Below are 57,671 nucleotides of genomic sequence, written 5' to 3' on the forward strand. Positions count from 1 at the left end.
TGTCGGCCATGGTGGTACCGGCCTGGTCGACCAGGGTTGCACCTTGCGCCACCTTTTCCACCGAGTCGTCGATGAGGTGCTTGATCTCTTTCGCTGCGCCGGCCGACCGCTGTGCCAGCGTGCGCACCTCGGAGGCCACCACCGCAAAACCACGGCCCTGTTCGCCGGCACGTGCCGCTTCCACCGCCGCATTCAAAGCAAGAATGTTGGTCTGGAAAGCGATGCCGTCGATGACGCTGATGATCTCGGCGATCTTCTTCGAAGACGCCTGGATGTCGGACATGGTGGTGACCACGCTCGCCACGACAGCACCACCCTGGGAGGCCACTGCAGCGGCGCCGATGGCGAGCTGATTGGCCTGGCTGGCGTGTTCGGCATTCTGCTTGACGGTGGAGGTGAGTTCTTCCATCGAGGCGGCAGTTTCTTCGAGATTGGCGGCCTGTTGTTCGGTGCGCTGCGACAGATCCTGATTACCGGTGGCGATTTCGCCGGAGGCCAGGCCGATCGCGCCGGCTGCTTCCTGGATGCGGCCCACGATGTTGGCCAGCTGCTCAGCAGTGGCATTGGCGTCGTCGCGCATCTGTGCGAACACGCCCTGGTACTGGCCGGTCATGCGTGCGGTGAGGTCGCCGGCGGCGATCGACTGCAACAGGCCGGACAGCGACTGCAGGTTGCCATCGGCAGTGGCCATCAAGGTGTTGAGGCTTTCCACCATGACGCGGAAGTCGAACTGGAACTGCTCGGCATTGCCGCGTGCGGTGAAGTCGCCATTGGCTGCCGCCTGCGCAAGGTGCTTGATCTCGTGATTCATCGTGGACAGGTTGTGCTTGACCTGATTCATCGCCGTGGTGATCGCGGCTTTTTCGCCTGGCAATTGCGGCATGTCTTCGCTCAGATCGCCGATGGCGTAGCGCTCCACCAGGTGGATGGTCTGCATCTTGACCTTGATGTGCGCGGCGACCAGCTCGTTGGTGTCCTTGGCCATGCGGCCGAAGTCGCCGGGGAACGCGCCGGCATCCATGCGGAAACTGATCTGGCCTGCATCGTGGCGCTTTGCCATGTCCAGCTGCGCGCTGATCAGGTTGCGTACCTGGTCCTGCATCCTGTCCATCGCCTGCAACAGGCGGCCGGTTTCGTCGTTGCTGGTGGTGCGCACATCGTTGTCGAGATTACCGTTGGCAATGGCTTCGGCGGCACGGGTGGCCTGCGACAGCGGGCGTACCAGGCTGCGGGTGATGGCCCAGCCCAGCAGGCCACTGATGAACACCACCGCCAGACCGCCGCCGATCAACATCGTGCGGCCGCGTGCCATCGCGGTGGTGGCCACCGCGTTGGCTTCCTGGGCGCGCTTGCGCTGCAGCGCCGTGTATTCCAGCAGCGTGTCCTGCCACGCCTGTGTGGCCGGCGCCGCACGTTGCAGCATCAACGGCAAGGCTTCATCGGTTTTGCCTGCTAACCCAAGATCGAGCACCTGGCGGTTGAGCGCGCTGGCGGTCTTGTTGTTCTGATCGATCTTCTCGCGGATGGCCTGCGCCGTCGGCGTCGCCGAGAAGGCGTAGAGCTGCTCGCGCACCTTGTCGTAGGTGCTGCGCTGTTCTTCGATGATGGCGGCGAAGCGACGATTTTCTTCAGCGGTGGTCGGCAGCACGATATTGCGCAGCTGCACGGCAATCACCGAGACGGCGTCATTCATCTCTTGCAGATGCTGGACGATGACCATGTTGCGATTGGTAAGCGTATCCAGGCTCTGACGCGCTTGCGCTAGCGTGTAAAGACCAGCGGCCACCAGGGCGCACGACAGCAGGATCAGCGTGCCGAACGCAAAGGTCAGGCGCTTGCCGACGTTGTACCGTTGAAGAAGAGCGATCATGTTGAGTCTCGAAGGCGATGGGCAGGAAGGGGAGATGCGCATCGGCAGGGTCGCGTCGTCGGTACGTCGAGCGCTGCCAGAGCGGGCATGCATCCGGCCGATCCATCGGTGCGCGTGACCGGCTGTCACGCTGCGCTCGATTGCAAGGCAGGTCTGCATGCTTGTGCTCGGTAACGGCGCTGGTGGCGACAGCTGAACTCGCTTGGCTGATTGTGTATGGGCGGCCGTCACCAAGATGATGCTCGTGTGCACAAATGACCCGGAAACCCTGATGGGAGCGCTACCAGCACGCGATCGGTGCGCTGCGAATTCACTGTTCGATCACGGGCTGAAGCGTGACGGCGGTGTGCAGGTAGGTGAGTTGCCGGGTGAGTGCACCGGCTTTGGGAAGCGAATCGGCGCAATGCCGCATTCGCTCATGACGCAGATCAGGACGCGCGGATGACGGCGCGCCCTATGATCGAAGGTGATATCGCGGTTGCCGCAGTGCCCTCAGGGTAGCGACACCGGTCGTCCTGTCAGGGCATCGATACGACGGCGATGGCGGGTGTGTGCCATCGCCAGGCGATCAGGTCGCCGGTCCCATCACCGGCCGTTTGCAGCGTGCTGCACACGCGGGTCATCGCGCGCCGCGGCGTTTAGGCCGCCCGCCCAAGACGGGGCGACACTGCCGCCTGCAACTGGAACACCGATACCGCATCGCGCAACTGCTGCGCCTGTTCTTCCATCGCGCGCGCGGCGGCAGTGGCTTCTTCCACCAGCGCGGCGTTCTGCTGGGTGGCCTGATCCATCTGCGCCACGGTCTGACCGACCTGTTCGATGCCTTGCGACTGCTGCAGCGAGGCTTCGCTGATCTCGTGCATGATCGTGGTGACGTTCTGCACTGAATCGACGATCTCCTGCATGGTGCGGCCGGCCTGGCCGACCAGCTGGTTGCCGTGTTCGACCCGGCTGACCGAATCGTCGATCAAGTGCTTGATCTCTTTTGCCGCACCGGCAGACCGCTGCGCGAGGCTGCGCACTTCCGAGGCCACCACGGCAAAGCCGCGGCCCTGTTCGCCGGCACGCGCGGCTTCCACCGCAGCGTTCAAGGCCAGGATATTGGTCTGGAACGCGATGCCGTCGATCACGCCGATGATGTCGGCGATTTTTCTGGAGGCCGCCTGGATACCGGCCATGGTGCTGACCACCTGGCCGACCACGTCGCCGCCTTGCGAGGCAACCGCGGCGGCGCCGACCACCAGCTGACTGGCGCGCTTGGCATGCTCGGCGTTGGTGCGCACGGTGGAGGTGAGTTCTTCCATCGAGGCAGCGGTTTCTTCCAGGTTGGCAGCCTGCTGCTCGGTACGCTGCGACAGGTCCTGATTGCCGGACGCAATCTCGCTGGCCGCATCGTTGATGGCATCGGTGGAGCGCTGGATGCGCCCGACGATATCGGCCAGCTGCGTCACCGTGGCATTGGCATCGTCGCGCATGCGTGCGAATACGCCGTGGAAATCGCCATGCATGCGCGCGGTGAGATCGCCTGCAGCGATTGCCTGCAGCACCTTGGACAGCGATTGCAGGTTGGCGTCGGCGGTGGCCATCAGCTGATTGAGGCTGTCCACCATCGCGCGGAAGTCGTACTGGAAGCGCTGCGCATCGCCGCGCACGCTGAAGTCGCCGCTGGCTGCGGCCTGCGCCAGCAGCTTGATCTCGTTATTCATCGCCGACAGGTTGGCCTTGACCGTGTCCATGGTGTCGGTAAGTACGGCCTTTTCGCCGGGCAGGCGTTGCATGTCCTGGCTCAAGTCGCCGATGGCGTAGCGCGACATGATCTGCGCCAGCTGCATCTTTACCGCGATATGCGAGCCGACCAGCGCGTTGGTATCGCGCACCATGGTGGCGTAAGCGCCGGGGAAGCTCTCTGCGTCCATGCGATAGCTAATCTGGCCGGCGTCGTGGCGCTGCGCCATCTCGCTCTGTGCAGCCAGCACGCGCTGCACCTGCTCCTGCATCCGGCGCATGTTGTCGAGCAGTTGGCCGGTTTCATCGCGGCTGGGCGGCACGATGCGTTCGTCCAGCTCGCCTTGCGCGATGTTGGCAGCCACCGTCGCGGCGCGGCGCACGTTGCGGGTGAGGTTGGACAAGGTGTACCAGCACAACGCAGCGATCAGCAGCGCAAGCAGCGACAGCCCGGCGACGGCTTGCCACATCGCATTGCGCGCATCCACCAGGTGACGTTCGGATTGCCGCTGCAAGGCCTGCAGCGAGGTGCTGCTGAGGTCCTGCATGGCCTGGCCAAGCGCATCGAGTGCGGCATTCCACTGCGTATCGGCCTGCGTATCGCTGCCTTCCAGCGCCGCGCCAAGAGCTTGCAGTGCGGCGTTGGCACGCGTGGCTTCGGCGTTGGCGGCATCGGCCAGGGCAGGGTCGGGCTGTTCCAGCAGGCCCATTGCTTTATCCAGCTCATGCCGGAAACGCACGTGGTTGCGCTGCAGCTGATTGAGCTGTTCGCGCAGCATGGCGCGCTCGCCACCTGCCTGCGACGGATCGTTGGCCGCATCCAGGCGGGTCAGCGATTCGGTGGCGTCGGGGCTATAGATCAAGGTCGCCACCACCAGGTGGTAGCTTTCGATATACGGGGTGTAGACCAGTTGGCTGTCGTCGCGCAGTGCATCCAGCGCAGCGAAGGCTTGTTCGCTCACGCCGCTATAGCCGCTGGCCGCAGTGGTGGCGACGTGGCGCTGCTGCAGGGCGAGCAGTTGTGTCTGGCTGCGTTCGAAGCCGGGCATGGCGGCGGTCGTGGCGAGCAGTTGCTGCAGATCGCGTTCGGCGCGTTGTGCTGCGGCGTCGGCGGCGCTGCCGCTATCGACGTGTGCCGCGTGCAGATCGGTGATCAGGCCCAGCATCTGCCCAAGCGGGGCGTAACTGCGCAATTCGTTGTTGCTGATGGTGACGCTCTCATTGAGCTTGCCGCTATAGAGCAGCACCGGGATCACCAGGCCGACCAATGCCAGCACACCGATCGCACCGAGTTTTTTGGCAATGGCCAAGTCGTCCCAGCGGCTGGTCCAGGGACGCGGGGCGGGTGAAGTGGTCTGCGGCAACAGCGCGGAAGCAGTGGTCATCGGTGCGTCTCATGGGCGTACGCAGGCTATCGGCCGATACCTGTTATGCCTTGAGCCGGCCGGCATCGCTGCCGACCGGATCCGTTCAGGCAGTTCAGCCCGCTTGCTCAGAACTCCTGCCAGCTACTGTCGTTGCTGGAGGCGGTGACTACCGCACGTGGCTTGGAGGCGGGAGTCCGCCCGGCTGCAGCCACTTTCGCCTTGACCGCCGAACTCACCACTGGTCGCGAGGGCGCGGCACGCACGGGCGGGGCCGCGTAGGTCGCATCGGTCTTGAACACGGCAACCGCTTCGGTCAGGCCCACCGCCTGTTCTTCCAGCGCCCGTGCGGCGGCGGTGGCTTCTTCCACCAACGCGGCGTTCTGCTGGGTGGTTTCGTCCATCTGGGTGATGGTCTGGTTGACCTGTTCGATGCCGGCCGACTGTTCCTGCGAGGCGGCGGAGATTTCGCCCATGATGTCGGTGACGCGCTGCACGCTGGCAACCACTTCGCTCATGGTCTTGCCGGCGGTGTGCACCAAGGCGGAGCCTTCGGCGACGCGCTGCACGGAGTCGTCGATGAGGTCCTTGATCTCCTTGGCCGCACCCGAGGAACGCTGGGCCAGCGTGCGCACTTCCGAGGCCACCACCGCAAATCCGCGGCCCTGCTCACCGGCACGTGCCGCTTCCACCGCTGCATTCAACGCCAGGATATTGGTCTGGAAGGCGATGCCGTCGATGACGCTTATGATGTCGGCGATCTTCTTGGACGAGGCTTCGATGCCGGACATGGTCTGGACGACCTTGCCGACCACTTCGCCACCTTGCACTGCCACGCTGGCGGCGCCGATGGCGAGCTGGTTGGCCTGGCGTGCGCCCTCGGCGTTCTGCTTGACGGTGGAGGTGAGCTCTTCCATCGAGGCCGCGGTTTCTTCCAGGTTGGCGGCCTGTTGCTCGGTACGCTGCGACAAGTCCTGGTTGCCGGCGGCGATTTCGCTGGCGGCGCCCTTGATCGAGATCGCCGAGGTCTTGATGCTGCCCACGATTTCGGCCAACTGCGTAGCGGTGGCATTGGCGCCGTCGCGCATCTGCGCGAACACGCCACGGAACTCGCCGCTCATGCGTGCGGTGAGGTCGCCGGCGGCAATCGACTGCAGCAGGCCGGACAGCGATTGCAGGTTGCCATCGGCGGTGGACATCAAGGTGTTGAGGCTTTCCACCATCACGCGAAAATCGTACTGGAAGCGCTCGGCATCGCCACGTGCACTGAAGTCGCCATTGGCGGCGGACTGCGCCAGCTGTTTGATCTCGGCGTTCATCGCGCCGAGGTTGGCCTTGACCTGCGCCATGGTGTCGGTGAACACGGCCTTTTCGCCGGGCAGCTTGCTCATGTCGTCGCTGAGGTCGCCGATGGCATAGCGCCCCATGATGCGGGCCAGATCGGTCTGCACGGCCACGTGCGAGGCCACCAGCAGATTGGTGTCGTTGGCCATGCGGCCGTAGTCGCCCGGGAAGGCGGATGCATCGATGCGAAAGCTGATCTGGCCCTCGTCGTGGCGCTTGGCCATCTCGGTTTGTGCGGCGATCAGGCTGCGCAGCTGCTGTTGCATTTTGCTCATTGCCTTGAGCAGGCGAGCGCTTTCGTCATTTGCCTGGGTATCGACATCGTTATCGAGCTTGCCGCCGGCAATCGATTCGGCGGCGCGAGTGGCGCGGCTGAGCGGCTGGGTCAAGCTACGGGTGATCAGCAGGCCCAACGCGCCACTGAGCAGCACGACGAGCAGAGAGCCGCCGATCAGCATCTTGCGCGAATCGTCCATCGATTTCAGCGCGATCGTCGAAGCGTCCGCGGCCAGCTTGTCCTGCAGCGCGATGTTTTCGGCAATCTTATCCTGCCATTGCTGCGTGGCTGGACTCGCCTTGTTGAACAGCAGCGGTATGGCATCGCTATCCTTTCCGGCAATCGACAATTGCATGACCTGCTCATTCAGAGCCTTCGCCGCCATGCGGAGATTGTCGATCTGCGTACGTATCGCCTGGTCCTGCGGCGACGCGGGCAGGGCATACAGAGCGTCGCGGGCCTTGCTGTAATCAACGCGCGCCGACTTGATTGCGGCAACGAACTCGTTATTCCGTTCATTGGCATAAGGAAGCGCCAGGTTGCGCACTTGCGTGCCAATGACGAAGTTGGCGTTCATCATGTCGTTGGACAGGCGAATCTTGGTCATGTTCTGGTGCACGATATCGTCCACCAATGCACGCGCCGAACTCAGGCCGCGATAGCCGATGAAGGCGATGATGCCGGACAACACGATCAGCACCGCGAATGCGGCCGCCAAGCGTGGACCGACGTTGTAGCGTTGCAGAAGTGCGTTCATACCGGTTTCCAGGAATGTGAGCGAAGGTGCTACGTCGCGAGTGGGCCGTGGCAGTTGCCATGACCTTGCTAACGCAGTAGCGGCGCGGGAACGTCGGAGCTGAATACCTCTTTATAGAAAAAGCATAACCACGGTCACGAATGTGAACTGACGGGACAGTAAGTGTCTTGCCAAGTCGCCGATACGGATCCAGACGAGCTCCGATGGCTGTCATCACCAAACGAGCCCTGCCGGAGCGCTTGATACCACTGAAAAATTGCGATGTCCTGCGGATGGCGCGCAGTTGTCTTGTCGATCATTGAGTGTGCTTTGCGGGGAATCGGCAGGCACTGCGTCGTCATGTGTTTTGATCCGAAAGCCAAGTGCCAGGCATAAAAAAGCCGCGCCCTTGAGGGGAGCGGCTGCATGACGGACTGGGCGGCAACGCTGCCAGCGTTGCCGCCGCTGGCTCAGAACTCCTGCCAGCTGGTGTCGTTGCTGGAGGCGGTGACCACTGCGCGTGGCTTGGAGGCGGGAGTCCGCCCGGCTGCAGCCACCTTCGCCTTGACCGCCGAACTCACCACCGGCCGCGAGGGCGCGGCACGCATGGCCGTGGCCGCGTAGGTCGCATCGGTCTTGAACACGGCAACCGCCTCGGTCAGGCCCATCGCCTGTTCTTCCAGTGCACGTGCGGCGGCGGTGGCTTCTTCCACCAGCGCGGCATTCTGCTGGGTGGTTTCGTCCATCTGGGTGATGGTCTGGTTGACCTGTTCGATGCCGGCCGACTGTTCCTGCGAGGCGGCGGAGATCTCGCCCATGATGTCGGTGACGCGTTGCACGCTGGCAACCACTTCGCTCATGGTCTTTCCGGCGGTGTGCACCAACGCGGAGCCTTCGGCGACGCGGTGCACGGAGTCGTCGATAAGGTCCTTGATCTCCTTAGCCGCCCCCGACGAACGCTGGGCCAGCGTGCGCACTTCCGAGGCCACCACCGCAAATCCGCGGCCCTGCTCACCGGCACGCGCCGCTTCCACCGCTGCATTCAAGGCCAGGATATTGGTCTGGAAGGCGATGCCGTCGATGACGCTGATGATGTCGGCGATCTTCTTGGACGAGGCTTCGATGCCGGACATGGTCTGGACGACCTTGCCGACCACTTCGCCACCTTGCACCGCCACGCTGGCGGCGCCGATGGCGAGCTGGTTGGCCTGGCGTGCGCCTTCGGCGTTTTGCTTGACGGTGGAGGTGAGCTCTTCCATCGAGGCAGCGGTTTCTTCGAGATTGGCGGCCTGTTGTTCGGTGCGCTGCGACAGGTCCTGGTTGCCGGCGGCGATCTCGCTGGCGGCGCCCTTGATCGAGATGGCCGAGGTCTTGATGCTGCCGACGATTTCGGCCAACTGCGTAGCGGTGGCATTGGCGTCGTCGCGCATCTGCGCGAACACGCCGCGGAACTCGCCACTCATGCGTGCAGTGAGGTCGCCGGCGGCAATCGACTGCAGCAGGCCGGACAGCGATTGCAGGTTGCCATCGGCGGTGGACATCAAGGTGTTGAGGCTTTCCACCATCACCCGGAAATCGTATTGGAACCGCTCGGCGTCGCCACGTGCACTGAAGTCGCCATTGGCGGCGGACTGCGCCAGCTGTTTGATCTCGGCGTTCATCGCAGACAGGCTTTGTTTGACCTGGCGTATCGCTGCGGTGATGTTGGCTTTCTCGCCCGGCAGGTCCGGCATGTCTTCGCTCAAGTCGCCGATGGCATAGCGTTCCACCAGACGGATTGTCTCCATTTTGACCTTGATATGGCCGGCAACCAATTCGTTTGTGTCCCTGGCCATGCGGCCGAAGTCGCCGGGAAACGCATCGGTATCCATACGGAAGCTGATCTGGCCTTCGTCGTGGCGCTTGGCCATCTCGGTTTGTGCGGCGATCAGGCTGCGCAACTGCTGTTGCATTTTGCTCATTGCCTTGAGCAGGCGAGCGCTTTCGTCATTTGCCTGGGTATCGACATCGTTATCGAGCTTGCCGCCGGCAATCGATTCGGCGGTGCGAGTGGCGCGGCTGAGCGGTTGGGTCAGGCTACGGGTGATCAGTAAGCCCAATGCGCCGCTGAGCAACACCACCAACACGGTGCCGGCCACCAGTAGCTTGCTCGAATCGTCCATCGACTTTAGCGCGACCGCCGAGGCATCGGTGGCAAGTTTGTCCTGCAGCACGATGTTCTCGGTAATCTTGTCCTGCCATGCTTGCACGCGTGGTGAAGCCTTGCTCAGCAGTAGTGCCTGCGCCTGCTGCACCTGATTGGCCTTGATCAGCTGCATCACCTCATCGACAGTTGGCCGTGCAACGGCACGCCGTGCATCGATTTCATTGCCAAGGTCGCGCTCCTGCGGCGAAGACTGCATTGCGCGCAGCTTCTCGCGGGCCTTTGTGTAGGTCTCTCGGTTGAGCAGGATGGTCTCTGCATAGCGCTTGCTCTGCTCGGCGCTGTTAGGCAATACCAGGTTGCGCATCTGCATCGAGATAATGTAGTTGGCGTTCAACATGTCATTCGATAATCGGATCTTGATCATCTTCTGGTGCACGATGTCGTCCACCAACGCATGCGCCGAACTCAAGCCGCGATAGCCGATGAAGGCGATGATGCCGGACAGCACGATCAGCACCGCGAATGCGGCCGCCAGGCGAGGGCCGACGTTGTAGCGTTGCAGAAGTGCGTTCATACCGATTCCCGTGAATGTGAGCGAAGGTGCTACGTCGCGAGTGGGCCGTGGCAGTTGCCATGACCTTGCTAACGCAGTAGCGGCGCGAGAACGTCGAAACTGAATACCTCTTTAAGGAAAAGAAGCATAACCACGGTCACGAATGTGAACTGACGGGACAGTAAGTGTCTTGCCAAGTCGTCAATATGGACCCAGACGAGCTCCGATGGCTGTCATCACCAAGCGAGCCCTGCCGGAGTGCTTTGATGTAGCTGAAAAATTGCAATGTCCTGCAGATGACGCGTAGTTGTCTTGTCGATCACTGAGTGTGCTTTACGACGCATCGTCAGGGCACTGCGTAACGAGACGTTTTGATCCGGCCGCGAAGTGCCGGGCATAAAAAAGCCGCGCCTTCAGGGGCGCGGCTGCATGACGGACTGGGCGGCAACGCGGCCAGCGTTGCCGCCGTTGGCTCAGAACTCCTGCCAGCTGGTGTCGTTGCTGGAGGCGGTGACCACCGCGCGTGGCTTGGAGGCCGGCGTACGCCCGGCTGCAGCGACCTTCGCTTTAATCGCCGAACTCACCACCGTCCGCGACGGCACAGCGCGCACGGCCGGGGCCGCGTAGGTCGCATCGGTCTTGAACACGGCAACCGCTTCGGTCAGGCCGACTGCCTGTTCTTCCAGTGCACGTGCGGCGGCAGTGGCTTCTTCCACCAGGGCTGCGTTTTGCTGGGTGGTTTCGTCCATCTGGGTGATGGTCTGGTTGACCTGTTCGATGCCGGCCGATTGCTCTTGCGATGCCGCAGAGATCTCGCCCATGATGTCGGTGACGCGTTGCACGCTGGCAACCACTTCGCTCATGGTCTTGCCGGCGGTGTGCACCAGCGCGGAGCCTTCGGCGACGCGCTGCACGGAGTCGTCGATGAGGTCCTTGATCTCCTTGGCCGCACCCGAAGAACGCTGGGCCAGCGTCCGCACTTCCGAGGCCACCACCGCAAACCCGCGGCCTTGCTCACCGGCACGTGCCGCTTCCACCGCTGCATTCAAGGCCAGGATATTGGTCTGGAAGGCGATGCCGTCGATGACGCTGATGATGTCGGCGATCTTCTTGGACGAGGCTTCGATACCGGACATGGTGTCGACCACCTTGCCGACCACTTCGCCGCCTTGCACCGCCACGCTGGCGGCGCCGATGGCGAGCTGGTTGGCCTGGCGCGCACCCTCGGCGTTCTGCTTGACGGTGGAGGTGAGCTCTTCCATCGAGGCAGCGGTTTCTTCCAGATTGGCGGCCTGTTGTTCGGTGCGCTGCGACAGATCCTGGTTGCCGGCGGCGATTTCGCTGGCGGCGCCCTTGATCGAGATCGCCGAGGTCTTGATGCTGCCGACGATCTCGGCCAACTGGGTGGCGGTGGCATTGGCGTCGTCGCGCATCTGCGCGAACACGCCGCGGAACTCGCCGCTCATGCGTGCGGTAAGGTCGCCGGCGGCAATCGACTGCAGCAGGCCGGACAGCGATTGCAGGTTGCCATCGGCGGTGGACATCAAGGTGTTGAGGCTTTCCACCATCACCCGGAAATCGTACTGGAACCGCTCGGCGTCGCCACGGGCACTGAAGTCGCCGTTGGCGGCCGCTTGAGCGAGTTGCTTGATCTCGGCGTTCATCGCGCCAAGGTTTGCCTTGACCTGCGCCATGGTGTCGGTGAACACGGCCTTTTCGCCGGGCAGCTTGCTCATGTCGTCGCTGAGATCGCCGATGGCATAGCGCCCCATGATGCGTGCCAGATCGTTCTGCACGGCCACGTGCGAGGCCACCAGCAGATTGGTGTCGTTGGCCATGCGGCCGTAGTCGCCCGGGAAGGCGGATGCATCGATGCGGAAGCTGATCTGGCCATCGTCGTGGCGCTTGGCCATGTCGGTCTGCGCGGCGATCAGGCTGCGCAACTGCTGCTGCATTTTGCTCATTGCCTTGAGCAGGCGGCCGCTCTCGTCGTTGGCCTGCGTATCGACATCGTTATCGAGTTTGCCGCCGGCGATGGATTCGGCGGCGCGGGTGGCGCGGCTCAGCGGTTGGGTGAGGCTGCGGGTGATCAAGAAGCCCAACAGGCTGCTGATGACCAGCACAATCACGCCGCCGCCGATGAGTTGCGATTTGCCTCGATTCATCGCGGTAACGGCCTCAGTGTAGCTCTGCGCCATCTGCACCTGTTGGCGCTCGACACCCTGAGAAATCTTGTTCTGCCATTCGATAATGGCGGGGCGCGCTTTCTCACTCATCAAGACCTGTGCTTCGGCATTTTTGTTTTCGTTGGCCAAAGCAATGACTTGATCGTTCAGAACACGCGACGCTTCGCGCGCACTGTCGATCTCGGCGCGATTCTTGCGACCTGCAGGTGTTGGCGGAAACGCATCCAATGCCTTGCGTGCCTGGTCGTAACGTTCACGCTCGCGCTTGATAGTCGCCAAAGCTTCCTTGTTCAACTCCTCGCTGGTCACCATGGACAATGTGCCCATCGCAATCAGAATGTTGGAATTGGCGTCGCCCATGGCATTGCTCAGTCGCGTTTTTTCTACGTTGTTCTTGACGATGTTGTCCAGTTGCAGGCGCGCAGTTGCCATCGAGTTCAGCCCCGCAGCGACCAATAGACCCGACAGCAAGATGAGGATGCCAAAAGCTACGCCTAGACGGCGACCGACGTTGTAGCGTTGCAAAAATGCATTCATGACGAGATTTCCGAAAGCGTGGCGGGAGCAGTTGCTGACGATGCAAGTCATGGCGATCTAGTCATGCCCATGCAGCTATGCAAGTTAACGGCCGAGGTATGAAGTACTTAATGACCTCCAGGAAGGAAATGGAGCCGAAGTCGAAGGAATGAGAGAAGACGCTTTGTCCGTCTCATTTTTGAAGAGACATTTCAAGAGTCATAAATGCCGAAAATGGATGTTCATGCAATTACAAGTCTTTGATTTAAATAATTTTTATTTGTATTATTTATCTTGTCCCGTCTTTGCTGTGTCCGATGACGCCAAGTGCGGCGCGATTGCGATATGCGATTGCCAATGTTCGTTCACAAATAGTCGCGCGCCGCGATGAGGCAAGCGCGGCCGTTGGTAATCGCGGCTAGGCCCTGACTTGAGTCGTGAGGCTCGCCGCTACGCGCATGCGCGTAAGTTCAAGCGCTACGACAGCGTCAAAGCGTGGGCGTCCTGGGGGACATCGAGCGCAGATTGGACCAAAGCGCAACGCTCTAAGGCCGCAACGCACGTCCGAATGCAGCTGGCGGATCGAGGCCAAGAGTGTGAGCCAAGCGGGTCTGCAACTCACTAGGCCTGCGATCAGCGGCCATCACCGCGAAGCAGCTGCTGTGCGCAAATTGATCGCCCTGTATTGCCTCTGGTTGCCGTAACGCGGCCCGTTCTTCTCGAACGTGGCGCAGAGCCGATCCTCTCCGCAAGGGGCCAGGTCAGCGCGTGCGACTCGCTCCCAATAATCGATCGACGCGCGAAGCTGCACCAGCTCGTTGCGCTTCTCGTTGATGATGCCAACCGAGTACGCCACTGCACCCAGGCCCAAGACGCCCGACACCAGCAGGGCGATCGAGGCGATCCACATGCGTCGTGTGGTTGTCGTTTCCAGGGAGTGCTGCGCTTTTGCATAGCGTTGGGTGGCCTGCTGCAGCGTCTGGTCCGCATCGGCCATCTGCTTGGTGAAGCGCGCTGCCGCAGGTTCCAGCGTCTGCGTCAGTGCTTGTTGACTCAGTTGCGTCAGCCGTGGCAACGCGTTCTCCACGACCCGAGTGACACGCTGATCGGCGCTGTTGGCCGCGCTCTGCAGAAGCTGCAATTGCTGGCGCACCAGATCTTCCAGAACGTGTTCTCGCCGTTGCAGCTGCCCGATCAGTGCTGACATGGCTTGGATCGATTCTTTCATCGCGCGCTCTGACCCGTTGTCTTCGGGCAGCGCTGGGGAATTCTGCATGTCCATCGTGTTCTCTTGAGGGTTCAACGCGCCGAACGCATTCCGGTTATCCGCCGCCTCCACCACCGCCACCGCCTCCACCTCCATCGCCACCCCCACCACCGTCACCCTGCGGACCTTGCATCGCCGGTCCGTTGGCGAACTGCGGCAGTGTCATCACCATCACCGGGCCACGGCTGGTCTGCACCTCTGTCGAGACGTCCATGTTCAGTGCCTGGCGCGTGCTCGCCTGTTCCTGGGCTTCCTGCATCGCCTGGGCATCCAGAAATTCATGCCCCTGTTTGGCAAGGGCCTGGCTGTAGGGGCTGTTGGCGACCCGTTTCAAGGCCTGTTCGATCGCCAGTTCGTCCTTGCAGTCGATGGCGTACAGCAACTCGTCCACATCCGGATCGCCGGTGATGTTTTTACGCTGGGGCTGCGGCCGATCTTCCTGCTCGCCAGCGGCAATGGACTGTGGCGCGGTGTCTGCCGACGGGGCGCGTGGTGGTCTCAATCCCGAGGGACCATCCGGATCGTACCCATCACGTAATTCCAATTCGGTAAACGGCCGCTCACCACGGTCCACGCGCGCCTGCCGCGCTTCTGCGACGCGGTTTTCTGTTTCGAGATCCCGTTCGAGTTGTATGCGCAGCTCACGCATGGATCGCGCTATTTCCTCCCAGGAGTCCGGATCGGCGGGCACAGCGGCAGGACGGTCCTGCGCAACTGCCAGGGACGCCGAAAGCGGCTCGCGCGCATCGGCTGCGCCCTCGGGTGCGTCGGCAGAGCGGCCAGCGGTCGGCATGTCCAGCGATGGCCCTGTCGCTTGCGCGAGGTGTGCGGACAAGGGCAACGCTACAGGGGGATCTGGTGCTTCCGGTGCTTGAGCCTGTGGCGTGCGCGCCTGTTGATCGTCGTGCTGTTCTGCGGCCACTGGCGTGGCGAGCGATGGCGCGGAAGGCGCGGTCGCCGCCTGGGCCAGGCGCGCGTCCGCCGGCTGCTCGGGCTGCTGCGCAGGTGCATCTTGGTGCGTATCCGAGGCTTGCGCCGTCATCGACTGCTGGCCGCTGTGCAGGTCCGCAGCCTGCTGCTGATCTGCCGGTGCTGCCTGCGCGATCGCCGCGCTTTGCGCTGTCTGCTGCTGCACTTCCTGCGTGCGCTCTTCTTGCGCTTGTTGGCTTTGCGTCCGCTGCTGCGCTACGTCGGATGCACGTGCTTGCGCAGGCTCTGCCAGCTGCTCCTGGAGCCGTTGGGCGAAGTCATCCGGGATAGACCGCTGCTCGGGCTGGCGTGGCGATGTGTCTTGCGCGTGGAACGACGACTGCTCGCGCGAGACGGCTTCCTGTGCCGGCTCCTGCTCGCGTTGTAGAGCCGCTTGGGCGTGCAGCGGCTGTTGCTCAGCATGTTGCGCATCCTGCGCTTGCAGGCGTTGTTGCTGGCTCTGCTGGGCATCCTGTGCCAGGCGTGTTTCCTGCTCGCGCTGCTGTGTCTCCTGGGCTTGCTGCTGCGCTTGTTCGCGCTGTTGGGTGTCGTGCGCCTGCTGCTGGAGTTGTTCGCGTTGCTGCGCGTCCTTTACCTGGCGTTCTTGCTGCTCCAGCTGTTGCGACTCTTGCTGGCGAAGCTCCTGCAATGCATGCGCCTGCAGCGCCTGAGCATCCTGCGCCCGGTCTTCGAGCGAGGTTTGTTCCTGCAGCGTGTGAGCGCGTGCCTGCGCCAGCTGCTGGTCTTGCGCCTGGCGCTCCTGCTGTTGCTGTTCCTGACGCGCCTGCGCTGCGCTGGCCGCCTGGACCTGCGCGTGTCCGTCGAGTGCGTGCTGGTTGGAGGGGGACGATGCCGACGTATCCGCGTCTGTCGCGCCATCGGAGGCGCGTGCGTTGGTGGCGAACGGCTGCCCCGGTGCGATTGGCGATTGCCGCGCCTGGACCTGCTGCAACGCCTGGCGGATGTCCTCGGTGCTGGTGACCGCTGCAATACGCTCTACGCCATCGGGGCCACGTTGCAGATGCGCAATAGGGCTATCGGCACCAAATGTGCCACCAGGGCCGCGCTGCAACTGCAGCGCGCTATCGCCAGTCAGTCCTTCGGTCTCGCGCGTGCGTTGCGTCGCCAGTTCGATCGCTTCGCGCCACTGCGGCTGCAACTCGGTACCGACGATGCGGTAGCGGTACAGCGTTTGCTCGCCCTGGACGTTCTGCGGCGACTGCCGGATGGCGGCAATCGCCTGCGCCTGCTCGGCCAGTGCCGGTTGCAGCAGTGCGCGCGTGGTCTCCAGCTCCAGCACGCGATTGCCATCGGGTGGGGCGCCGTTGCTGGTCCACTGCCCATCCATGTTGCGGTAGTAGTGCTGGCCGTCTGAGGCAGTCAACGCGTCCGGGTCGGGCAGCGCCTGTTGCACGGCCGGCGACATCGGCAGGCCATCGGACGCCCACCCGCTGCGGTGATGTGCCAATTCGTAGCGTGCGGCAATGGCGCCGGGACTGTTGGCGATGTTGCGGGCGATGACGTCCTGCGCTTGCGCCTCAAGTTGCGCAGCGCGCTGCGGGGACGCCGTTTCCTGTTCGTAGAGACCGCGATCGTTGGCGCCCGCAACTGCGGTCTTGACCTGGCGATGCCATTGCCCGTCGGCGCTATCGCGCATCCAGTCGGCGCTGCTCAGGCTGGGACGGTCAGTGGCATTGGCCGGCTGGCGATACGGATCTTGCGGTGCGGGCGCGTCCTTCAAGGCCAATGCGGCAGCGGCGTTGGTCGCTTGATAATTGAGCTCACGGGCCTTTTGGTAACTGGCGACGATCGGCGTCGCGGTGGGGTTATCCACGCCATCGTTGGTGGTGTCGGCCTTGCCGTCGCGCGCCCACGCGCGGCCATCGAACGACCACTGTGTACCCTCGCGATCGGTCTGGGTGTAGATGGCGCGGTTGTCGAGCAACGCGGCGGCTTTTTCGCCAGCGGTACTCAAGAAGTACGCATCGGCCGCGATCAGCACCATCGGCCCGGCGCCGGAGCTACCCAGCGCATAAGCAGCAGCGGTGCCGCCGGCCCAGCCGCCGACATTGCGGCCGGCAAAGTGCGCCAGCTCGGACTGCGCGGCGAGCGGGTTATCTTGGCCGAGCAAGCGTGTGGCGCGTTGGCCGGTCATCACCGTGTCGGCGGCGGTGGCGAGCAGGCCGGCAGTGCGTAATGCCTGGCCGGCCGATAGATCGCCTGCCAATAGCTCTGCGGTGGCAAAACCGCGTTGGCCTGGCGGAGTGCGTAATGGTCGCGCTGCTTCTTCGCCAAGAACGTTTTCGACCTGCAGGATGCCTTGGTCGGAAAGCGTCAGACGACCGGATGAATGAGCTTGGGCGATGGCTTGAGAAAGTGAATTCCTACCGATCTCTGGATCGCCGCCTTTGGTGAGGTTTCCGGTGGATTGCGACACCTCGTCTAGAGTAGTGACTATTCGTTTTTCAGAATGAACAATTGCACGCCAGCCTAGCTCTTCACTTTGCATGGAGCCGATAGCACTAATTGGGCTCGCTTCCCTGCTTATGTAAGCTTGTTTTTGCGCATAAAACTGTTTTGTATCCTCTCTAATATCATTAGCTGTCTTTCCAAAGGGTGCATTGAGATGCAGGTCGCCATTGGATAATCCGACCCGTAAGAAGTCTTGAAAATACTCTACCTTTCCAGCAAGCCGCCTTCCGGCATCTATATCACCTTGATCAAACAGTTGATAATCAACTGTTCTTCGGTATGATCTTAACTCTTCGATGATTCCGCGCTGGTTTTCGGCTATATGAACCCCGCTATGGGGACTTACGCCCAACTTCCGCGCGAAATCTGGATCTGTAGGGGTATATATTAAATTTCTATCTGAGTGGATATTGAATATTCCAGCACCCTTCAATTCTTGCAAAAGAGGGTCGACTGGCAGAACTCTCTGCTCAATTAGGTGGTGTTCGCGAAAATGCGTAAAATTTTTCGGCATAAACGTCGATTCCCAGTTTAGGAGTCGCTCCAGTCTGCGGCGTCGGAAAACCAGAGCCCGCCGGAACGCTCATCATTAGAAATACCCGCAGACCTAATTGCATCAAACATCACTCGATCGCAAAATATTGAAAAAGAGTAATTTAATTGAAATATATGCGCGGAACCAATAACGTCCTTACGAAAAGCTAGGCTGGCGCCTCCACTGAAATTATAAGCTTTGCCGTCAACGTATTCGTCACCTAGCTCGATCCTTAATTTAGAATTCTCCTCATCGACTGCATCCAGTACACGGACAATGTCACAAAGGAAGTGAATGGGTCCAGGCGAGCCATCGGCCAATAGAAAATCAGTTTCCGCAAATTCAAAGGCCAGAGGGTCTACTTGTTCAAAGACTCTCTTTAAACTTTGTGATACTAGCCAATAGCCGCTAAATGTGCCTTCGAGATGTTCAGGCATTCCTCCTTTTCGAGGATCATAAATTAGGCGCGGCTTTTCCCGTAATGGCGGGAATCCGCCGGCCCAAGGTCGCAGACTCCGCTTTGGCGGCGTGAGCAATTGCTTTTCATTTTCGAACACCACCCCGTGCCCTGGGCCAGGTCTGCGGGAATCCAGTGTTAAGGCGAAGAACTCGCCCTTCCTCGGTTTATTCTGGGTAGACACTTTTTTCTCCAAGGCACTTTTTCGATCAAGAGTAGCAAACTGCGCGCTTGAGATAACGGGGGGCGCTTTCTGCAGCAAACGTGCCGCCTGGGCCACGCTGCAACTGCAGCTCATCATCGCCCGCAAGTCCCTCGGCCTCGCGGGTGCGTTGAGTCGCCAGTTCGATCGCTTCACGCCATTGCGGCTGCAACTCGGTGCCGACGATGCGATAGCGATACTACGTTTCCTTGCGTTGCAGATCCTGCGCTGACGGCGGCGACTGCCCGATGGCGGCAATCGCCTGCGCCTGCTCCGCCAGTGCCGGTTGCATCAGTGCGCGCGTGGTCTCTAACTCCAGCACGCAATTGCCATCGGGTGCGGCAGCAAGTTGCGCAGCGCGTTGCGGGGATGCCGTTTCCTGTTCGTAGAGACCGCGATCGTTCGCGCCCGCAACTGCGGTCTTGACCTGGCGATGCAATTGCCCGTCGGCGTTATCGCGCATCCAGTCGGCGCTGCTCAGGCTAGGACGGTCAGTGGCATTGGCCGGCTGGCGATACGGATCTTGCTGAGCGGGTGCATCCTTCAAGGCCAATGCGGCAGCAGCGTGGGTGGCCTGGTAGTTGAGTTCGCGCTGAATCGCCCCACCGAACCGAGGCAGAGGCCAGCGCCCAGAACCAATAAAAAAGCCGCGCTCCCGAAAGAGCGCGGCTTCGACGGCATCGGCCGCCATGCGACCGATCACGTGGTTTAGAACTCTGCCCAGTCCGATTCGTTGGACGGTGCCGACGCCACGGCGGCGCGCGCGGCGGGCCTTTTAGCAGACGGCTTGCCAAGCGTCTTGGTAGCTGGCTTGCTTGGCGCGGTGGGGCGTTTGGCGGCGAGTTGGTGCACGACCGGCGTGGCGCGGGTCTGGGATTCCAGTTCGGCCGACAGACGGAACAGCGCCACCGCTTCGGTGAGCTGCTGCGCCTGATCTTCCATCGAGCGTGCGGCAGCGGTGGCTTCTTCCACCAACGCGGCGTTCTGCTGAGTGGCTTCGTCCATGTGGGTGACGGTCTGGTTGACCTGCTCGATGCCGGCCGACTGTTCCTGCGAGGCGGCGGAGATCTCGCTCATGATGTCGGTCACGCGCTGCACCGAGGAGACGATTTCGCTCATGGTGGTGCCAGCCTGATGCACCAGTGCCGAGCCTTCGGCCACCTTGCTGACCGAGTCGTCGATCAGGCTCTTGATTTCCTTGGCAGCGCCGGCCGAACGCTGTGCCAGCGTGCGTACTTCCGAGGCGACTACGGCAAACCCGCGGCCCTGTTCGCCGGCACGTGCGGCTTCCACCGCTGCGTTCAACGCCAGGATATTGGTCTGGAAGGCGATGCCATCGATGACGCTGATGATCTCGGCAATCTTCTTGGACGAGGTTTCGATACCGGACATGGTGGTGACCACCTGGCCGACCACGCTGCCGCCATGCGACGCCACGCCGGCGGCGCCGATCGCCAGCTGATTTGCCTGGCGTGCGTGTTCGGCGTTCTGCTTGACGGTCGAGGTGAGTTCTTCCATCGAGGCGGCGGTTTCTTCCAGATTGGCCGCTTGCTGCTCGGTACGCTGCGACAGATCCTGATTGCCCGCAGCAATCTCGCCGGCGGCGGTATTGATGGTCAGGGTGGAGTGCTTGATGCGGCCGACGATATCGGTCAAGCGTTGTGTGGTGGCATTGGCATCGTCACGCAGGCGCGCGAACACGCCGTGGAATTCGCCGTCCATGCGTGCGGTCAGGTCGCCATCGGCCACCGCGCCGAGCAGCTGCGACAGCTTGCCCAGGTTGCGATCGCTGACTTCCATCATCGAGTTCAAGTCCGCCACCATCACCGCAAAGTCGTACTTGAAGCGGGCTGCATCGCCGCGGGCGCTGAAGTCGCCGGCCGCTGCCGCCTGCGCCAACTGCTTGATCTCGGTGTTGATCGACAACAGGCTGGCCTTGGCCGCATCCATCGCTTCGTGCAGGATCGCGCGGCTTGCCGGCAACCGGCGTGCGTCCTGGGTCAGGTCGCCCTGCGCGTACTGGTTGAGGATGCGTACCGAGTCGGTGATGGCGTCCAGGTGTTCGAAAATCATCGTGTTGATGCCGCCGGCCAGGGTGCCGTAAACGCCGGGGAAATCTTCCGGCATGCGGTGGGTGATGTCTTCGGCCGCATGCAGGTGCGACATGCGTGCGGTCTCGTCGGAGAAGCGGCGCAGCATCTGGGTCATGCGACCGGTGGCCTCGAGCATCTGGCCGATTTCGTCGTTGCTGGTCTTGCTGATCTGCACGCTCAGATCGCCGCGCGACACCGCCTGGATGGCGCCCAGTGCCTTGGACAACGGGTTGGTGATGCTGCGTGCGATCAACCAGCCGAAGGTGATCGACAGCGCGGCCATCAACAAGGTGCCCAGCAGCAGCACCGCGCTGGTGAACTTGAACGAGGTGGCGCTGGCCGCGACCATATCGCTCAGCGCCTTGGACTGCTGCGCATACATCTTGTCGACCGAGGCGAACAGTTCCTTGCGGATCTCGCCCGACTGCTTGCGCGAAAATTCCATCGCCGCAGCGCGGTCGGGGTCTGCGTACAACGTCCGCAGCTTCACGTTGGCGGCGAAGTAGCGTGTGCTGGCATCGGCCAGCTTGGCGTATTCGGCCTTTAGCGCAGAATCCGGCCCGATCTTGGCGTCAAGCGTCTTTTGCGTTTCAGTATACTTGGCCTGGATTTCGTCCATGCGCTTGAAGAAATACGCATAGCGTTCCGGGTCGTCCAGATTGACGAACTGGCCCACTTCATAGACGCGGAATTCGCCGGCGAAACCACGCAGCTCCGACAACTTGCTCAGCACAGGCACCACATCCTCGTTGATGAGGGTGGTCTGCTGCTGCATCTGTTTCATGCGCGAAAAGCCCAAGCCACCGAGCAGGGCGGTGAGCACGGCACTGAGGCAGAACGCAAACATCAGCTTGCGGCGGATGGGCCAATCGTTGAACTTGTTCATCATGTAACTCCGGGGCGTAGCATTGCGCTGTTGTCTTGCACGCTAGCGGCCCGGAGCGATGATTCTTTATCTCTGAACAATGAGCCGGACCGTTCCAGGTCTGGGATAAATGCGCGAATTCACCTGGAAAACATGCCGATCGTCCAATATCGTTCGCACAACGACAGCATCCGATGCCGTCGTTGCGGCGGTGCAGATACCACTTAAAAATCCTGCCATTGGCTGTCGTTACCGAGCGCGACCGTGGGCGCGCTCACCGATGCGCGGCGTACGGGTGTTGCCGGTTTCGGCGCTATGGACGTCGGCTTGGCCGGGCGTGCCAACGCGGCGACGTGGGGCGCATCGGCAAGCGTGAAACGTGCGACCGCCTGCGCCAGCTGTCCGGCCTGATCTTCCATCGTGCGTGCAGCAGCGGTGGCTTCTTCCACCAGCGCGGCGTTTTGCTGGGTGGCCTCGTCCATCTGGGTGATGGTGCGATTGACCTGCTCGATGCCGGACGATTGTTCCTGCGAGGCCGCCGCAATCTCACCCATGATGTCGGTGACGCGCTGCACGCTGGCGACGATGTCGGCCATGGTGGTGCCGGCCTGGTGGACCAGCTGCGAGCCCTCGGCCACCTTGCTGACCGAATCGTCGATGAGGTGCTTGATCTCCTTCGCCGCACCGGCCGAACGCTGCGCCAAGGTGCGCACTTCCGAGGCAACAACCGCAAAACCACGACCCTGCTCGCCGGCACGCGCCGCTTCCACCGCCGCGTTCAACGCCAAAATATTGGTCTGGAAGGCGATGCCATCGATGACCGAGATGATCTCGGCGATCTTCTTCGACGACACTTCGATGCCGGACATGGTGGTGACCACCTGGGCCACCACCGCGCCGCCCTGCGAAGCAACGCCGCCCGCACCGATGGCGAGTTGATTGGCCTGGCGTGCGCTTTCGGCATTTTGTTTGACGGTGGAGGTGAGCTCTTCCATCGAAGCGGCGGTTTCTTCCAGGTTGGCCGCCTGTTGTTCGGTACGCTGCGACAGATCGCTATTGCCGGCGGCAATCTCGCTGGAGGCGGTATGGATGCTGCCGGCGGCCTGCTGGATGCGTCCGATCACCTGCGCCAGCGCTTCGGCGGTGCTGTTGGCATCGTCGCGCATGGTGGCGAACACGCCGTGGAAATCGCCGTGCATGCGTGTGCTCAGGTCGCCCTCGGCCAGGGCGCTCAGTAGACGCGATACCTCACTGATGCTCACTGCGTTGGCGTCGAGCAGGGCATTGAGTTGTTGCGCCAGCTGCAGGAAAAATCCTTGTTTTCCCGTGCTGTCGATGCGCTTGGACAGATCGCCCGCCGCAGCGCTGCGCACTACATTGGCCACGTCCACTTCCGCCCGCGCTTCGGCGGTGCGGTCGCGCCATTCGCAGACAAAGCCCAGATGCGCGCCACGCTCGTCGCGGATCGCCGACACGTTCTGCGTGATGCAGGTGGCGCGGTACTGCACTTCGCGTTGCGCTGCGCCCTGGCGGTCGAGACGCTGGTAGATTTCCGCGTCCTGCGTATTGCCCACTTCCAGCAGCGAGACCGGTTGCCCGACCAGGTTGGCGGTGCGATTGAACGCCGGCGCGCAGGCCTGGATATCGTCTGCATAGGTGTGCAGCAAAGACTGCAGCGCGGTGTTGGTGTAGATGATGGTCAGGTCCGGGTCGGCGATGTACATGCCGGTGGACGCGTTATCCAGTGCAGTGCGAATGCGCAGGTTTTCTGCGGCGATGCTGCGCTCGCGCTCCAGGCGTTCGCGCAGGTCGCGCTGCATGCGCGACAGTGCCGCCATCAGGCTGCGCGCATGTTTTGCCGCAACCGGAATCGGCTGGTCCAGGCGGCCCTCGGCAATGTGTTGCGCGGCGGCCATGGCCAACTGCGGCTCGCCGCCCAGCAGGCCGAATACCGAGCGCAGGATCCAGCCGGCGGCCAGCGCCAGGCAGACGAATGCAAGCACGACGGCGCCGCCTTGCTGCCACATCACGCGCTGGCTGTACTGCTCGGCCTGGCTGCGGTTGGCCTCGTTCAAGGCCAGGATGCGCTCGCTGATCGCGCCCATGCGGGTTTCGAGCTGGCCGAACTTGTCGGTGAAATCGCGGTACGCCGCAGCGCTGTCGGCATGCGTTTCGGCCAGCGTCGTGACCTGTTCGGCGGAGGCGATGTAAGCCTGCAGCGCGGGTGCCACCGCTTCCAGCTCGCTACGCAGTGCGGGGTCCAGCGGCAGCTTGCGGTTGGCTTGCACTGCATCGCGAAATTCGCCGGCATGTTCGCCCAGCGATACACGCGCGGCGGCAATGCCGGCATCGTCCTTGTGCGATGCGGCGAGCAGCCCGGCGGTGACGTCGCCGCGCAAGGCGTCGTGCATCATGTCGGCCTGCATGTGGTTGCGCAGCGCATCGGAAGAGATCACCTGCGCGGCGATGGCTTCCAGCAGTCCGCGCTGCCCGTTGTAGCCCACACCGCCCAGGGCCAGCAGCGCCAGTGCAGCCACCAGCACCAGAGCGCCCAACATATGCATGATCTTCATTGCGCGGTCCGTGTCAGAAGCGGAAAGACAGACCGACGCCGAGGGCGTGGTCGGGTGAGCGGTCGTTGAGGCCGCGGCTGTACACCGCGTCCAGTTGCACATCGTTGTTCAACAGCCAGGCCGAGCCGACATCGAGCAGTGCCACGGTGCCGCCATCGTCGCTCTTGGCGATCTGCGGCAATGCTACTTCGACGAAGGAGCGCACGCGATCGTTCCAGGCTTTGCCCAGTACCGCACCCAGGATGCCTGCGGTGTAGCGATGGCCGTCGCCGTCATCGTCCCAGATCACGCCGGGCATCACGCCGGCAGAGATGCTGTCGCTGAGATCCCATTCGGCCACCAGCCGGAACGAGGGACGCGCGCCGTGACCGCGCAGGGCCTGTGCGCCGCTGGGCAGATCCACATGCAGCAACCAGGCCAGCGAGGTCTTGCCATCGTCGGAGCTGGCCAGATGATGTTTGATGCCGAGCGAGACGTCGGACATACCGCTGATATTGGATTCGCCCGGCAGGTCGATGTGCTGCCAGCCATCGGTTTCCAGCCGCAATTCCCAGGTCTGGCCGAGCCCGTAGCGGAACAGCGTTGGTGTGGAATAGCCGTCGACGGAGGCATCGCGCTCCCACGCAGCGCTGGTTTCCACCTGCAGCCGATGGTTGCCGACGGTGAGGCTGGACTCGACGAAATCGGGTCGATCGGTCGCGATGGGGTCTTCGGCGCGGGCATGGCCAGCGACGCACAACAGCACAAGACAGCTGGCGAGAATAGATGACTTCATGGTGACCCCTGCAACGATCAAGTCTCGGACGCATGCGTCTGCGCGTGTTGTCTGCACTAGCGCACATGCGGTGTGTGAGCGGCTGTTGCGGTGGGGCACAGGCAGCCGTTGTCACCCAGGCTAACGGCAACGCCAGATAAATCTTTAAGCATTGCCGATGGGTGGAGCCAGGCAGGGCGGGGTGCGTGTGCAGTGCCAAGCCGCTAGCAGCGCTTGCGTCTGCTTGGTGCGGCTTTCACGCAGATGGGTGCTGGCGTTGCGGCAACGCCATGCAGCACGGGTGATGCGTTTGAAAGACGTAGCGAGTAATTGTTGGGTGCCACGTGCGTGCCGGCATCGCGCAGGCTCGGCGCAACGCGCAGTGCCGAGTGTGCCCAAGACGGCGCTTTGCACAGCCGCCGTCGCTGGATCACGCGTGCTTGAGCGCGGCTCACAAAACGTAGCGAGCAGTCGTCAGGTGGGTGTGGGCGGCGCGCTCAGAACTGGAATGTACGCGTGGTCCATGCCGCACCGAACACCGGCCGCGCCCACCTGGCGATGAGCACGGTGATTTTGTTAGCTGCTTTTAGAAATCCTGCCACTGGCTATCGTTGCCGGCCGTGTTCGCCGATGGCTTGCCCGACTGGCGCGCAGGTGCGGCGATGCGGGTGCTGCCGGTGGATGCGCGCTTGGACGAGGGCAGGGCACGGACAGCCGGCTTGGCGGCAAACGCAGCGCTTGCGGGTGCGGCCACCTGGCTGAGTTTGAACACGGCGACCGCTTCGGTGAGCTGGCCGGCCTGTTCTTCCATCGCACGCGCGGCGGCGGTGGCTTCTTCCACCAGCGCGGCATTCTGCTGGGTGGCTTCGTCCATCTGCGTCACGGTGAGATTGACCTGCTCGATGCCGCTGGATTGTTCCTGCGATGCCGCCGAGATCTCGCCCATGATGTCGGTGACGCGCTGCACGCTGGCCACGATTTCGCTCATGGTGGTGCCAGCCTGATGCACCAGCGAGGAGCCTTGCGCCACCTTGCTCACCGAGTCGTCGATCAGGTGTTTGATTTCCTTGGCCGCGCCGGCAGAGCGCTGCGCCAACGTGCGCACTTCCGAGGCCACCACGGCAAAGCCGCGGCCCTGCTCACCGGCACGCGCCGCTTCCACTGCCGCGTTCAACGCCAGGATATTGGTCTGGAAGGCGATGCCATCGATAACACTGATGATCTCGGCAATCTTCTTGGACGAGGTTTCGATACCGGACATGGTGGTGACCACCTGCGCCACCACCGCGCCGCCATGCGAAGCGACATCGGCGGCGCCGATCGCCAGCTGGTTGGCCTGACGCGCATGTTCTGCATTTTGCTTGACGGTGGAGGTGAGCTCCTCCATCGAGGCGGCGGTTTCTTCCAGATTGGCCGCCTGTTGTTCGGTGCGCTGCGACAGATCGTTATTGCCGGCGGCGATCTCGCTGGCGGCCGCATTGATCTGCGTGGCCGAGGTCTGGATGCCGGAGACAATGCCGGTGAGCTGCGCCACGGTGGCGTTGGCGTCATCGCGCATGCGTGCGAATACGCCGGCAAACTGCCCATCCATGCGCACGGTGAGGTCGCCCTCGGCCAGCGCGCTGAGCAGGCTGGAAATACGCTCCAGGCCTTGCGAGGTGGTTTCCAGCAAGCCGTTGAGCTGGCGGCCGAATTCCAGATAGAACCCGTGCTTGTCGTCCAGCGCCAGACGCTGGCCGAAATCGCCCATCAACGCCGATTGCACCAGCGCCGCCACTTCCTTCTGCGTGCTGACTTCAGTGCTGACATTGCGCCACAGCAGCATGCTGCCGCTGCGATGACCATCGGCCGCGTACAGCGGGGTCATGGTCAGATCCAGCGTCACCGGGCCGAAGCTGTAGCGCTCCGACGTGGTGGACTGCAATTGCTGCAGCTGCTGCGCACGCGCCTTGCCTTCGCTGTCGGTACCGAACACGTAGTCCAGCGGCTTGCCGACCACCGCATCGGCGCTGAAGCCGGTCTGGCCCTTGGCATGGAAAGCCGGCTCGCCGTGCTTGAACGAGGTGTGCAGCGCCTCGGTAATGAACACTGCGTTGTGTTGTTCGTCGGCCAGCAACACTTCCATCTCGGAGTGTTCCAGCGCGGTGCGGATGCGCAGGTTTTCGTTGGCGATGGCAGTGTCGCGTTCGATCCGCGCACGCAGGTCGTCCTGCATGCGCTGCATGGCGCCCATCAACCGGCCCACTTCGTCCCGACGCTGTACGGTGATGTGGTTATCGAGCTTGCCCGAGGCGATCGCATCGGCCACGCCCACTGCCGATTCTAGCGGGCGCACCACCTGGCGACGCAGCAGCAGGAACAACGCACCGCTGAGCACCACCGCCGAGCCCAGGCCCACCAGCAGGATCGTCCACAGCAGGTGATGCGCCTGCTGCATGATGGCCGCATACGGCACCACCACGCCCAGCGCAAAACGCTCCTGCGCCTTGCCGATCTGCAGCGGCACATACGCACTCACCGTGCCGTCGGCATCGGGAGTGAAATCCACCGAATCCTTGCCGTCCTTGATCGCATCGAGCATGGCGCGGTGGCGCGCGTCGGTGAGCGGCTTGCCGATGCGCGCGGTATCGCGCGATGACAACACCACGCCGGCGGGCGACAGCAGTTCGACATACCCATTGTCCATCGGGCGCAATGCACCCAGGCGCTGCTGCAACGCAGCCAGTGCCACGTCCACGGTCACGGCACCCAGATACTTGCCGTCCTGCAGGATCGGCGTGGACAAGGTGGTCATCAGCACCGTCTTGCCGCCAATCTTGTAGTCGTAGGGTTCGGCAACGGTTTGCCGCAGCAGTGTGCGCGGCTTGAGATTCCAGTCGCCAAGGCCCGGGGTTTCGTAATCGGTGAGCGGCTCACGCACCAGCGTCTGGCCATCGCGCCCCCAATACGTCATGAACCGGCCGGTGGCGTCGTGGCCCTTGGCGTTTGCAAAGTCGCTGTCCTTGCCATCGAAGGCCTGCGCTTCCCACAGCGTGCCCATGCCCACCCACTCGGGGTGATCCTGCAGCTGGTCGTGTATTACCGCAGCCGCCGTATCGCGGCTGATGCCGCCATTGGCGCGTTGCACCAGCAAGCTGGTGGCCAGCGATTGGCCGGTGGTCAGTGCCTGACCCAGTTCGCTGCCGATCTGCTCGGCCTGGTAGCGCGCGGCATTCTGCATCGTGGCCTGGGCAGACGCACTCAGTGCACGACTGCTTTGCCAATAGGTGATGGCAGCGGTCAGGCCGAAGCACAGCGAGGCGATGACCGCGGTGCCGAACATCAGGCGGTACGCAAGGCGGCCGCCGAAACGTGAGTGCGTGGAAAGCGAGGTCATGGGCGTGGCTGCAAAGGGAGGGGAAGAACCCGCTGACGCGGATTAGCAGGTAGCGCGATCAGCACCATCAGGAGCGCGGCGGTCAGGTGGGCGCGGACGATGTTCGGAATCGGCATGTACCCCCCCGACACCACTTTCCTCCGCGCCCTACCGGTCTGACAGCCACGTGCGACGTGTTGCCGGCCGCTATTAGTAAGCCGCCAACGCCACTCGCTTGGGTGCGCGCATGCCTGCATTGCCATGCTGAGTAGCGGATACAGCAACCACCCGGAACGTCGACACCGCATCGTCCAGCTGCTGCGCCTGCTGCTGCATCGCGTTGGCGGCAGCGGTGGCTTCTTCCACCAGTGCGGCGTTCTGCTGGGTGCTCTCGTCCATCTGGGTGATGGTGAGATTGACCTGTTCGATGCCGGCCGACTGTTCCTGCGAGGCGGCGGAGATCTCGCTCATGATGTCGGTCACGCGCTGCACCGAGGACACGATGTCGGCCATGGTCTTGCCGGCCTGATCCACCAGTGCCGACCCCTGCGCCACCTTGCCGACCGAGTCGTCGATCAGATGCTTGATCTCTTTCGCCGCACCGGCCGAGCGCTGTGCGAGCGTGCGCACCTCGGAGGCGACCACCGCGAAACCGCGGCCTTGCTCGCCGGCACGCGCCGCTTCCACCGCCGCGTTCAACGCCAGGATGTTGGTCTGGAACGCGATGCCGTCGATGACACTGATGATCTCGGCGATTTTCTTGGACGAGGTCTGGATGCCGGACATGGTGTCCACCACCTGGCTCACCACCTGGCCGCCCTGCGATGCGACGCTGGCCGCGCCGATCGCCAACTGGTTGGCCTGACGCGCGCTCTCGGCATTCTGTTTGACGGTCGAGGTGAGCTCTTCCATCGAGGCGGCGGTTTCTTCCAGATTGGCCGCCTGTTGTTCGGTGCGCTGCGACAGATCGTTGTTGCCGGCGGCGATTTCGCTGGCCGAGCCGGTGATCGAACCGGCCGCCTGCTGGATGCGCCCGACGATGCCGGCCAGCTGCGTGGCCGTGGTGTTGGCATCGTCCCGCATACGTGCGAACACGCCGTGGAACTCGCCGTCCATGCGCGCGGTGAGGTCGCCTTCGGCCAATGCGGCCAGCAGCTCGGACAGCTTGCCCAGGTTGCGGTCGCTGACTTCCATCATCGCGTTGAGGTCGTTGATCATGCGCGCCGAATCGTGCTTGAAGCGCGTTGCATCGCCACGCTGGCTGAAATCGCCGCTGGCCGCTGCCTGCGCCAGTCGCTTGATCTCGGTGTTGATGGCCAGCAGGCTGGCTTTGGCTGCGTCGACCGCTTCGTGCAGTACCGCACGCGTGCCAGGCAGGCGGACCGCATCGCGCGACAGGTCGCCTTGTGCGTATTCGTTGAGGATGCCGATGGCATCGACGATGGCATCCAGGTGCTCGAAGAGCATGGTGTTGATGCCGGAGGCCAGCTCGCCATAGACGCCGGGGAAATCGGTGGGCATGCGGTGGGTGACGTCGTCGCCGGCATGCATGTGCATCATCACCTTGGTCTGCGCGGAGAAGCGCTCCAGGGTGTGCACCATGTCGTCGGTGGCCTTGAGCATCTGGCCGATTTCATCGTTGCCATGTTCGGCAGTGCGCACGCTCAAATCGCCACGTGCCACGCCCTTGATCGCGGCCAATGCGCGCGAGACCGGCTCCAGGATCGAGTTGCCGATCATCCAGCCGACCAGCAGGTTGAGCAGCATCAGCACGCCACCGGCCAGGGTCACGATGCCGGTAAACGCCAGCGCCTGCGACTGGGTGTCGTCCAGATACACACCGGTGCCGATCACCCAGCCCCACGGCTTGTACAGCGCCGCATACGAGGTTTTCTGCACCGGGTCCTTCTGCCCGGGCTTGGCCCAGGTGTAATCGACATAGCCGCCGCCAGCCTGCGCGGCGGTCACGAACGCCGGGAAAATACGCTTGCCGTCCGGGCTGAGCACATCGGTCAACGGCTTGCCATTGAGGTCCGGGCGGGTGGGATGCATCAGCATCACCGGCGCCTGGTCGGTGACGTAGATGTAGTCCACGCCACCGCGTGCGCGCATGGTTGACAAGGTGGACAGCGCTCTGCTCTTTGCAGTGGCCACGTCCATCTCGCCCTTGTCGGCGCGCTCGGCGTAGCCGTTGACCACCGCCATCGCCATTTCGATCTGGCTCTTGAGCCCGTCGCGACGCGTATCGGTGAGATCGACGTACTGCATGCGTGCCGCGATGACGGCAAGGATGATGATGCCCAATGCAACGAGCGCGGTTTGGGCGAAGAATTTGCGCTTGAGCGGCACATTGGCCAACGTCTTTGCGAGCGAGCTCTTGAACGTCATGACAGGTATCCAGCGAGAGGATTGTGACCGGGATAAGTCAAATAGCGACCCGGTAATAGAAATGTTGAGCATTGCGTGACGTCAATTGCTCCGGCACGGCGTGCAACGCACCGACATCTGGCCGGCACGCCATCGCCTGCGTCGCGACAGCGCCCTCTGTTGACGCCTACACACCGAAACATGCAGGCACCGCGCGGCGCGCACGATCCGCTGCAAGGCAGATCACGTGAAGCGGTACAGCGTGTTGTAGAGGGAATGGCGATGGCCGTACTGCGGCCGATCGGCGCACGCCGGAATGCGCTTAGCGGTGCTGCGGCGTGCCGACCTTGGCCACCGAAGCCTGCAGGTTCTGCAGCTCGGTCCAGAGTATCTGGTGGGTATCGCCGGGCTGGCCAAGCGACAAGGCTTGCGCTTGGTACAGGTCACCAGCATGCAGGGCGCGATTGGCCAGACGCTGTTGCGCCAGGTACTGGCCCAGCTGCTGCTGCACCACTGCAAACTGGCGCGCCTGCTCACCCTGCGGCGCAGTGGCCTGGAAATAGCCGGCATGCCGGGCGATGCGTTGACGCAGGTTGCCCATGCGCTCGTCATAGGCCTGCACGCGTGCCGCATCGTGCGCGGCGGCGAGCTGGGCACGTTGGTCGTCGCGCAATTGCACCAGGTCGATGGCAAGCGACTGCAGTGCGCTCACCGGCACGCTGTCCAGCAGCACGGAGACCGGTGCGGCCGGTGCGGCAAACGAGGGCGGCAACGACACGCCCGCTGCCAGCACGGCGACGGCGAATGCGGCGCCCAGCATGTTGCGGGCAGAGCGGATGGAATTGGCGGTGTGCATGCGGACATCCTTCGACATGGCGCGGGCGCTTCCGCCCTCATTGCTGTGTGTATCGGCCGCAGAAGCTTGCGCTTGATCACCTTTCGACCAACGGCAGCGCAGGCGGGTGAATCGTTGGTGTGGTGAAGCGCCCGATGATGCGGGTTTGTAGCGTCCCGATAGCAGAACGCCCCGGTGGTTGGCCGGGGCGTTCTGGGGCTTTGGGTGAGGCGGCGTGAGGACGACTGGTGCCGTGACGCTGAGCCGTCCCCTCATCCGAATCCACCTCCGTGCGGGAGGTGGGCGAGAGCCGTGCGCTTAAAACTCGCGCCAGTTCGCCTGGCTGTCGGCGGTCGTTGCCAGGGCTGGGCGCGAGGCCACCGCGGGTTTGATCGCGGGCTTCGCTTTCACAGATCCAAGGTGGCGGGGCACACCCGTCGGGGCGACGGATGTCAGCCGCTGCGGGGCAGGGCGGGTTGCCGTTGCCGGCTGCGTCTGGCCGGGGTGGAGTTTGAAGATCGCCACCGCATCGGACAACTGGCCGGCCTGCTCTTCCATCGCCCGTGCAGCGGCGGTGGCTTCTTCCACCAGCGCGGCGTTTTGCTGGGTGGCTTGGTCCATCTGCGTCACGGTGAGGTTGACCTGCTCGATGCCGGCCGACTGCTCCTGCGAAGCGGCGGAGATCTCGCCCATGATGTCGGTCACGCGCTGCACGCTGGCCACGACCTCGGTCATGGTGGTGCCGGCCTGGTCTACCAGTCGCGAACCTTCGGCGACCTTGCTCACCGAGTCGTCGATCAGGTCCTTGATCTCTTTCGCCGCACCGGCCGAGCGTTGCGCCAGGGTGCGTACTTCGCTGGCCACCACCGCAAAGCCGCGGCCCTGGTCGCCGGCACGCGCCGCTTCCACTGCCGCATTCAAGGCCAGGATATTGGTCTGGAACGCGATGCCGTCGATGACGCTGATGATGTCGGCAATCTTTTTCGACGAGGCCTGGATATCGGCCATGGTCGCGACGACCTTGCTGACCACTTCGCCACCTTGCGAGGCCACGTTGGCGGCACCGATGGCGAGCTGATTGGCCTGGCGTGCGCCTTCGGCGTTCTGCTTGACGGTGGAGGTGAGTTCCTCCATCGACGCGGCGGTTTCTTCCAGGTTGGCGGCCTGTTGTTCGGTGCGCTGCGACAGGTCGTTGTTGCCGGCAGCGATTTCGCCGGCAGCGGTATTGATCGAGCTGGTGGCCAGCTGGATACGCCCGACGATGCCGGACAACTGCGCGGTGGTGGCATTGGCGTTGTCGCGCATCTGCGCAAACACGCCATGGAACTGGCCCTGCATGCGCTCGGTCAGGTCGCCGGCGGCAATGGCCTGCAGCACCTTGGACAACGCACCCAGATTGCCGTCGGCGGTCGCCATCAACTGGTTGAGGCTTTCCACCATCGCCAGAAAATCATGCTGAAACCGCTGCGTATCGCCACGCACGCTGAAGTCGCCATTGGCGGCGGCCTGCGCAAGCAACTGGATCTCGCTATTCATTGCCGAGAGATTGCGCTTGACGGCATCCATGGTGTCGGTGAGCACGGCCTTCTCGCCGGGCAGGCGGTCCATGTCCTGACTCAGGTCGCCGATGGCATAGCGCGACATGATCTGCGCCAGCTTCATCTTTACTTCGATATGCGATGCGACCAGTGCATTGGTGTCGCGCACCATGGTGCCGTATTCGCCGGGAAACGCCGCCTGATCCATACGGAAGCTGATCTGGCCAGCGTCGTGCCGGCGCGCCATGTCCTGCTGCGCAGCGGCCACGGCTTTGAGCTGATCCTGCATGCCGCGCATGCTGGTCAACAATTGACCAGGCTCGTCGCGCGGCTGCGGGCCGATCGGATTATCCAGCTTGCCGTGTGCGATCGCCTCGGCCACCTGGGTGGCCTGTTGCAAGGGGCGCACCAGGCTGCGCGAAATCAGCCACGCCAGTGCAGCGGCCAGGCCGGCCGACAACAGGCCGAAGGCGATCAAGGCGCGATTGGCCAGCGCCACACTGCTCAGGATCGTGTCTGCACCGGCGGCGTTCTGCTGGTTCTGCAATTCCACCGCCGCGGCGATCGCCTTGGAGCGGCGTTCCAGCAAGGGCTGCGCTTCGCCATTCAACAGCTGCTTGGCGCCGTCGAGATTGCCATCGCGCACCATGCCGAGCAGGCGGTTGTTGGTGGCACGGGCAGCGGTGAGGCTGTCCTGGATGGCCTGGCGCGCGCGCATGCCGTCGGTGTTGGTCGGCAGCTGCTGCAGCGCGGCCCACAGTTGTGCGTAATGCGCACGATTTTCCTTGAGCTGTGCATCGACGGTGGGCAGTTGTTGCGGTGCGGCCAGCATGAAGTCACGCATGTAGCGCTCGCCGAGCATGTTGCTTTCGCGCATCTGGTTGAGCAGCGCGGCCTTGCGATTGTTGACCTCGATGATGATCGAGACCTGGTTTTTGACGGTCTTGAACTCGTACAGCGCCAGGGTGGTGGAGCCGGCCAACAAAACGATCAGCAACGCGAATGCCAACGCCAGGCGTCGCCCGACGGTCAGGGAGTGCAGGAATTTCATGGTGATTCTCTAAGGGAGGGTGGGAAAGAGGTACACCGGTAGCGTTCGCTCGCCCGGTTTCTTAAGCCACTCGGGCTCGCTTGGCACGCTTGCGTTCAGCGCGGTCGACGCGAACACGACGCAGTGGCGCGATGTGCAGGGCCGCTGGCGCGTGTAACGGGATGACACAGGCACCGTGGTTTGCAAGCCATTGCAAGCCTTCTATTCCGCGGTGCTGAGCGCTGTGGGCTACGTGGTTTCCCAGGGCGGCATCGTGTGCCGGTACTGGAGGCGCGCGACCACGAGCGGCTTCCTGCATACCCGTAGAAACGCACAAGCCCCGGCATCGCTGCCAGGGCTTGGTGGTGCAGGCCGCGTAACCGCAGCCGATGCCGCGAAAGACCTCAGAACTCGTGCCAGCTGGTGTCCCCACCTGAGGCGGCTGCCAGGGTGGGGCGTGCCACGGTTTTCGTTTTGCTCGCCGGTGCGGCGGTGGCGGCAGCGCGCTTGGCCACAGGCGTTTTGAGCGGCTTGCGCGCTGTCGGGGCGGGGCGCGCCGGTGCCATCGTCACCGCAGCGGTGGGCTGCAGCTTGAAGATCGCTACGGCATCGGACAGCTGGCCGGCCTGTTCTTCCATCGACCGTGCGGCGGCGGTGGCTTCTTCCACCAGCGCGGCATTCTGCTGGGTGGCTTCGTCCATCTGCGTCACAGTGAGGTTGACCTGCTCGATGCCGCTGGATTGCTCCTGCGATGCGGCAGAGATCTCGCCCATGATGTCGGTGACGCGCTGCACGCTGGCCACGATATCGGCCATGGTCTTGCCGGCCTGGTCCACCAGCAGCGAGCCTTCGGCGACCTTGCCGACCGAGTCGTCGATCAAGTGCTTGATCTCTTTTGCGGCACCGGCAGAGCGCTGCGCCAATGTGCGCACTTCGGAAGCAACCACGGCGAAACCGCGGCCCTGTTCGCCGGCACGTGCCGCTTCCACTGCTGCGTTCAAGGCCAGGATATTGGTCTGGAAAGCGATGCCGTCGATGACCGAGATGATCTCGGCGATCTTCTTCGACGACACCTCGATGCCGGACATGGTGGTGACCACCTGCGCGACCACATCGCCGCCTTGCGAGGCCACCGTCGCTGCGCCGATGGCGAGCTGATTGGCTTGACGCGCATGCTCGGCGTTCTGCTTGACGGTGGAGGTGAGCTCCTCCATCGAGGCGGCGGTTTCTTCCAGGTTGGCCGCTTGTTGTTCGGTACGTTGCGACAGATCCTGGTTGCCGGCGGCAATCTCGCTGGCCGCGGCATTGATCGACACGGTGGCGTGCTGAATCCGCCCGACGATGCCAGACAACTGCTCGGTGGTGGCATTGGCATCGTCGCGCATCTGCGCGAACACGCCATTGAACTCGCCGTGCATCTGCGCCGTCAGGTCGCCGGCTGCAATCGCCTGCAACACCCCCGACAACGCGCGCAGGTTGGTGTCGGAGGTGGCCATCAAGGTGTTGAGGCTCGCCACCATCGCGTGGAAGTCGTACTGGAAGCGCTGCGCATCGCCGCGCACGCTGAAGTCGCCATTGGCGGCGGCCTGCGCCAGCATCTTGATCTCGCTGTTCATCGAAGAGAGATTGCGCTTGACGGTGTCCATGGTGTCGGTGAGCACGGCCTTTTCGCCGGGCAGCCGTTGCATGTCCTGGCTCAGGTCACCGATGGCATAGCGCGACATGATCTGCGTCAGCTGCATCTTCACCGCGATATGCGAGCCGACCAGGGCATTGGTATCGCGCACCATGGTGCCGTAGTCGCCAGGAAATGCGTCTGCGTCCATGCGGTAGCTGATCTGGCCGGCGTCGTGGCGTTGCGCCATGTCCGATTGCGCGGCCAGCACGGCCTGCAGCTGGCGCTGCATGCCTTGCATGCTGTGTAGCAACTGACCGGCCTCGTCGCGGCTATCGACCTGGATGGTGTTGTCCAGTTTGCCCTGCGCAATGGCGCCGGCCACGCGGGTGGCGCGACCGAGCGGGCCAGCGATGCTGCGTGCGATGAACCAGCCGGCGAAGGCGGCCAGCAACACCACCAGCGTCATCGCCGCGATCATCACCTGCACCGAGCGTTGGTAGGTGGCTTCGGCTTTTGCGATTTCGCTGGTCATTTGCGCGCTGTTGAACTTGGTCAGCTCAACGAGTTTGGCAAACAGTTCGCGTCGCGCCGGACGTGATTGCTCGTCGGATACGGTATTGGCGGTGGCCAGATCATCGGCGCGTATGGCGGCGCTGAGCGCAGCGTTGGCCTTGTAGTAATCAGCCAGTTTCAGCTTGACCGCATCGTATAGCTCGGCCTCTTTGCCGGGCGTGGTGGTCTTGGCGTAAGCGCTTTGTGCGACATCGATGTCGGCACGCGCCTTGTCCATACGCTCGAAATAATTCTGCACTGCCTTCGGGTCGTCGGCATGTGCCAGCTGGGCCAGTTCGTAGGTGCGGAATTCGCCGAGCAGGGCGCGCATTTCGCTCAACTGCTGCACCGCCGGCGCCCAGACATTACCGATATCGCGCAATAGCTGCGCGCTGGATTGCATGCGCACCAATGCGAAAGCGCCAAGGCTTACGGTAATCAGTGCGGTAAACGAAAACGCCACGGCCAACTTGCGCGCGACGGCAAGATTGCGAAACCAGTTCATAGCGGTCATCTCATGTTGCAGAGAGCGACTGGCCGCACGGGCGGCCGGCAAGATGCGGGCGCGCGAGATGATGGCTGAGTCGAACGATCCGGACGAAGGGCCAGATTTTCCGTCGGTCGTGTCGGGCCGGACGGGTATTGCTGATGCCGGCAGCCCCCATACTGCCGGCGATCTCTCCAACCCCGATCGCTCATCGATCGCGTTAAGAGCGTTGCGCCGCGGCATCCGTGCCGCGGGATGTTGCCTTACGCTGCCTGCGGCACCTTCAACGAGCGCACCAGTCCGCCGATATCCACGATCAGCGACACACGGCCATCGCCCAGGATGGTGGCGCCAGAGACGCCCGGAATGCGGCGGTAGTTGTTTTCGATGTTCTTGACGACAACCTGTTGCTGGCCGAGCAGTTCGTCCACTTCCAGCGCGATCTTCTGGCCGTCGCCTTCGACCACCACCACCAGCGGTTCCTTCGAGGACTGTTGCCCGCCGAATCCGTAGTAATTGGTGAGCGAGAGAATCGGCAGATACTCGCCACGCACCCGCAGCACCCGGCCTTCGCCTGCCATCGAGCGGACGTCTTCGGCGGCCGGCTGCAGCGCTTCGAGCACGTAGGACAGCGGCAGGATCAGCGTTTCGCCGGCCACCGAGACGGTCATGCCGTCCAGAATGGCAAGGGTCAGCGGCAGACGGATCAGCACGCGGGTACCGCTGCCGGCGCTGCTTTCCAGCTGTACTTCTCCACCCAAGCCCTGGATGTTGCGGCGGACCACGTCCATGCCCACGCCACGACCGGAGAGATCGGTGACGGCATCGGCGGTGGAGAAGCCCGGTGCGAAGATCAGGTCCCACACCTGCGAATCGGTCGGGTTGTCCGGCACGGCGATGCCGCGTTCGGCCGCTTTTTCCAGGATCTTGGCGCGATTGAGGCCACGGCCGTCGTCGCTGACTTCGATCACGATGTGGCCACCCTGATGCGAGGCCGCCAAGGTAATCGTGCCGGTCTCGTCCTTGCCGGAGGCGCGGCGCGCATCGGGCATTTCCAGACCATGGTCGATCGAGTTGCGCACAAGGTGCACGAGCGGGTCGGCGATCTTTTCGATCAAGCCCTTATCCAGTTCGGTGCTTTCGCCAATGGTGCGTAGACGCACCTGCTTGCCGAGACGGCTGGACAGGTCGCGCACCAGGCGCGGGAAGCGGCGGAACACCGCATCGACGGGCAGCATGCGCACGCCGATGACCGCTTCCTGCAGATCGCGGGTATTGCGCTCGAGCAGATCCAGACCGGCGAACAGCTGTTCGGCATGCGCCGGATCCAGCCCGGCGGAGACCTGCTTGAGCATGGCCTGCGTAATCACCAACTCGCCGACCAGGTTGATCAATGCATCGACCTTGTCGACGCTGACGCGGATGGAGCTTTCGGCTTCTGCGGCGGCGGCCTTGGCTGGCGTCGCAGCAGCAGCGGCAGGCTCAGCGGCTGCGGCAGCGGCCGGTGCAACGGCCGCTACTGGCGCTGCGGCGTCTACCGCCAGGCTCGGCGGCGGGCCGGGCACCGCCATCGGGCGGATGTCCAGCTCGCAATCGTCCACCACCCAGGCGAAGGTGTCTTCGATCTTGCTGCGCGGAATCTTGCCGATCAGGCCCAGATCCCACGCCAGATAGGCTTCCAGCGGGTCGATGCTTTCAAAGCCCGGCATGCGCTCCAGACGCGCGGCAATCTGCAGCGGGCCAAGGTGCTCCAGCTCGCGGATGATGCGCAGCGGGTCGTTGCCGCTCATGAACAGCGACGGCGCCGGGGTGAAACCGATATGCCAGGCTTCGGGTTCTTCTTCCTTCGGCTTGGCGACCACCACCGCAACCGGCGCTTCGCCGGCCAGCACCGCGTTCAAGCGCGTATGCACGGCCTTGACCGCGGCCGGGTCGGCGGGAGTGCCGTGTTCGGCTTCGCGCAGCAGGGCGCGCAGCACATCGACCGAGCCGAGCATGGCGTCGACCGCATTGGGTTCGAGCTGGCGCTTGTTGGAGCGCAACTCGTCCAGCAGCGTCTCCAGCACGTGGGTCAGACCGGCGACGGCCTCGAACCCGAAAGTGGCTGCGCCACCCTTGATGGAGTGTGCGGCGCGGAACACCGAGTTGATGATTTCCGGGTCGCGGTTGCCCTCTTCAAGGGACAACAGCCCGGCCTCCATCGCGTCGAGCCCTTCACGGCTTTCCTCGAAAAAGGTGGCGTGGAAACGTTGCAGGTCCATGCTCATGGGCGTGAGATCCGATGGTGAAGCGAGTAAGGATTAACCGAGAACTTTCTGCACGGTGGCGATCAGCTGTTCTGGATTGAACGGCTTGACCAGCCAACCGGTGGCACCGGCGGCCTTGCCTTCGGACTTCTTGTCGGCCGCCGATTCGGTGGTGAGCATCAGCATCGGGGTGAACTTGTAGTCCGGCAGCTGGCGCAGCTCGCGAATCAGCGAGATGCCGTCCATGTTGGGCATGTTCACGTCGGTCACCACCGCATTGAAGCGCTGGCCCTTCGCGCGGCCCAGCGCAACTGCGCCGTCTTCGGCTTCTTCGACGGCAAAGCCGGCGGAGGTGAGGGCGAAAGAGACCATCTGGCGCATTGACGCCGAATCGTCCACCACCAAGATACGTGCGCTCATGCGGCGTTCTCCACAGATTTCAGGTTGTCATTGGATGCGGAAAGTCCCAGTGCGTCGGTGACGCCGAGCAGACGTGCCGCATCTCTAAAAGTGTCGTTGCAGCCATCGAATTCGGTATGCAGACCGGCCTGGCGGCGACTCTGCACAAAGGCGCAGAGCAACTGCACGCTGGCGGTGTGGATGCGGCGGACTTCACCGGCATCAAGCACCAGGTCGCCGCCCTGGGTAAGGAATCCGGCAAGCTTCTGCTTGAGGTCGGCGCTGGTCTCGATGCCGAGATCCTCACCCAATATCACTGTGCTCATTGTTGCTCCGAACGGCTGGTTCTATGCGTACTAACGGCGGAAGGCGGAAAAGCTTTAACGGTGAATCGGCGACACGCCAGATTGCGCAAGCCCTGCGTTAATGCAGCAGGTGCGTGGCATCGAGCAGGATCATCGGTTGATGGCCCAGGCGGGCGACACCGCGGAACAGGTTGTTGGAAATACGGCACAGGCGTGCGTTGTCCGGCGGCTCGATCTGGTGATCGGTGAGGCTGGTGACGTCTTCCACGGCCGACACACGCAGGCCCATGGTTTCGCCATTTTCTTCCAGCACCACCACGCGGGTGTGCAGGTCCATGTTTACCGGCGACGAGCCCAGATGGATGCCTAGATCGATCACCGGCACCACCTGGCCACGCAGATTCATGATGCCCAGCATGGCGCTGGCGGTGCCGCGTAGCGGCAATAGCGGCACCGGCAAGACCACTTCCTGCACCTTGAGCAATTCCAGCGCATACGTTTGTTCGCCACAGCGCAGACGCAGCCAGCGGGTGCTGCGTTCGCTGGCGCGGCGCTCTGCATGGATCTTTTCGGCCTGGCCAGGCGCAAGCAGTGCCTGCAGGCCTTGCGGATATACCGGTGCCGGTGCGGCGCGTGGCGGTGCGGGCGCTGCACGCGGTGCAGGTGCCGGCACGGCGACCGGTGCGGCTTCCAGCCCGAACGCCGGGTCGGCATCCATTTCTGCCAGCAGATCGGCAGTCAGCAGATCTACCGCAGAGGAGGCGGTGCCAAAGGCCGGGTCGGCATCCATTTCGGCCATCAGATCGGCCGTACTCATGAACGGGCTGGGCGCGGCCGTGGCGAATGCCGGGTCGGCATCCATCTCGGCCAGGAAGTCGGCAGCGATGTCTGCAGCACTCGGTGCGGCGACCACGGGCGGGCCGAACGCCGGGTCGGCATCCATCTCGGCCAGGAAGTCGGCGGCGATGTCTGCAGCGCTCGGTGCGGCGACCACGGGCGGCCCGAATGCCGGGTCGGCGTCCATCTCGGCCAGGAAATCGGCGGCGATGTCGGCAGCGCTCGGTGCGGCGACCACAGGCGGTCCGAACGCCGGGTCGGCATCCATCTCGGCCAGGAAATCGGCGGCGATATCGGCAGCACTCGGTGCGGCAATCACGGGCGCACCGAGTGCCGGGTCCGAACGCAGGTCGGCCAGAAGACCGGCGGCGATGACTTCTGGCGTTGCGGCAACGGCAACCGGCGCTTCGGCGACAGCGACGTCGGTCTCTTCGATCGTGGCAAGTGCGGCAGCGGGCGCAGCGGCCAGGGTTGCAGCGGAAGGCGTGCTCGCGACGGCGGCGGGAATATCTACGCCGGCATCGTGCAGCAAGCCTTCCAGATAATCGTCCAGCTCACCGTTGGCGGTGTGGTTGCTCATGCGGCTTGCTCCATACGCATCGCGTCATCGGCCAGCACCCATTCCAGCGCGCGGCGATAGGCGGACAGGCCGCGGCCCTGATAATCGGCGCCGGTGGCGGGGACGGTCAGTGCGGCGGCATTGCAAATACGGGTGTCCATCGGAACGGCGTCTTCCCACACCACCGGTCCGTAGGTGGTCTGCATTTCTTTGAGCGTTTCGTTGCCGGCGCGGGTGCGGCGGTCGAACAAGGTCGGCAGGATCGACACCGGCAGCTCGCGGCGACGCGAGCGCTGCACCATGTCGGCGGTGCGCACCATGCTGGCCAGGCCATGCAGTGCGAGCGGCTCGGCCTGGGTCGGCACCACCACGCGGTCGCAAGCGGCCAGCGCGTTGATCATCAGCAGGCCGAGCGTAGGCGGGCAGTCGAGCAGGATGTAATCGTGTTGCCCGGCGTGGCGGGTCATGGCGTTCTGCAATGCCAGGCCCAGGCCGGGTTGATTGGCGCTACGGCGCTCCAGCGTGGCCAGTGCGGCTTGCGCGCACACATACGACAGGCCGGGGATGCTGCTTTCGTGCGCCAGGCTGGCCAGATCGCTCGGCGGGGTGCCGAACAGATCCAGTACCCCGCGCGGCGGCGGGTCGACCGCCACGCCGAACGCGCGGGTGAGCGAGGAGTGCGGGTCGAGGTCGATCAACAACACCCGATGGCCGAGCGCGGCCAAGCCGCGACCCAGCGCCAGCGTCGTGGTGGTCTTGCCTACGCCGCCCTTTTGGTTGGCGATTGCCCAGATACGCATCTCACTGCACTCCTTCAATTACGGCGGGGACGGAACTTGTGCCGCTTTCGGTGGTGACGGCCGTTTGGCCGCCGTCTGACTTGGGAAGCTTTGGCGCCCCGGCGGCGGTCGCGTGCAACTGCGATGGCGGATCGGGTGCGAGTGAGCCAGCTGAGTCAGCGAGGATGATCAACACCACACGCCGGTTCGCATTCCGTCCCGCCTCGGTTGTGTTATCGGCACGTGCGCGGAATTCTCCATAGCCCACCATCGCCAATCGTTGCGGGGCGATGCCATCGTCGGCAAACAGGTGCACCACGCTGGCCGCACGCGCCGCCGACAGCTCCCAATTGGAGGGGAACTGCAGGGTGGCGATGGGCTGGTTGTCGGTATAGCCCTCCACGCGCACGCCGTTGGGCGCATCGCGCAGCACGGACGCCAACGTGGACAGCGTTCCGCGGGCGCCGCCGGCCAGGGTGGCCGAGCCGGTACCGAACAGGATGTCGCTGTTGATCTCCACTTCGATCCACAGATCGTTGCGGCGGATGGTGATGAGTTTCTTGTCGATCAGCGGCGACAGCGTCTTGCTCAGCTGTTCGGCAACCGCGTCCATCTGCCGCTGCGCACGCGCCAGCTGGGTCTGATTGCGCAGCGACACCGGCATGCGCATCTGCGCGGCCATCGACGGCAGCAGGGTGGGGTCGGTGGGGCCATTGGACGCGGCCATCGGCGCGCCGGCCTTGATCACCGACGGGCGGTCGTAATCGGCGCCCAGGCTCTGGGTCTTGCCCAGTTGCACCGGGCTGGCGTTGGTGGACGAGCCGCCGAACGCGCTGGTCAGCGCCTGCGCCATGACCTTGTATTTGCCCTCGTTGAGCGAGGAGATGGCGTACATCACCACAAAAAATGCGAGCAGCAAGGTCATCAGGTCGGCGTACGGAATCGCCCACGCTTCGTGGTTGCCATGTTCTTCGTGGTGTTTGCGACGACGGGCCATAGCAGCTCTAATGCAAGTAGCCTGCCAATTTCGACTCGATGTTGCGCGGGTTCTCGCCCTGAGCGATCGCAATCAGCCCTTCGATCGCCATTTCGCGCTCGTTGGTGCTGCAATGGATCACGCTCTTGAGCTTGGCCGCCACCGGCAGAAACAGCAGATTGGCCGAGGCAATGCCGTAAATGGTGGCGGTAAACGCCGCCGCGATGCCGTGGCCGAGCATGGCCGGGTCGGCCAGATTCTTCATCACCGCCATCAGGCCGAGTACCGCGCCGATGATGCCCAGCGTGGGCGCATAGATGCCCATGCCCTCGAACACCTTGGCCGCGGCAAGATCCTGACGCTCCTGGTTATCGACTTCGATTTCCAGCATATGCCGCATGGATTCGGGCTCCACGCCGTCGACCAGCATCTGCAGGCCTTTGCGCAGGAAGGCATCGCTCTGGCGCGGCAGCTGATCTTCCAGGCCCAGCAGGCCCTGACGACGCGCGATGTTGCTCCATTCCACGATACGCGCCAGCAGCTGCGGCCGATCGCTGGACGGCGGCTGGATCACCCAGCGCAGGATCTTGAACGCGCGCCGGAAAACCGCCGGGGAGGTATGCAGCAGGATCGCCGCCACGGTGCCCACGATCACGATGAGGAAGGCAGCCGGCGACCACAGCGACGAAATGCCGGCGCCTTTCAACACGCTGCCGCCCACGATCGCCACGATCGCCAGCACCAGTCCGATAATGCTCAGTCTGTCCATGGAAGCGGTATCGGCCCAGGCGCGGCGGACTTGATAGATGTGGCCGGTTGGCGCGCCAGAAAGTTGTCGTTCTGGGGTATGGGTCTTCGAATTGCCAACTGCGCTGAGAGCGGTAGCGCGGCCGGGGGCCGGTTCCTCGGTCGTAAAAGGTCTCGATGAACTCAGTGGCGCCTCAGGTCAGCCCTTGCGTTACCGAGGCGGACATGGAAGACACGACCGACGAGGCACTCAAGCCCCTCTCCTGCGGGAGAGGGGTTGGGGTGAGGGTACGTCCAGGCGCGGACTGTCGATTGTAAGCTTCGGTGAGAGCGCCAGCGCGGCCGGGAATCGGCTCTTCGGCGCGGCAGACATCCTGTCTGACTCGCCGTCGCGGCACATCTGTGCGATGGCGACGGCAGCCAAGCGGCGTGTGGTGGCCAGGTCCTGGAGTAGGCCAACACGCATGTCGAGCCTGCTTTTTGCTGAGCTCGGTTGCAGTGACGGGGAGCCTGCAGGCGCTTCGGTAAACCGCGTGCGCCTGGTTTCGGGCGAGGGCGTGTTGCGGGCCGCGATGAAGCTGCTGCGGCAAGCAGGCTGTGCCGTGCTGTGCTGCATGCAAGCGTGGCGAGCCCGACCGCGCATCGTGGTGCTTGTATTGCTGCGGCCTGCTGCGCGGCAGAATGCGCTGGCGCATGGGCTGTGATACTTAGCTTTCCGTTGCATTAGAACGATCTAATCGCGTCCGCGCAGAAGGGGAGAGAAGAGGAGGGAAACCGGGTCGCCGCAACGGCGCCGGATATTTTTGCGTCACTCGCGCGGTGTTCTTGTCCGATCGTTGGATCGATACAAAGCCGCCGAAGCCGATCACTATTGGGAGAACATGATCGAAATGAACTGCATGCCATTCGCACGCAACCGCAGCACCTTGTCCGCCGGTATCGCCATCGCCTTGTTCGCGAGCGCCGCCTCCGCCACCGTCTCCGCCCAGCAGGCCGACGGCACGCCGGCGCCCGCAGGCCAGGCCGAGGTGCAGGCCACGGAGCTGGACGCTGTGACGGTGACCGGCTACCGCTACGCGATCGAAAAAAGCCTGGAGCAGAAGCGCAACGCCAACGCCGTGGTCGATGTGATCACCGCCGAGGACGTGGGCAAATTCCCCGACAAGAACGTGGCCGATGCGCTGCAGCGCGTGCCTGGCGTGGTCATCAGCCGCGACGGCGGCGAAGGCAAGAACGTCAGCGTGCGCGGTCTGTCCTCGGAGCTGGTGCTGACCGAATTGAACGGCAACTACATCGCCACCGCCGAGTCCAACGGCGACCCGACGCGCTCGTTCAACTACACGCTGCTGCCGTCGAATCTGCTGGGCAGCGCGGAGTTGTACAAGACCCCGGAAGCGCGCATCGACGAAGGCGGCATCGGCGGCACGGTGATCCTGCAGACGCGGCGCCCGCTGGAACTGGAACCACATTCCGGCTTCGTTTCCGCCGAGGGCACCTGGTCCGATACCAGCAAGAAGACCGACGGCCAGTTCTCCGGTTCGTACTCGTGGCACGACAAGGACAACCGCTTCGGTGTCTTCGTTGGCTACACGCAGCAGAAGCGCACCGCACGCACGCTCAATGCCAGTACCGAGAGCTGGCAGTGGTACGGACGCGACGAAGTCGGCCCGGCGGTCGACGTAAACGGAAATCCGTCGGACTTCAATGCCAACTGGTGGGGCGGGACCGGTTTCTGGAACCAGAACGGCAATTACTCCACCGGTTTCATGATGCCGACGGCGGTCAGCCTGGATGCCAAACGCGAGGAGCGCGAGCGCAAGGGTGGGCAGCTGACCTTGCAGTTCAAGCCAACCGACGACCTGACCCTGACCGCCAACTACTTCCGCTTCGATCTGTCGCAGAACTCGCAGACCAATACCATCAAGATCCCCGAGTGGAACATTGCCCGCTTTAACGGCGACGGCAACTGGCGCGGCGGCCGTCTGCTCGACGGGCTGCAGTTCGATCCCAGCGGCACGATTGTCACTGGCGCCGCCTACAGCCTGCGTCCGGGCAAGACCTACTATTGCAGCGAGGCGCAGGCCGCCGCAGCCGGCCTGCCGCCGGGCGGCTGGGGCTCGGATGACTGCACGGTGCCGACGCCGCAGATCACCGGCAGCTACAACATCGAGAAATCGCAGTCGCAGACGGTGGACCTGGGCGGCGAATGGCGTGGCGAGCAGGTGGACGTGTCGTTCAAGGCTGGCCGCACCTGGGCCAAGGGCGGGCCGGAGCTGCAGTTCTCCCTGCCAATCAAGCCGCGCCTGCAGAACGCCGACGGCAGCTGGACCAACGGCAACTTCGCCAGCGCCTGGGACCTGACTGGCACACCGAGCATGACGTTCTCGCCGGAGCTGATGCAGAACCTGCGCAACGGCATCCTGCAGGTCGACCTGGGCTCGACCGGCTCGTCCTGGACCCGCAATACCAATCAGCAGCAGTACGCGCAGATCGATACCACCTGGCATTTCGACGGCGAGGTCTTCGACTCGCTGCAGTTCGGCCTCAAGCGTCGCGACGGCGGCATCCACCGCAGTACCGGCAACAACTACTGGGTGTGCCCGGGCACCGATCCGGGCGACTACGACAACCGCTACTGGAACGGGCGCTGCAATGCCATCGCCACCCAGTTCTCGCCGGGCCTGCTGTTCGCGCAGGACAATCTGGCCGGTGGCGTCAACGCCAGCGCATTCCCGGCGATCAACTTCCCTGGCTACATCGGCTACTTGAACCAAACCTACGGCGCGATGCAGACCCGCAGCGAAGACAACTTCGTCTACAACGTCGACGAAGAGATCTATTCCACCTACCTGCAGCTCAACTTCCACACCGAGCGGCTGCGTGGCAACGTCGGCGTGCGGGTAGCGCGCACCGGCCAGCGTGCCGATTCCACCGACAAGGTGACCGCCTACAACGACTACTTCTTCGACGGCGCCGACGGCAGTCCGCTGGCCTGCCAGCAGGGCGCCGCCATGCCCAGCGGCGCCCCGGCCGACACCTATTGCGGGACCGAAGGCTACTGGCGTTTGTCCGACAGCGTGCAGCGCACCGAGTCGTTCGTAATCAGCGGGCTGGATCGCAACTACACCGACGTGCTGCCGAGTTTCAACCTTGCCTACGACCTGACCGAAAACCTGCTGCTGCGCGCGGCAGCCGCCAAGGTGATCGCACGTCCCAGCTACAACGACATCGCCGCGCCTGGCAGCCTGGAGTTCTACAGCCCCGAGTACGTGGCCGACCGGCGCCTGACCGGCGGTGCCAGCGAGCAGGGCTGGTACGGCTCGGGCAGCAACAAGAACCTGGAGCCGTACAAGGCCAACCAGTTCGACCTGGGGCTGGAATGGTATTTCCACCCGGGGTCGGTGGCGGGTGTGGGGCTGTTCCGCAAGAACGTGGAGAACTTCGCGGTCGACGTGATCAGCGACGTCAACATGATGGTCGACGGGCAACCGGTCACCGTGCAGAACTACAGCACCCAGGCCGGCGGCCAGGACGCGGTCTCGCAAGGTGTGGAGCTCTACGCGCAGCACACGCTGCCATTCGGTCTGGGTGTGCAGGTCAACTACACCTACAACGATGCCAGCAAGGCGGCGGTGCGGCTGGAAGACGGCACCGAGGCCGGCAAGACGTCCATGCCGGGCAGCGCCAGGAACCAGACCAACCTCACCGTGTTCTACGAAGCCGATAGCCTGCTGCTGCGCGCCTCGTACAACCGTCGTGGCGAACTGGTGCAAGGCCTGGTCAACGGGTTGAACGTCTTTGAGGAGCCGTACTACCAGATCGATGTGAACGCGGCCTACAACATCACCCCGGCGCTCAGCCTCACCGCCTCGGTGCTGAACCTGACCAAGCAGGAGTCGCGCTCGCACCTGGGCGAGGACACCCAAGCCCGCTTCTATAGCGGCGGATACGCAGGCCGGCTGGCGTACTTGGGGCTGACTTACAAGTTCTAGGTCCCAGCGTGTCGCGCCCATGCCTGCCGCGTGGCGGACGGTATGGGCGCGATGGTTTGGCGGCGGCCGGGCTGTAGTGTCGCCGTGCACGACGACACTGTCGTGTTTGCGTGGTCGTTCACCGCAGGAGCTTGTCGCTGCGGATGCCTGCACTGTCGCAGTGGCTGGCTATGGCGTTGTCTCGCAACCTTCTTCAATCGAACTGAACTGGTCGGCGATGCTGCGCTTGACTCAGAGCTCGCTGAAAGAAGTGAACCTGGAACCGGTATTTGCTGCTTGATCCATCAAGTTCATAGCGGATCCTGCTGATTAATCATCGGGTGCTGCAGTTGTGAGTGCCCTATCCAAGAGGTTGATAGGTTCACGCAGCACATCGGCCACCAAAGCAAATTCTTCTAGGATAAGACCGCCTTGCGGTGCCTTGAAGTGGACGACTTCGAAGCGGGATATGTCCGTATTCTCCGGCAGCGACTCGATTGCAAAAATGAGCTGGTGGTGCTCTCCAGCTGCGGATGCCGCGGTTTCGATCATGTTCCTGAGGTTCTCTGGGTCCTGGCCGGATTGCTGAGGCGTGTCCATGACGAATGGGAAGATCGGCGTGTCTCCGTGCTCTACGTTGGTATCTAGTAACGCAAGATGCATCGCCAACACTGATCGAGGGGCGAAGCTTCCGCCAGCACCGGCGCGGTCGCCGGCCTTCACCTTCTCGGCTTGCTCAGCAAGGGGGATGTTTAGCGCGTTGGAATACGTGGAGACGCGGCCGGAGTAATACTCTTGGACGGCCTTCTTCCTTTTCTTATCTTCCAGCATTTTCAACTCATTCCGGAGATCGTATTCCTCGAGAATTAGTCGATCATGTTCCGCTTGGATGGGGGCGGCGGCATTCCTGAATGCGACGTCGAGAGTGCGACGGCTTTCGGTAGCGAGCAAATCGCTAAGCTGAAGATCAGCCTTCCGATTCAGGGTTTCTGTCTCGTATTGCTCAACCTTCTGGCCGACTTCTGCCAACAGCTGTCGGAGCATGAGTTCCTCATCGTCGACAGCGCTCCGCTGGTCTCCCAGTTCTTGAACCAGTGCGGCCATGGTGTCGGCATCGACGGAGAGGGTCAGGCGGGCATGGAACGAGTTCTGATGGTTAACACCGCAGGTGGGGCACTCGATCGGGCCAGGGGGGAGATCTGAGAGGTACGCAATGTCTGCGTCCAGATCACGCTGAGCAGCACCGGCGAGCTTCAGTTCAGAGCGAAGTTGCTCCCGACGGGACACGACGCTGATGAGCTTCGCCTTCGTCGAAACTTGAAGCTCAAGAGCTTGCTTGGCTTGTCTCCCAAGACGCGCCAGTTCTTCATGAAATGACTGTAGGTCAAGACGAGGCAGCTCCGGCGGAAGCGATTTTTGAACCTGATCAAAGGCATTGGAATGCGCGTCTAGCTCACGCTGCTTCTCATTGGCCTTTGCTGAAGCGGCTTCTTGGCGCTGCTTTGCTTGGAACCAAGCGTTGGGCTTCAGGCCAATAAATGCCTCAAATGTTGGCTTCGCCCATTGCTTGAACTGCGATAGCTTCTCAAATGTTGACCATTTAATGCCCCAGCCACCATCTTGATCCAAGTAGAAGGGGGTCAGAAGATGTTCCATGCTGGCTTGGCCGGGCCCGCCGCCGTGCCTCGTCAAGGGGAGGCGATAGCCAAAGATTTTGGCCAAGTGCAGGTCCCAGTCGCCAACCCGCTCGGTGGAGAATTGAAGTGCCCCGTTGCTAAACAGTCCCAGTCGCTTGCCATGGCGCAATGCAAGGTATTCCCTATCCGAGTAGGCGAACGAAACGGCTGCAATCGCGTTGGGGTCCCACGCACCCCGATCCTTACGAGGTGGGAGGCAACCAAGTGCCCAGAACAAGTTTTTAGTGATTCTCGACTTGCCCATCCCGTTCTTGCCCAGCAAGAGCGTCCGGGGTCCCAGGTCCAACTTGCGTGCGCGCCTGTCTCGCTGCGACAGCAAATAGAGCGTCTTGAAGGTGACGTTTCGGATCATGCGCTTGCCTCAGGTTGCGAACCAAGCGCAGCAGGGAATAGGTCGACGTCGATTCCATCGTTGAGCACCAGTAGGGCGAGGGCGTTTATGTAACCCGGCTTGAGGCCGGCGAATTCGGAAGGTGAGGCACTGACGGTTTGATTGACCAGGCTATCCATAAGGGCTCTCAGCGGTAGGCTGCAGGCGGTCAGGGTAAGGTGGGACAGGTGGGTCGCAAGCGCTGCGACACAGGCCTTAAACTGATCGTTGGTCCGATCGACCATGTGTGCAAGGACCGTGGTTCGTTCGGCCTTGATGGCTCTGAGCTCAAGGAAGGGATGGCCGGCAGCCGCAAGCTGTTGAATCGCATCGTCAAGCTGATCGCAGGCTTGGTGGGTAGTGCCAGCGGCTTCGGAAAGCGCTTGGATCGCATCCGCTCTGGACAGAAGCCGGCTCTGCAATTCAAGGAGCGTCTTGGCATAGCTTGTATGCGAAGCTTTCGATTGCAGAATGGAAGCCAGATAGCGTGCTGCAACCGTGGGATTCGGGATGTTGAATGGAATCTTGCCCGAGGCGCTCAAGTCAGCCAGCTTGCCGGCAAGGAAAACGTACTGCTCTCCGAGCGGAAGATTGGTTCGATGTAGCGCCCAGTCTGCGAGGTCAACCTCTGCCAAGCCGATGGCTAGCTGTTTGGCGATCTTCTCTTGGATCTCGTTTTGCTCCGCAGGGCTCAGGCTGGTGAGCTGGCAGTGAGAGCTGGACATGCCAGCAGCGATCTTCACAGCCAGGTTCGACACGAAGCGCAGCTTTGTCGGATGCCCCGCGAACTCGGTCCGGCGCTTGTGAAGCTTGGCCAGGATGGAAGGGTCGTGTGGTTTGTTCTTCCGCTTAGCGCCTTGGCGGTGGAGGTCTTTCAAGCCCCAACCGCCGGCCTGCTCGTTTTTCTTGATCTGGCAGAACTCGACGCTGGTGGGGTTGGCCGCGGAATCAAGAATGGCGACATCCTCTTTGACTTCCATGCCTACGGCGAAGTCCTCATTGGACTCCAGCAACTCGGCAACGACGAGTGCCCCCCACCACTGCTGAAAAGTGAATCCCAGCGTCGCGTTAGCGCCGGTCTTCTCATCGGCGGGGGTATCCCCTAAAAGTGCTTCCAGCGCCTTTGGAAGCGGCGCGGTCTCGTCCTTAAGTGCCATGACTGCCCTAATGTTCCCCTGCGTTGAAGCCTACATCATGGCGTCAGCGCATTGCGACCGGGACGGGGGGCGCAAAGGGGAACGGCGGCTCATTTTCTTGTTGCGATGGCGCTGCGACGCGACTTCAAAGACAGATTGGTCGCGAGCAGGCGTTGTGTCGCGAGCACTCAGGGCCAGAAATAACAGTTCCAGGTTTACTTCCACTGCAGCCTGGCCGTCGCCAAACCACGCGCCCATGCCTGCCACGCGTCGGTATGGGCGCGACGGTTCGGATCTAGGGTCATCTGCACCAGCTGCGTTACCTGCAGTTTGAAGGCGTTATCAACGGCTGCGGTTTTTCGTTGTATCTAACGCGGGCTCGTGGGGGAGGGTCATTCCAATCGAGGGTCTACGAGCATTAGACAAGCACACCACCGTGTATCCGCACGTAGCAGCGAGGCTGGAGGAAAACGACAACGGCCGCAGTACGCGGCCGTTGTCGTTAGATCAGGCAGCCAGGATCGTCTGACGATTCCCGATTGCAAAGATCAATGATCGCTGGAGCGCAATCCATCCGTATCTAGGATCAGCTCCATGCGGCCGTCGCCGATCAGGGTGGCATCGGCGTAGCCGGGTAGGCCGCGCAGGGTGTGGGGTAGGGGTTTGATCACGAAAGAAGTGAATCTGAAAACGTTATTTGAATACATGGGCATGCAGCTTGCAGCCCTTGGCCTGTAGGGTCTCGGACCGTGATGGGGTCAGGTGCACTTATCAGGCGAAGGCGTTCGGCTTGCGTGGCCCTTATGGAACTTCGCCAGCGGCGCACACAGCCGCGCGAGACCCGCCAGCGTGTATTGACACGCCAGACCGTGCACTTGCAATCTAGGCCCAAGGAGCGTCGAAACTCCTCACACAGCGGTACCCACCTCCGTCAAACCGGTGGGTTTTTTGTGCCTGCATCCTGCAGGTACAAGCCGATGCGATGCCTGCGTCGGGAGGGCGGCTAATACAACACCCGCAAGGGGAATACGCCCGCCGGCTGTGTGCGGTTTCGAACCTCCCGACATCCCGTCGCCATTGGCGGCGGTTCTTGGGTTGTTCCAGGAGGGCGTTGCCATGTGTGCCGCACCATCCATGCTGGCGTCTGTGCCGGTTGATCTATTGCCAGCGTCCGCTCACCGCCTGCTGCTAGATGTAGGCGGGATGCTGCGCCAGCTCGCCGCACGCGCAGCTGTTGAGCAGGCGAGCGCCCATTGCGCGCATACGCTGAGTTGCCAGTCCGCTATGCTGCCGCACACCTCGTGCCGCCGGTCCGCACGCAGGGCCATGGCGCTGCAGCAGTGCGTTGCCGCATCCATCACCCGCCACCAGCCGGAGGCGCCATGACACGCCGCCGTCCACCTACGGCATCTGCAAGCGCACGGCCCACCGGCACGCGTAAGCGCCCCGCGCCGCCCAAGCGGGTGCAGTGGGTCGTTGTGGAACCCGACCGCACCAAGCTGCCACCGATGCTGCCGCCCGACCCGGACGCCTCCCCGCAAGGCCCCGGCACGCTACGCGCACCCCGCCGCGCCCGCCGCCCGCGCCAATGCACCGTCAGCTACACCCATTACCCCGGCGCCCACAATCACGGCGGCGACCAGCACGTACCCCATGTGCGCCTCAGTGGCCTATGGCTGGAACAACTGGGCTTTGCCATTGGCACCAAGCTGCGTATCACTGCCAGCGCGGGGCAACTGCTGATGGAAGTGTTGCCGCCGGTGGAGGTGCCGGCCAAGGCGTACAGCGTGCGGCGATGATGGTGCGGGTGACAGAGACCTGCGATTGACCTCAGTGCCGCATGCTACTAGCGTCGCAGCGACATCAGCGCACTACGGACGCTTCATGATCGCGCGCCCTCTCTACGCCTTGCTCGCCACCCTGGCTCTGGGAGCTTGCGCCCACGCGGCGGGCGGCGCAGCTCCGGCAACCGTCACGGAGACATCCTCCTTGAGTTCATCCAGCCCTGCCACTGTGCCGCCTGACAAGCCCACTGCGGAGGGTTTGCTTGGCCACCTGCTTGCGTTGATCAAAGGCAGCCAGACCATTTCCGACTTCACTCCCGAGCGTCTGAAGTCAGCAATAGGGCAGGTCGTTCAATTCGTAAAAGACGATGAACCCCTATACCGTGCTTTTGGCCGGCTCACCAAAGAGTGGAGCTACGGCTTTGGTGTTGATGAAACCAAACTCGATGGACGCTGGTTTGAATTCCGTTTTAATCGCAATGTGGCCGGTGCATCGCCTTCAATGACCGAGATCTGTCGTCTGGACTTCGACCGCTTCACCCAGCAGCTTGAGCTAATGGGATTTGCGCGCGAGCGCAATATCGTCGAGGACGGCCGCTGGATGAGCGATTTCTTCACGCGCCCAGGGATGCATATAGAGGTTTTTCCACGAGGCGAGGCTGTGGAGCCGCAAGATTTGGTGGCGCACAAATGCGTCGAATGGGTCTATATCCGATAAGCCGAGGTAGCGGACATGTCACTCAGCCCTGGAGTTGTCAGGCCTCATAAAGCAATGCGTGCATATGGCATTGGGGGTAGTTGAGAGGCGTGCATGACACAGTGTTATTGAAAAACTGTCAAAATTCCCACTGCAGCACCAACACTCATTGGAGAAAGGCCGTGCCCCTTGCAAACGATCGAATGCGCTTTGCACTCACGGCATTGATTACCTGTCTGATCGCTGGCTGCAGCATGCAACCGCCGCCTGCAAACGTGCCTATCGCAAAGGAGCAGATAGAGATGAGAACGGTCGTCCCGTTGGTACGGAGCTTGACCCCACATGATCGTGGGCCTACAGAGCTGGAATTCGATGTGCCCGCACTGCCCGACGACGCGACTCCGCCCGTTTTCATCGGTGTGCGGATCACCGGTGTCGATCCAACTGCCGTCTCCCAAAGTGCTGACAGGCTGATTAGCGCTGGTGTTTCGGCCGAGCTCCACTTGGAGCGTATTGAACCATCCGGTCCGGTCGCCGTGGAATTGCAGCGTAGTCAGCGTGTGGGAGTAGGTCAGCAGGCGTCCATTCCCTTGTCAGCTGATGGTATGGCGCCTGGTCTGTTCGCTTTTGATGCGGACGGTACGACGCTGCAGGACGCCGGTTTGTCTACTGAGCAGACCGCGTCCAGGGAGTTGGCGTTCGGCTATAGCAATGCTGTCCAGCCAGGCCGTTATCGGCTCAAACTGCGCTTTGATCAGAACGCCGAGGCGCTGGTTGCGGCTAATGCGCAACTTCTTGTCGCTTACACCTACAAAGGAAAGTGAGGGGAATGAGCATGGATGATCATGAAAAGCGCTATGCAGTCACTGTCTACGTCGCTGCCGCAGGTACGCCGTTGATAGCCGGAGGCACATCCTTTGGTGGTCATATGTACTACTCGATTGACGACGGAACGACTGTCAAAAGTTATGGGTTCTCGCCTATCAAGCATGGCGAGGCTAGCGGGCCAGGAAAAGTTTCGTTCAATGATGTCGACACCTATCAAAAACCTTATTACTCACGCACGATGGAGATCGATAAGGCACAGTATGAAAAGCTGGAGGCCTTCGGCGCGGCCCCTGCTAAGCACGGATTCAATATGGAATATCACGGTGCTAAAAACAGTTGCATCGACTTCACATGGGATGCGCTCAATCATGCTGGACTGCACCGGAAGACAAAAGATGGAGTTGATAAAGGATTTGAGGGGGATATCAGACCCGTAGAAAACGTAGATGATATCAAGAGCATTCCTGCTCCTATGCCTAAAAGTGAGTTGAATGAGGAGCACAACAATCCGAAGCCCAAGCAGGAACTTTGGCAGAAGGTGATTGGCGAGGCGCGGTCGCCCGGTGAGCAGGTATCTCCGCTACAGGAAGCAGCGCAGGTTGCGAGACTTCCAACAGATCCGCTGTATCGCCAAGCAGAAGAGGCCGTTCGCCGCCTTGAGCAGGGTCTCGGTCGGGAGTACGACGACAACAGCGCCCGGCTGGCAGCAAGCAGCGCACATCTGGCCAAAGAAAACGGACTGTCGCGGATCGATCATGTCGTGCTGAGCGAGAACACCAAGTCCGTACAGCAGGGCGAGAATGTTTTCGTTGTAGAAGGTGCGTTGAGCGATCCCGCTCACAAGATGGCGCATATGAAGACGAGTGATGCGATTGCGCAGCCCGTCGAGCAATCCTTGGCGCAATTGCAGGCCTTGGGCGAAACGCAGCGCCAACAGCAATCCCAGCAGCAGGAGCAACAGCGAGAGCAGTCGATTGCGCCTCAACACCGGATGGTGTGAGGGCTAGTGAAGTAACGGTTCCGAAATAACGGTTCCAGTTTCACTTCCACGGCAGCCTGGCCGTCGCCAAACCATCGCGCCCATGCCTGCGCGCGTAGCGGCATAGATCGGCAGCGATGCTGCTAGTGAAACGACAACGGCCGCAGTACGCGGCCGTTGTCGTTAGATCAGGCAGCCAGGATCGTCTTCCCGATTCCCGATTCCCGATTCCCGATTCCCGATTCCAAAGATCAATGATCGCTGGAGCGCAATCCATCCACATCCAGGATCAGCGCCATTCGGCCGTCGCCGATGAGGGTGGCGCCGGCATAGCCGGGCAGGCCGCGCAGGGCGCGGGGGAGGGGCTTGATCACTACTTCCTCGCGGCCGCGGACCTGATCCACCACCAGGCCGAAGCGGGTTTCGCCGGCCTGCAGCAGCACCACGGTCAGCAGCGGCGGTTGATCGGCGGGCACGCCCAGCCAGCGGCGCAGGTCGATCAGCGGCAACGTGTGCGATCGGCGGTCCAGCACGGCGCGGCCGTCGAACCAGCCCAGCGAGGTCTGCGGTGCGTGCAGCACTTCGACCACGCGCGCCAGCGGCAGGGCGTACACCGCTTCGCCGGCCTGCACCAATAGCGTGGGCAGGATGGCCAGGGTCAACGGCACGCGAATCATGAAGCGGCTGCCACGGCCCAGTTCGGACTGGATCTGGATCTGCCCGCTCAACTCGCGGATACGCGACTGCACCACGTCCATGCCGACGCCGCGGCCGGAGATATCGGTGACTTCGGCCTTGGTCGAAAAGCCCGGCATGAAGATCAGATGCAGACACTCGTCGGTGCTCAGACGCGCAGCTGCTTCGGCATCGATCAGGCCCTTGTTGCGGGCGATTTCACGCAGACGTTCCGGGTCGATGCCGGCGCCGTCGTCCTGGATTTCGATGCTGACGTAGTCGCCTTCCTGCTGCGCAGACAGGCGCACATGGCCGCTGCGTGGTTTGCCAGTGGCTTCGCGCAATGCCGGCGATTCGATGCCGTGGTCGATCGCATTGCGCACCAGATGCACCAGCGGGTCGGCCAAGGCTTCGACCAGATTACGATCGAGCTCGGTTTCGGCGCCGACCAGTTCCAGCTCAACTTCCTTAGACAGGGTGCGCGCAACGTCGCGGGCCACCTTGGGGAAGCGCGAGAACACCTTGCTCACCGGCTGCATGCGGGTGCGCATGACCGCGGTCTGTAGGCGGGCGGTGGCGATATCCAGCACGCTGACCGCGCGGTCGAGTTCTTCATCGCGCAGACGGGTGCGCAAGGTCTTCAACCGGTTACGCGAGAGCACCAGTTCGCCGATCAGATTGACGATGGCGTCCAGGCGCTTGGTATCCACGCGCACGGTCTGTTCGGCTTCGGCGCCACCCTTGGCGCCAGCTTTCGGTGCGGCCTTGGCGCCCGGCGCCGGCGCGGCATGGCCGTCGTCGTGCGCAGGCGCCGCAGCTGCGGCCTTGGGCGCGGCCTTGACCGCCGGCGGTCCGCTCTTGGCATCGAACTGTGCGATCAGCGACGGCGGTGCATGCGGCACGGGTTCGCCCGAGCCCATTGCATCCAGCATGGCCTGCAGATAATCCAGCGACTGCTGCGCGGCATCGAAGTGATGCGCCTGCAGCACTGCCTGGCCCGAGCGCGCCATGCCGAGGGTTTCTTCGGCGGCGTGGCACAGCTCCACCATGGGCTTGATCGCCAGAAAGCCGGCGCCGCCCTTGAGCGTGTGGAAGCCGCGGAACACCGCGTTGAGCTGGTCGGCTTCGTCTGGCGCCTGTTCCAGCGACACCAGCTGTTCGCCGAGGCGATCCAGGATTTCCTGGGCCTCGACGATGAAATCGGCAGCAATATCGTCTGGAACAGCACTCATGGTTACAACCCCAATCCGGACAGCAAATCGTCGGCGTCGTCTTGCGACACCGCGTGACGGTCCAGGCCCTTGACCGCAGGACCGGCAAGACCGCCGTCGTCTTTCTTCGGCTCGGTGCTCTTGGGCGGCAGGCCCAGCGCGCCGAAGCCTTCATGCACGCGGCGCACGATCCCGGCCACGCGGCGAATGATCTGCCCGCTGAGGTCCTGGTAGCTCTGCGCCAGCGACAGCTCGGTGAGGTTGTGGCGCATCTGGTCCATCAGCGCGCCCTGGTCCTGATTCAGACCGCCGTCGCGCAGCTTGTTGGCCAGCTCGCGGCATTCTTCGACCAGATCCAGGGTGCGATGGCTGGCCTTTTCGGTCATTTCCACCACGTGGTCCAGGCGCGAGCAGGCATCGTCCAGTTCGCCGGCTTCTTCGGGCACGGTGGGCAGCTCGCCCAGCGCCTGCCCAAGTTCGCGCGCGAGCCGGCTCAGGCCCTGCATCATCGGACGCGTGCGCAGGGCGGCGAGGTGATCGACCTCGCGCTTCCACGCAGCTTCGTCACCGCTTTCCAGTGCATCAAGCGCACCTTGCAGACGCTCGATCAACGCAGCGCGTTCGGCATTCGTCTCCACGGTGGCGTTCATCAGGCGGTCGCCGCCAGACGTTCGAACACCTTGCCCAGCTTTTCTTCCAGCGTCTGCGCGGTGAACGGCTTGATGATGTAGCCGTTGACGCCGCACTGCGCCGCTTCGATGATCTGCTCGCGCTTGGCTTCGGCGGTCA

The 57,671-nt window shown here is 62.9% G+C and carries 35 protein-coding genes, 1 other RNA gene and 1 pseudogene (2 of these 37 cut by a window edge); 6 read left to right on the forward strand and 31 right to left on the reverse strand.

Annotation, left to right across the window (positions count from 1 at the left end; genetic code table 11):
* The 25 genes and pseudogenes from VC212_RS13530 to VC212_RS13650 form a co-directional block, all read right to left on the reverse strand.
* A protein-coding gene (locus tag VC212_RS13530; RefSeq protein WP_323526061.1) for a methyl-accepting chemotaxis protein crosses the window boundary here: on the reverse strand, positions 1-1,870 show its 5' portion. Its footprint begins 395 nt before the window's first position; 1,870 of the gene's 2,265 nt are visible here — the first part of the coding sequence; it begins with the start codon at positions 1,868-1,870; the stop codon falls past the left edge of the window.
* Between the two features lie 638 nt (positions 1,871-2,508).
* On the reverse strand, positions 2,509-4,980 hold the full coding sequence (locus VC212_RS13535) for a methyl-accepting chemotaxis protein (protein ID WP_115560519.1): 2,472 nt from the start codon (positions 4,978-4,980) through the stop codon (positions 2,509-2,511).
* 107 nt (positions 4,981-5,087) lie between these two features.
* Positions 5,088-7,337, reverse strand: a complete 2,250-nt coding sequence (locus VC212_RS13540; RefSeq protein WP_323526062.1) for a methyl-accepting chemotaxis protein — start codon at positions 7,335-7,337, stop codon at positions 5,088-5,090.
* A gap of 449 nt (positions 7,338-7,786) precedes the next feature.
* Complete coding sequence (locus VC212_RS13545) at positions 7,787-10,036, reverse strand: methyl-accepting chemotaxis protein (RefSeq protein WP_323526063.1); 2,250 nt, start codon at positions 10,034-10,036, stop codon at positions 7,787-7,789.
* Between the two features lie 452 nt (positions 10,037-10,488).
* A complete protein-coding gene (locus VC212_RS13550; protein ID WP_323526064.1) occupies positions 10,489-12,738 on the reverse strand; it encodes a methyl-accepting chemotaxis protein in 2,250 nt (749 codons plus the stop codon).
* Between the two features lie 622 nt (positions 12,739-13,360).
* Positions 13,361-14,080, reverse strand: a complete 720-nt coding sequence (locus tag VC212_RS13555) for a hypothetical protein (protein WP_115559973.1) — start codon at positions 14,078-14,080, stop codon at positions 13,361-13,363.
* On the reverse strand, positions 14,040-17,462 hold the full coding sequence (locus VC212_RS13560; protein ID WP_238692026.1) for a hypothetical protein: 3,423 nt from the start codon (positions 17,460-17,462) through the stop codon (positions 14,040-14,042). The genes VC212_RS13555 and VC212_RS13560 overlap by 41 nt, the downstream gene beginning before the upstream one ends.
* 494 nt (positions 17,463-17,956) lie before the next feature.
* Entirely contained in the window at positions 17,957-18,613 is a 657-nt protein-coding gene (locus VC212_RS13565) for a DUF1629 domain-containing protein (RefSeq protein ID WP_238691669.1), read from the reverse strand.
* Positions 18,587-19,211, reverse strand: a pseudogene (locus tag VC212_RS13570) (hypothetical protein); the annotation flags it as partial. The pseudogene VC212_RS13570 and the gene VC212_RS13565, both read right to left, overlap by 27 nt.
* A 116-nt stretch (positions 19,212-19,327) precedes the next feature.
* Positions 19,328-21,598 carry a methyl-accepting chemotaxis protein gene (locus VC212_RS13575; RefSeq protein WP_323526065.1) on the reverse strand — a complete coding sequence of 757 codons (2,271 nt, stop codon included), beginning with the start codon at positions 21,596-21,598 and terminating at the stop codon, positions 19,328-19,330.
* Between the two features lie 203 nt (positions 21,599-21,801).
* On the reverse strand, positions 21,802-24,150 hold the full coding sequence (locus VC212_RS13580) for a methyl-accepting chemotaxis protein (protein ID WP_323526066.1): 2,349 nt from the start codon (positions 24,148-24,150) through the stop codon (positions 21,802-21,804).
* 13 nt (positions 24,151-24,163) lie between these two features.
* Positions 24,164-24,925, reverse strand: coding sequence for a transporter (locus VC212_RS13585; RefSeq protein WP_323526067.1), 762 nt, complete (start codon positions 24,923-24,925; stop codon positions 24,164-24,166).
* Positions 24,926-25,352: 427 nt separating this feature from the next.
* A non-coding RNA gene (locus VC212_RS13590) (sX9 sRNA) lies at positions 25,353-25,429 on the reverse strand.
* 61 nt (positions 25,430-25,490) lie between these two features.
* Positions 25,491-28,280: a methyl-accepting chemotaxis protein gene (locus VC212_RS13595; RefSeq protein WP_323526068.1), complete on the reverse strand. Its 2,790-nt coding sequence runs from the start codon at positions 28,278-28,280 to the stop codon at positions 25,491-25,493.
* A 189-nt stretch (positions 28,281-28,469) separates the two neighbouring features.
* Entirely contained in the window at positions 28,470-30,647 is a 2,178-nt protein-coding gene (locus VC212_RS13600; RefSeq protein ID WP_115527713.1) for a methyl-accepting chemotaxis protein, read from the reverse strand.
* Between the two features lie 301 nt (positions 30,648-30,948).
* Positions 30,949-31,482 (reverse strand): hypothetical protein, encoded by a 534-nt coding sequence (locus VC212_RS13605; protein WP_115514501.1) that lies wholly within the window; start codon positions 31,480-31,482, stop codon positions 30,949-30,951.
* 297 nt (positions 31,483-31,779) lie between these two features.
* Complete coding sequence (locus tag VC212_RS13610; protein ID WP_323526069.1) at positions 31,780-34,050, reverse strand: methyl-accepting chemotaxis protein; 2,271 nt, start codon at positions 34,048-34,050, stop codon at positions 31,780-31,782.
* Between the two features lie 383 nt (positions 34,051-34,433).
* Positions 34,434-36,704, reverse strand: a complete 2,271-nt coding sequence (locus VC212_RS13615; protein WP_323526070.1) for a methyl-accepting chemotaxis protein — start codon at positions 36,702-36,704, stop codon at positions 34,434-34,436.
* 245 nt (positions 36,705-36,949) lie between these two features.
* Entirely contained in the window at positions 36,950-38,953 is a 2,004-nt protein-coding gene (locus VC212_RS13620; protein ID WP_115561957.1) for a chemotaxis protein CheA, read from the reverse strand.
* A gap of 33 nt (positions 38,954-38,986) precedes the next feature.
* Positions 38,987-39,352: a response regulator gene (locus tag VC212_RS13625; RefSeq protein WP_002806565.1), complete on the reverse strand. Its 366-nt coding sequence runs from the start codon at positions 39,350-39,352 to the stop codon at positions 38,987-38,989.
* Complete coding sequence (locus tag VC212_RS13630; protein WP_104615506.1) at positions 39,349-39,657, reverse strand: STAS domain-containing protein; 309 nt, start codon at positions 39,655-39,657, stop codon at positions 39,349-39,351. Before VC212_RS13630 ends, VC212_RS13625 begins: the two co-directional genes overlap by 4 nt.
* Positions 39,658-39,754: 97 nt before the next feature.
* Positions 39,755-41,053 carry a chemotaxis protein CheW gene (locus tag VC212_RS13635; protein ID WP_323526071.1) on the reverse strand — a complete coding sequence of 433 codons (1,299 nt, stop codon included), beginning with the start codon at positions 41,051-41,053 and terminating at the stop codon, positions 39,755-39,757.
* Entirely contained in the window at positions 41,050-41,832 is a 783-nt protein-coding gene (locus VC212_RS13640) for a ParA family protein (protein WP_055846604.1), read from the reverse strand. Before VC212_RS13640 ends, VC212_RS13635 begins: the two co-directional genes overlap by 4 nt.
* Before the next feature lies 1 nt (position 41,833).
* Positions 41,834-42,808, reverse strand: coding sequence for a flagellar motor protein MotD (motD, locus tag VC212_RS13645; protein WP_055846606.1), 975 nt, complete (start codon positions 42,806-42,808; stop codon positions 41,834-41,836).
* Between the two features lie 7 nt (positions 42,809-42,815).
* A complete protein-coding gene (locus VC212_RS13650) occupies positions 42,816-43,556 on the reverse strand; it encodes a flagellar motor protein (protein ID WP_115512904.1) in 741 nt (246 codons plus the stop codon).
* 442 nt (positions 43,557-43,998) lie between these two features.
* On the opposite strand from VC212_RS13650, the gene VC212_RS13655 reads away from it, so the two are divergent.
* Positions 43,999-44,238, forward strand: a complete 240-nt coding sequence (locus VC212_RS13655) for a hypothetical protein (RefSeq protein WP_238691796.1) — start codon at positions 43,999-44,001, stop codon at positions 44,236-44,238.
* 132 nt (positions 44,239-44,370) lie between these two features.
* A complete protein-coding gene (locus VC212_RS13660; RefSeq protein WP_193589291.1) occupies positions 44,371-47,526 on the forward strand; it encodes a TonB-dependent receptor in 3,156 nt (1,051 codons plus the stop codon).
* A 309-nt stretch (positions 47,527-47,835) separates the two neighbouring features.
* Here the strand turns inward: VC212_RS13660 and VC212_RS13665 are convergent, their stop codons facing one another.
* The 3 genes from VC212_RS13665 to VC212_RS13675 all read right to left on the reverse strand — a co-directional run bounded on the left by VC212_RS13665 (position 47,836) and on the right by VC212_RS13675 (position 51,421).
* The gene (locus tag VC212_RS13665; RefSeq protein WP_115553749.1) at positions 47,836-49,554 is read right to left on the reverse strand and encodes a hypothetical protein; all 1,719 of its coding nucleotides are present in this window, start codon (positions 49,552-49,554) and stop codon (positions 47,836-47,838) included.
* A complete protein-coding gene (locus VC212_RS13670) occupies positions 49,551-50,729 on the reverse strand; it encodes a dsDNA nuclease domain-containing protein (RefSeq protein ID WP_323526072.1) in 1,179 nt (392 codons plus the stop codon). Before VC212_RS13670 ends, VC212_RS13665 begins: the two co-directional genes overlap by 4 nt.
* Before the next feature lie 527 nt (positions 50,730-51,256).
* Positions 51,257-51,421, reverse strand: a complete 165-nt coding sequence (locus VC212_RS13675; RefSeq protein ID WP_162604235.1) for a hypothetical protein — start codon at positions 51,419-51,421, stop codon at positions 51,257-51,259.
* 669 nt (positions 51,422-52,090) lie between these two features.
* Here VC212_RS13675 and VC212_RS13680 point away from each other — a divergent pair.
* The 4 genes from VC212_RS13680 to VC212_RS13695 all read left to right on the forward strand — a co-directional run bounded on the left by VC212_RS13680 (position 52,091) and on the right by VC212_RS13695 (position 55,017).
* The gene (locus VC212_RS13680) at positions 52,091-52,507 is read left to right on the forward strand and encodes a SymE family type I addiction module toxin (protein ID WP_323526073.1); all 417 of its coding nucleotides are present in this window, start codon (positions 52,091-52,093) and stop codon (positions 52,505-52,507) included.
* Positions 52,508-52,592: 85 nt separating this feature from the next.
* On the forward strand, positions 52,593-53,210 hold the full coding sequence (locus VC212_RS13685) for a hypothetical protein (RefSeq protein WP_115553752.1): 618 nt from the start codon (positions 52,593-52,595) through the stop codon (positions 53,208-53,210).
* A gap of 353 nt (positions 53,211-53,563) precedes the next feature.
* Positions 53,564-54,013, forward strand: coding sequence for a hypothetical protein (locus VC212_RS13690; protein ID WP_323526074.1), 450 nt, complete (start codon positions 53,564-53,566; stop codon positions 54,011-54,013).
* Between the two features lie 104 nt (positions 54,014-54,117).
* Positions 54,118-55,017, forward strand: coding sequence for an XVIPCD domain-containing protein (locus tag VC212_RS13695; protein ID WP_323526095.1), 900 nt, complete (start codon positions 54,118-54,120; stop codon positions 55,015-55,017).
* A 230-nt stretch (positions 55,018-55,247) separates the two neighbouring features.
* Here the strand turns inward: VC212_RS13695 and VC212_RS13700 are convergent, their stop codons facing one another.
* The 3 genes in view from VC212_RS13700 to cheY are tightly spaced (at most 2 nt apart) and all read right to left on the reverse strand, a layout consistent with a single transcriptional unit that may run on beyond the window.
* The gene (locus VC212_RS13700; RefSeq protein ID WP_311240497.1) at positions 55,248-56,903 is read right to left on the reverse strand and encodes a chemotaxis protein CheA; all 1,656 of its coding nucleotides are present in this window, start codon (positions 56,901-56,903) and stop codon (positions 55,248-55,250) included.
* 2 nt (positions 56,904-56,905) lie between these two features.
* Positions 56,906-57,532 carry a protein phosphatase CheZ gene (locus VC212_RS13705; RefSeq protein ID WP_055854552.1) on the reverse strand — a complete coding sequence of 209 codons (627 nt, stop codon included), beginning with the start codon at positions 57,530-57,532 and terminating at the stop codon, positions 56,906-56,908.
* Positions 57,532-57,671, reverse strand: partial view of a chemotaxis response regulator CheY gene (gene cheY / locus VC212_RS13710; RefSeq protein WP_055854550.1) — the end only. Its footprint extends 253 nt past the window's final position; the window shows 140 of its 393 coding nt (coding positions 254-393); its start codon lies beyond the right edge, outside the window; its stop codon occupies positions 57,532-57,534. Before cheY ends, VC212_RS13705 begins: the two co-directional genes overlap by 1 nt.

It is taken from the genome of Xanthomonas sp. WHRI 8932A (genome assembly GCF_035012785.1).
Classification (GTDB): Bacteria; Pseudomonadota; Gammaproteobacteria; order Xanthomonadales; family Xanthomonadaceae; genus Xanthomonas.

Bases quoted from the DNA above. Each gene is read 5' to 3' on its own strand.
- VC212_RS13535 (WP_115560519.1), bottom strand. From the start codon at position 4,980: ATGACCACTGCTTCCGCGCTGTTGCCGCAGACCACTTCACCCGCCCCG.
- VC212_RS13540 (WP_323526062.1), bottom strand. From the start codon at position 7,337: ATGAACGCACTTCTGCAACGCTACAACGTCGGTCCACGCTTGGCGGCC.
- VC212_RS13545 (WP_323526063.1), bottom strand. From the start codon at position 10,036: ATGAACGCACTTCTGCAACGCTACAACGTCGGCCCTCGCCTGGCGGCC.
- VC212_RS13550 (WP_323526064.1), bottom strand. From the start codon at position 12,738: ATGAATGCATTTTTGCAACGCTACAACGTCGGTCGCCGTCTAGGCGTA.
- VC212_RS13555 (WP_115559973.1), bottom strand. From the start codon at position 14,080: ATGGAGGTGGAGGCGGTGGCGGTGGTGGAGGCGGCGGATAACCGGAAT.
- VC212_RS13560 (WP_238692026.1), bottom strand. From the start codon at position 17,462: ATGCAAAGTGAAGAGCTAGGCTGGCGTGCAATTGTTCATTCTGAAAAA.
- VC212_RS13575 (WP_323526065.1), bottom strand. From the start codon at position 21,598: ATGAACAAGTTCAACGATTGGCCCATCCGCCGCAAGCTGATGTTTGCG.
- VC212_RS13580 (WP_323526066.1), bottom strand. From the start codon at position 24,150: ATGAAGATCATGCATATGTTGGGCGCTCTGGTGCTGGTGGCTGCACTG.
- VC212_RS13585 (WP_323526067.1), bottom strand. From the start codon at position 24,925: ATGAAGTCATCTATTCTCGCCAGCTGTCTTGTGCTGTTGTGCGTCGCT.
- VC212_RS13595 (WP_323526068.1), bottom strand. From the start codon at position 28,280: ATGACCTCGCTTTCCACGCACTCACGTTTCGGCGGCCGCCTTGCGTAC.
- VC212_RS13600 (WP_115527713.1), bottom strand. From the start codon at position 30,647: ATGACGTTCAAGAGCTCGCTCGCAAAGACGTTGGCCAATGTGCCGCTC.
- VC212_RS13605 (WP_115514501.1), bottom strand. From the start codon at position 31,482: ATGCACACCGCCAATTCCATCCGCTCTGCCCGCAACATGCTGGGCGCC.
- VC212_RS13610 (WP_323526069.1), bottom strand. From the start codon at position 34,050: ATGAAATTCCTGCACTCCCTGACCGTCGGGCGACGCCTGGCGTTGGCA.
- VC212_RS13615 (WP_323526070.1), bottom strand. From the start codon at position 36,704: ATGAACTGGTTTCGCAATCTTGCCGTCGCGCGCAAGTTGGCCGTGGCG.
- VC212_RS13620 (WP_115561957.1), bottom strand. From the start codon at position 38,953: ATGAGCATGGACCTGCAACGTTTCCACGCCACCTTTTTCGAGGAAAGC.
- VC212_RS13625 (WP_002806565.1), bottom strand. From the start codon at position 39,352: ATGAGCGCACGTATCTTGGTGGTGGACGATTCGGCGTCAATGCGCCAG.
- VC212_RS13630 (WP_104615506.1), bottom strand. From the start codon at position 39,657: ATGAGCACAGTGATATTGGGTGAGGATCTCGGCATCGAGACCAGCGCC.
- VC212_RS13635 (WP_323526071.1), bottom strand. From the start codon at position 41,053: ATGAGCAACCACACCGCCAACGGTGAGCTGGACGATTATCTGGAAGGC.
- VC212_RS13640 (WP_055846604.1), bottom strand. From the start codon at position 41,832: ATGCGTATCTGGGCAATCGCCAACCAAAAGGGCGGCGTAGGCAAGACC.
- motD (WP_055846606.1), bottom strand. From the start codon at position 42,808: ATGGCCCGTCGTCGCAAACACCACGAAGAACATGGCAACCACGAAGCG.
- VC212_RS13650 (WP_115512904.1), bottom strand. From the start codon at position 43,556: ATGGACAGACTGAGCATTATCGGACTGGTGCTGGCGATCGTGGCGATC.
- VC212_RS13655 (WP_238691796.1), top strand. From the start codon at position 43,999: ATGTCGAGCCTGCTTTTTGCTGAGCTCGGTTGCAGTGACGGGGAGCCT.
- VC212_RS13665 (WP_115553749.1), bottom strand. From the start codon at position 49,554: ATGATCCGAAACGTCACCTTCAAGACGCTCTATTTGCTGTCGCAGCGA.
- VC212_RS13670 (WP_323526072.1), bottom strand. From the start codon at position 50,729: ATGGCACTTAAGGACGAGACCGCGCCGCTTCCAAAGGCGCTGGAAGCA.
- VC212_RS13675 (WP_162604235.1), bottom strand. From the start codon at position 51,421: ATGCCCATGTATTCAAATAACGTTTTCAGATTCACTTCTTTCGTGATC.
- VC212_RS13680 (WP_323526073.1), top strand. From the start codon at position 52,091: ATGACACGCCGCCGTCCACCTACGGCATCTGCAAGCGCACGGCCCACC.
- VC212_RS13685 (WP_115553752.1), top strand. From the start codon at position 52,593: ATGATCGCGCGCCCTCTCTACGCCTTGCTCGCCACCCTGGCTCTGGGA.
- VC212_RS13695 (WP_323526095.1), top strand. From the start codon at position 54,118: ATGTACTACTCGATTGACGACGGAACGACTGTCAAAAGTTATGGGTTC.
- VC212_RS13700 (WP_311240497.1), bottom strand. From the start codon at position 56,903: ATGAGTGCTGTTCCAGACGATATTGCTGCCGATTTCATCGTCGAGGCC.
- VC212_RS13705 (WP_055854552.1), bottom strand. From the start codon at position 57,532: ATGAACGCCACCGTGGAGACGAATGCCGAACGCGCTGCGTTGATCGAG.